Raw genomic sequence first — 56,845 nt, 5'->3', positions numbered from 1 at the left:
CTCGACAAGGAGGGCAACCCCGGCTCGCTGGAGACCTACGTCGACATCGTGCGCATCAACCTGATCGGCACCTTCAACACCGTGCGCATGGCGGCCAGCCGCATGGCCCGCAATGAGCTGACGGATGAAGGCGAACGCGGCGTGTGCGTGCTCACCGCCTCGGTCGCGGCCTATGAAGGGCAAATCGGGCAGATCGGCTATGCCTCGTCCAAGGCCGGCGTGGTGGGCATGACGATCGTGGCCGCACGCGACCTGGCCAGCAAGGGCATCCGCGTGTGCACCATCGCGCCCGGCATCTTCGACACGCCGATGCTGGCGCGTGTCTCGGCCGATGCGCGCAAGACGCTCAGCGCCTCGGTGCCGCACCCGGCGCGGCTGGGTACGCCCGACGAATACGCCCACCTGGCGATGCACATCGTCAGCAACCCGATGCTCAACGGCGAAACCATCCGGCTCGATGGTGCGCTGCGCATGGCCCCCCGTTGAACAACAAGGACACCACCGCATGACCACGGCCGAAGTGCTCGTCGATGCCGAGGACGGCATCCTCACCATCACCCTCAACCGCCCCGAGGCGCGCAATGCGATGACGCTGGCCGCGGCCCGCCTGATCGCCGAGGCGCTGGACCGGCTGGACGCCGACGACGGCCTGCGGCTGGGCATCCTCACCGGCGCCGGCGGCAGCTTCTGCGCCGGCATGGACCTGAAGGGCTTCCTGCGCGGCGAGCGGCCCAGCATCCCCGGCCGCGGCTTCGGCGGGCTGACGATGCAGCCGCCGAAGAAGCCGCTGATCGCCGCGGCGGAAGGCTACGCGCTGGCCGGCGGCTTCGAGCTGGTGCTGGCCTGCGACCTGGTGGTGGCCGCCGACAACGCGCAGTTCGGCGTGCCCGAGGTCAAGCGCGGCCTGGCCGCCACCGCGGGCGGGCTGGTGCGGCTGCCGCGCCAGTTGCCCTACCGCATCGCGATGGAACTGGCGCTCACCGGCGACATGTTCCCGGCCGCACGCGCCCATGCCTACGGCCTGGTCAACCGCTTGAGCGCACCGGGCCAGGCGCTGGCCGAAGCACGCAAGCTGGCGCAGACCATCGCCGGCAACGGGCCGCTGTCGGTGGCCGCCAGCAAGCGGGTGATCGTCGAATCGCAGGACTGGCCGGCCGACGAGCTGTGGACCCGCCAGGCCGCGATGACCGAGCACATCTTCACTTCCGCCGATGCGCGTGAAGGCTCGGCCGCGTTTGCCGAGAAGCGCAAGCCGGTGTGGCAAGGGAAGTGAAGCGCATGGCCACCGACACGAGATTCGACGGGCCCGGGCCCGATGCGCAGTACCGCCAGGCGCTCGAGGAAGGGCGCTTCGTGCTGCAGCACTGCGAGGACTGCGCAGCCACGCGCTTTCCACCCGCGCTGGTGTGCCGGGTGTGCGGCAGCCCGCGGCTGGCCTGGCGGGCCGGGCCGGCGGAGGCCGAGGTGTATGCGGCCACCACGGTGCGCGACCGCGCGGGCGACTACAACGTGGTGATCGTCGAGCTGCCCGGCGGCGCACGGATGATGAGCCGCGTGGATGGTGCCGATGGCAGCACGCGGCCCGAGGTGACCATCGGCCTGCGGGTGCGGCCGCACATCGCGGGCCAGGGTGAGGAGCCGCACGTGGTGTTCATCGCCGACGAAGGAGCCGCGACATGACGGCGCATGCCTTGCGCGGCGCGGCCGCCATCGTCGGCATCGGCAACACCCGCCGCTGGAACGCACCCGACCGCTCGCCCTTCGACCAGTTGCAGGAAGCCGCAGTGCTGGCGCTGGAGGACTGCGGCCTGGGACTGAAGGACGTGGACGGCCTGTTCTGCGCGATGTCTACCTCCGGCCTGCCAGTGCTCAACGTGACCGAGCGGCTGGGCCTGCAGGTGCGCCATGCCGAAGGCACGATGGTGGGCGGCGCCAGCTTCCTGTTCCACCTGCAGTCGGCGATGTCGGCGCTGGCGCATGGGCTGTGCGACGTGGCGCTGGTGTGCTACGGCTCCAACCAGCTCACGGCTGGCGGCAAGCTGGCCTCGATGCCCGACCCGCAGCCCTACGAGAACCCGTACAAGCCGCGCTACCCGATCAGCAGTTACGCGCTGGCCGCGGCCCGCCACATGCACAAATACGGCACCACGCGCGAGCAGTTGGCGGCCGTGGCGGTGGCGGCGCGCGACTGGGCGCGGCTGAATCCCGATGCCTTCATGCAGGAGCCGCTCACGCTGCAGCAGGTGCTGGCCTCCCGCATGGTGAGCGACCCGCTGAGCAAGGCCGACTGCTGCCTGGTGACCGACGGCGGCGCGGCGCTGGTGATCACCCGCGCCGACCGTGCGCGCGACCTGCCCCAGCGGCCGGCCTACCTGCTGGGCACCGGCGTGGCCGTCACGCACCGGCAGATCTCGGCCATGCCGGACCTCACCACCACCGGCGCGGTGCAGTCCGGCCAGCGGGCCTATGCGATGGCCGGCGTGGGCGCCAAGGACATCCAGCATGTGATGCTGTACGACGCCTTCACCATCAACACGCTGCTGTTCCTGGAGGACCTGGGCTTCTGCGCCAAGGGCGAGGCCGGCGCCATGGTGCAGGCCGGTGCCATCTCGCCGGGCGGTGCGCTGCCGGTCAACACCAATGGCGGCGGGCTGTCTTGCAACCACCCGGGCATGTACGGCCTGTTCACCGTGATCGAGGCGGTGCAGCAGCTGCGCGGCGAATGCGGCGCGCGCCAGGTGCCCGGCGTGCAGCTGGCCCTGGCCCATGCCAACGGCGGCGTGCTGTCCAGCCAGGCCACGGCCATCCTCGGCACGGCGGAGGTGCTGTAGATGATCGATCCACGACGCCTGCTGGCCGAGCCGCTGCCGGTGATCGAGCAGCGCATCGGCTGGCGCGACTGCATCCTCTATGCGCTGGGGCTGGGCGTGGGTCTCGACCCGATGGACGAGGCCGACCTCGCCTTCGTCGACGAGACGCGGCTGAAGGTGCAGCCCACGATGGCCAACGTGATGGGCTACCCCGGCTTCTGGATGCGCGAGCCGCGTTTCGGGCTGGACTGGGTGAAGACGGTGCACGGCGAACATGCGCTGCGCGTCCACCGCCCGCTGCCGGCCGAGGCCACGGTGCGCGGCACCAGCCGCATCGTGGGCCTGGTGGACAAGGGCGCCGACAAGGGTGCGTTGATCTACGTCGAACGCGAGATCGTCGACGTGGACCGCGGCGAGCTGCTGGCCACGGTGCGGCAGACGGTGTTCTGTCGCGGCGATGGTGGCTTCGGCGGTGCGGGGGCCCATCCCCCGCCCGTCGAAGCCACCGGCCCGCAGGCCGTGCCCGAGCGGCCGGCCGACGACGCCGTCACGCTGCCCACCTCTGCGCAATCGGCGCTGGTGTACCGGCTGTCGGGCGACTACAACCCGCTGCACAGCGACCCGGCCACCGCGCGCGCGGCCGGCTTCCCGCGGCCCATCCTGCATGGGCTGGCCACCTTCGGCGTGGTGGGCCATGGCCTGGTCAGGCGGCTGTGCAGCGGCCGGCCCGAAGCGCTGCAGGCGATGGGTGGGCGTTTCTCGTCGCCGGTGTACCCCGGCGAGGCGGTGCAGCTGGACCTGTGGCACACCGCCCCCGGCCGCGCCGCCTTCCGCGCCAGCGTGCCGGCGCGGGGTGTGGTGGTGATGAACAACGGCTTTGTGGAGTTCACCGAATGACCGCATTGCTCGGCAACATCCGCGTGCTCGACCTGAGCCGCATCCTCTCCGGACCCTGGGCCACGCAGATGCTGGCGGACTTCGGCGCCGACGTGATCAAGGTCGAGCGCCCCGGCGCCGGCGACGACGTGCGCCACCAGGGCGCGCCGCTCAACGACCGCGACGGCCGGCCCACCAGCGACCGCAGCGTGTTCCTGGCGCTCAACCGCAACAAGCGCTCGATCGCCATCGACATGGCCACGCCCGACGGCCACCAGTTGATCCGCCGGCTGGCCGAGACGGCCGACGTGGTGGTGGAGAACTTCAAGGCCGGCGACCTCAAGCGTTATGGTCTAGACGAAGCCTCGCTGCGTGCGATCAACCCGCGGCTGGTGTATTGCTCGATCAGCGGCTTCGGCCAGACCGGGCCCTACAGCGCGCTGCCCGGATACGACCTGGTGTTCCAGGCGATGAGCGGCCTGATGAGCCTGACCGGCGTGCCCGACGGCCAGCCCGGTGCCGGGCCGCAGCGCACCGGCTACCCCATTTCCGACACCACGGCGGGCTTCTACGCCTGCATCGGCATCCTGGCCGCGCTGCACCACCGCGACACCGTGTCGGGCGAAGGCCAGTACATCGACCTGGCGATGCTGGATGCGCAGGTGGCCGCGATGTCGTCGATGGCGATGAGCTACGTGGTGGCGGGCGTGATGCCGCAGCGCGTGGGCATCCGCTCGCAGCTCACCTGCCCGTACCAGGACTTCGACTGCGCCGACGGCCAGGTGATGATCGCGGTGGGCAACGACAAGCAGTTCCAGCAGCTGTGCACCGCTGTGATCGGTCGGCCCGAGCTGGCCACCGACCCGCGTTACGCCGACACGCCGCTGCGCGTGGCCCACCGCGACAGCCTGGTGCCGGTGATCGCCGACATCCTGCGTGGCAACACCGTCGACCACTGGATGGCACGGCTGCGTGCGGCCAATGTGCCTGCGGGGCCGATCAACCGCTTCGACCAGGTGCTGGCCGACCCGCAGATCCAGCACCGCGGCCTGCTGCAGCAGGTGCCGCACACGCTGGCGGGCAGCATGCCCATCATCGGCAACCCGCTGCAGTTCTCGGCCACGCCGGTGGTGCACCGCACGGGTCCGCCGCTGCTGGGCGAGCACACCGCCGAGGTGCTGCGCGAGTTGCTGGACCTGGAAGACGACGACATCGCCGCCCTGCAAGCGCAAGGCGTGATCGAACAACAAGCTGCAGGAGATCAACCATGAGAGCCGTGCTGTGCAAGGCCTGGGGCCCGCCCGAATCGCTGGTGGTGGAGGAGCGGCCGACGCCGCGGCCCGGACCCGGCCAGGTGCTGGTGGGCGTGAAGGCCTGCGGCGTGAACTTTCCCGACACGCTGATCATCCAGGGCAAGTACCAGTTCAAGCCCGAGCTGCCGTTCTCGCCCGGCGGCGAGGTGGCCGGCACCGTGCTGGCGCTGGGCGAAGGCGTGCAGGGCTTCGCGGTGGGCGACCGTGTGATCGCCGCCACCACCTGGGGCGGTTATGCGGAAGAGGTGGTGGCCGAGGCCGGCCGGCTGATCCCGATGCCCGACGGGATGGACTTCCCGGTGGCGGCGGCTTTCACGCTGACCTACGGCACCTCGCACCATGCGCTGAAGGACCGCGCGAAGCTGCAGCCCGGCGAAACCCTGCTGGTGCTGGGCGCAGCCGGCGGCGTCGGCCTGGCGGCGGTGGAACTGGGCAAGGCCATGGGCGCGCGGGTGATCGCCGCAGCATCGAGCGAAGACAAGCTCGCGCTGTGCCGCGCCCACGGCGCCACCGACACCATCGACTACAGCCGCGAAGACCTGCGCGAACGCATCAAGCAGCTGACCGACGGCCGCGGCGTGGACGTGGTCTACGACCCGGTGGGCGGCGACTACAGCGAGCCCGCATTGCGCGGCATGGCCTGGAACGGCCGCTTCCTGGTGGTGGGCTTCGCGGCCGGGCGCATTCCCAGCCTGCCGTTGAACCTGCCGCTGCTCAAGGGCTGCGCCATCGTGGGTGTGTTCTGGGGCGCCTTCACGCGCAACGAGCCGCAGCGCAACGCGGCCAACCTGGCCGAGTTGATGCAGTGGATCGGCGAGGGCAAGCTGAAGCCGCATGTCTCGGCCACCTATCCGCTGGAACGCGCGGCCGATGCGCTCAACGACCTGCTGCGGCGCAAGGTGCAGGGCAAGGCCGTGCTGCTGACGGGGCGCTGAGATGGCCGCAGTGAAGAAGATCCTGGTGGTGGGTGCGCTGGGCGTGGTCGGCCGCGCGGCGCTGGAGCGCTTCGCGGCGCAGCCCGGTGTGCAGGTGCTGGGCCTGGCCCGCCGCCGGCCCGACTTTGCGCCCGAGGCCACCTGGCTGTCGGCCGACCTGCGCGACGCCGCGGCCACGCTTGAAGCGCTGGCGGCGCACCAGGACGTCACCCATGTGGTGTACGCCGCGCTGAACGAGCAGCCCGACCTGGTGCAGGGCTGGCGCAGCGCCGGCAATGCCGATCTCAACACCACGATGCTCGCCCACCTGCTCGACGCACTGCAAGGCGCGCCGCTGCAGCATGTGACGCTGATGCAGGGCACCAAGGCCTACGGCGTGCACACCGGCCGGCCGATGCCGGTGCCTGCCCGCGAGACCGATGCGCTGCGCGACCACCGAAATTTCTACTTCGACCAGCAGGACCTGCTGGAAGCGCGGGCGCAGCAACAGGGCTTCCAGTGGACCGGCTGGCGCCCGCAGATCGTGCTGGGCGTGGCGGTGGGCAGCGCGATGAACCCGGTGGCCGCGCTGGGCGCCTACGCGCTGCTGCGCAAGGAACAGGGCCTGCCCCTGGCCCCCGTCGGCCATCCGCACTTGCTGACCGAATGCACCGACGCCCGGCTGATCGCCGAGGCCATCGAATGGAGCTGGGGCGCGGCGCAGGCCCACGGCGAGGTGTTCAACATCGCCAACGGCGACATCATCCTGTGGGCCCGCCTGTGGCCGCGGCTCGCCGAGTTCTTCGACATGCCGCTGGGCGAGCCGGAGGATGTGCGGCTGGCCACGGAGATGCCCCCGCTGGCCGGCTTGTGGCGCCGCATCGCCGAGCGCGAAGGGCTGAAGGTGCCCGAGCTGGACACGTTGATCGGCCTGTCATGGCAATACGCCGAAGCCACCTTCGCCTCCCGCCGCCCCTTCCCGGTGCCGCCGCTGGTATCGACGATCAAGCTGCGGCAGGCAGGCTTCGGCGCGTGCATCGCCACGGATGACTGCGTGCTGGCGCATCTGCAGGCGATGCGGGCGCAGGGGTACCTGCCGACTTGACAGTGCCGACTCCAGTCCTTACGATTGTAGAAAACGTAAGGAGCACACCATGACCTCGGAAGCCACGCTCACGTCCAAGGGCCAAGTCACGCTGCCCAAGGAGCTGCGGGCCAGCCTCGGGCTGGAGGCCGGTGCCAAGCTGAGCTTTTCGCAGCTCAGCGACGGCACGGTGGTGATGCGGGTCAAGCACCGCAAGCTCAGCGAACTGGCCGGCATCCTCACGCGGCCGGGCCAACCCTCGGTGCCGCTCAAGGACCTGAGCCGGTGAACGCCGGCATCGCCATCGACACCAACGTGTTGGTGCGGTGGCTGGTGCAGGACGACCCGGTCCAATCTGCTTCCGCCAGCCGCCTGATGGCCACGGCTGAAGAACGCGGCCTGCCGGTGATGCTGCTCTTCGGCGTTCTGCTGGAGACGGAGTGGGTGCTGCGCAGCCGCTACAAGCTCGACAAACACGCCATCGTCAGCGCCTTCACCCAACTGCTCGAAACCGATGGCCTGCAGCTCGAGGACGAGGCTGCGCTGGAAGAGGCCTTGTTCCGCTGGAAGGAATCGAAGGCCGGGTTCACCGACTGCATGCTGGCCGCCAAGGCCGGGCTGCTGCAGCGGCAGCCCTTCATGACCTTCGACGCGGCGGCCGCCCAACTGCCGGGCGCCCAGCTGCTGCGTTGAATCGCCGCGCCCCTCACTCCGCCTTGATGTTCAACCGCTTGATCAGCGAGCCCCACTGCTGGCTCTGCGCCAGCGTGGTCTTGCGCAGGTCGGCCGGGCTGCCGGTCTGCGGCTCGTTGCCGATCTTGCGCATGGCCTCGGCGAAGCTGGGCGAGGCGGTGATCTTGCGCACCGCGGCGGCCAGCTTGTCGACCACCGGCTGGGGCGTACCCACCGGCACGAACACGGCATACCAGGTCTCGCCCACCACGTCGGGATAGCCCAGCTCGCGGAAGGTGGGCACGTCGGGCATCAGCGGCTGGCGCTCGGCACTCAGCACCGCCAGCGCACGGTACTGGCCGGCGTTGACGTTGGGCACCGCGTTGGTCAGCGCCTCCACGTTGGAGTCGATCACGCCGCCGATCATGTCCATGGTGGCGGGGGCGGCGCCCTTGTAGTGCACCTGGGTCATCTTGGCGTCCAGCCCGGTGGCGATCAGCTCGCCCAGCAGGTGCACCATGCTGCCCTGGCCGTTGGTCGCGTTGTTGATCTTGCCGGGGTTGGCCTTGGCATAGGCCGCGTACTCCTTCAGCGTCCTGGCCGGGAAGTCCTTCTTCACCACGAAGGCGAAGGGCACGGTGCACACCGGCGCCACCGGCTCGAAGTCTTCCAGCTTGTATTGCAGCTTGTCGTTCAGGTGCGGGTTGACGGTGAAGGTGGTGCCGGCCGACAGCAGCACGGTGTAGCCGTCCTTCGGCGCGCGGGCCACCAGCGTCGCGCCGATGGCGGTGGCGGCGCCGGCCTTGTTGTCGACCACCACCACCTGGCCCAACTCCTCGCGCAGGCGCTGGGCGAGCTGGCGGCCCACCACGTCGCTGGTGCCGCCGGGCGGGTAGGGCACCACCATGGTGATCGGCTTGCTGGGCCAGTTGTCCTGGGCCTGCGTGGCGGCCGGCGCCAGCGAAGCGGCGAGGGCGGTGCAGGAGGCGGCCAGCGCCAGCATGTGTCGGCGTGCGTGCATGGTCGTCCTCATACGGTGGCCACCGGTGTGGCAGGCGAGCCGACGGCGCCGGGCAGGCGCAGCGGCGGTGCGGTCAGCAGGAAGGTGGAGCGGCGGTTCGCGCGCAGCCACTGCGCCAGCTCGGCGAAGTACCAGAGCTCGCCCAGGTTCAGGCCCAGCTTGAAGAGGCAATGCGCATGCAGCGGCAGGCCGGGGTAGTGATCGCCCTGGCCCGGCTGGGCCGGGTAGGCCTCCACCGCGAAGTTGTCGGCGCAGATGGCGACGATGCCCGAGTCGGTAATCCACTGCAGCAGCTTCTCGTCGCGGCCATCCAGCACCGCGCAGCTGTTCTTCAGCCGGTCACCGTCAGGCTGCTTGTCCATCTCCAGGATGAGGTCGGCGAAGCCGGTGTACAGGCACAGGAAGTCGCCCGTCTCCACCGTGGCGCCCTGCCGCTCCAGCGCGGCCATCAGGCCGTCGTAGCCCACCAGCGCCCGCTCGCGGTGGTGGATGGCTTCCAGGTCCACCAGCACGCCGCGGCCCTGCACGCCGGCGGTGGCCAGGCGCTCGATGCCGATGGCGTGGGCGCCGTAGTCGTCGTCCACGTCGTCGGGGCCCACCACCTCCACGCCGGCGCGGTAGCCGTTGTAGTAGACCTTCTCGGGCAGGCCGTCGCCGTCGGCATCGAACATCTGGCCCACATGACCCAGGCCGTCCCATTGGGTGCTGTACTGCGTGTACAGCATCACCGCATCGTCCGACACCACGTCGGAGAAGCAGCTGCAGACGCTGGAGAGCTTGAAGTTGAAGTTGAAGCCCTCGCCGCGCCGCTCATGGAAGAAGCGCGGCGCCTTCCGGTGCTGGAAGAGGGTGTTGCCGCCGGGATAGTCCAGCGGCAGGCTGAGGCAGAAGGTCTGCCCGTGCTGCACCGTGCGGATGGCCGCCAACCGCCGCTCGGGCGTGAGCAGGTTCATGCGGCCGATCTGGTCGTCCGCGCCGAAGTCACCCCAGTTCGAACCCTCGGGCCGCTGCTTCCATCGGGAATTGCTCATGCGCACTGCTCCTTCGTTGGAAGGAACATACCAGTAGGTATGAGTGCGCCGGTATCGGTGTTTTCACTGCGCAGCCGCAGCAGTGAACGGCCCTACATACCTGTGAGTATGTAGGGCCGACCGCAGGGGAGATCAGCGGTGCTCGTCGGTCTTATTCTTCGAGCCGAACGGATAGGCGCCGCCCTGCTGCGCACCCTTGGGCGGGATCTTCAGCGACAGGATCATCGTGACGGCCAGCGTCAGCGCGGTGAAGCCGAGCGACACCGCCACCGGGATCTTGTAGACGTCGATCAGCAGCATCTTGGCGCCGATGAACACCAGCACGATGGCCAGGCCGTAGCTCAGCAGGTGGAAGCGCTCATGCATGTTGGCCAGCAGGAAGTACATCGCGCGCAGGCCCAGGATCGCGAACACGTTGGAGGTGAGCACGATGAAGGGGTCGGTGGTGATCGCGAAGATCGCCGGGATGCTGTCCACCGCGAACACGATGTCCACGATGCCGATCAGCAGGATGACCACCAGCAGCGGCGTGGCCATCTTCACGCCGTCCACCATGGTGAACATCTTCTCGCCGTCATAGGTGGGCGAGATCTTGAAGCGTCCGCGGATCCACTTCAGCGCCGGGTTGTTGTCCAGGTCGGGTTCCTGGCCGGCGGCCCACCACATCTTGATGCCGGTGAACAGCAGGAAGGCGCCGAACACGTACAGGATCCAGTGGAACTGCGCGATCAGCCAGGCGCCCACCAGGATCATCACCGCGCGCAGGACCAGCGCACCCAGGATGCCGATCATCAGCACCCGCTTCTGGAACTCCGCCGGCACCGCGAAGTAGGTGAACAGCATCAGGAAGACGAAGATGTTGTCCACCGCCAGCGCCTTCTCGATCAGGTAGCCGGTGAGGAACTCCAGGGACTTGTCGTTGGCCACCGCACGGGCGGCCTCGTCGGTGCCGGTGCCGCCGAGGTACCACCACATCCAGCCCATGAACACGAAGGACACGCCCACCCAGACCAGCGACCAGATGGCCGCCTCCTTGGTGCTGACGCGGTGGGCGCCTTGCTTGCGCATGGCAAAGAAATCGACGAACAGCGCGACGAGCACGAACGCCGAGAACAACGACCACATGAGTGGCGAACCGATGGATTCCATGACCTGCCTTTGAAGTGAGTTGCGAGCGCCGACACACCGCTTGCCGAAGCATGAGGCGGTGGACGACATCAAGGACCCAAGGCTGGTCTTGCCTTGCCGACGATGGAGGGGCCAGGGCGACCCACATCGTGGCCAGCAGTGCCGGGGTGCAGTGAGGGCCACTACACCCGTATTGACGACACTGCGCCGGAATGACGTCCTGACTGCGACGTGACCCGGTGGCTACTCCCCAACACAAGTGGGGCGGAGTCTAGCAGCGTGCTGCAGGAAATGTCACCGTTGTGATTCCTGTGCAACTGGCCGTGGCACGGTGGCCAAGGCCGCGGCCGCCAGCAGGCCGATGGCGCCCGACAGCATCAGGGCGCCCGCGCCCCAGGCGTCCAGCGGCAGGCCCATCAGCAGGTGCAGGCCGGCCGACGCCATGCACGCGCCGCGCCAGCCCAGCTCCGCCTCCAGCAGCGTGGACAGCGGCCAGCCCACGGTGCTGGCAAAGCCCGCCACCAGCGTGATGCCGGTGATCGCGGCACGCGACTGCGGCCCGTACAACCGCACCAGCGCCGCGCCGGCCGCCTCGTACAGGCCGCCGCCCATGGCGACGCCCATCACCACCCAGGTCGCGAACAGCCCGGCTGGCCCTTGTGCCCAGGCCAGGCCAGCCAGGCCGAGACCACCAGCGCCACCGGGAAAGCGGCAAGGACCGTGGGCACGCCGACGCCCAGGTCGCGTGCCATCGGCCCGGCCAGCATGGCCGGCAGGTAATAGCTGGAGGCCCAGGCCAATGTCCGCGCCGTGCCCAGCGCCGCGATCGTGCCGTTGCGGCCCAGCGCCATCGTCAGCCGCAGCAGCCGGCCACGGCCACGGCCGCGGGTGCGGGTGCGGGCCGCTGCAATCGCACCGCTAGCGCGCCGACCGCGGCGAGGGCCCGCGCACGATGCGCGTGCGGCTGGCCTCGCTGTGCAGCCAGGCGAGGAAGGCCACCACCGCCGGCCGGCGGGCATGGCGCGCCGGATACACCGCGAAATGCGCCTTCACCTTCAGCGCCTTGTCGAAGCCGAACACCGGGCGCAGCTTGCCGTCGGCCAGGTGGCCGCCCGCATTGATGGCGCTCTCCAGCGCCACGCCCAGGCCCTGGGTGGCGGCGTCCAGCGACATCTGTGCGCGGTCGAAGCGCACCGCGAAGCGCTCCGGCGCTCGCTTGTCGCTGAAGGCGCGGAACCAGTCCGACCACTGCACGATGCTCACGTTGCTCTGCACCAGCGGCACGTCCAGCAGCTGCTCCACGCGCTTGAGCCGGTGCTCGCGGATGAAGGCAGGGCTGGCCAGCGGCAGCACCGGCTCCTCGAACAGCGGCTCCACTTCCAGGTCGGGCCATTGCGGCACGCCGTAGCGGATGTCCACGTCGGCCTGGCCCAGGCCGAAGTCGCTGTGGGTATGTGCCGCCGACAGGTTCAGGCTGATGTCGGGATGGGCCTGGGCGAAGCCGTGCAGCCGCGGCATCAGCCACAGGCTGGCCAGGCTGGGCGCGGAATGCACGTACAGGCTGTTGCCCACGCCCTGCTTCAGGTCTTCGGTGGCGGCCACCAGCGCGGTGAGTGCGCCCGCCACGCGGGCCAGGTACAGCTCGCCGGCCTGGCTCAGCCGCACGCCGTGCGCGCTGCGCTCGAACAGCCGCACGCCCAGCTGCGCCTCCAGCTTGGTGATCTGGTGGCTGACGGCCGATGCGGTGAGGTGCAGCTCGGCCGCGGCCAGCGCAAAGCTGCGGCGGCGGGCCACTGCCTCGAAGGCCAGCAGGTTGGCGACGGGAGGGACGGCGGCCATAGGGTGAACCCCATCGTTGGATGACGATTCGTCATCATAGGTTGACAACTCGTCGCTTGTGCTCAGGGGGTGCCCCCACGAAGATTCGGCCACCCCATCAAGGAGACGAAGATGTTGCTCAAGGACAAGGTGGCCGTCATCACCGGCGGCGCAGGCCTCAACGGCCTGGGCTTCGCCACGGCGCGGCAGATGGCCGCGCAGGGCGCCCGCGTGGTGCTGCTGGACCTGGAACGCGCCGCGCCCGCGGCCGCCGCGGCGCAACTGGGCCCGGCGCACCTGGGCCTGGTGGCCGACGTGACCGACAAGGCCTCCTGCGATCGGGCCATCGCCGCGGTGCTGGAGCAGTTCGGCCAGGTGGACGTGCTTGTCAACAACGCCGGCATCACCCAGCCTGTGAAGACGCTGGAGATCACCGGCGCCGACTACGACCGCATCCTGGACGTGAGCCTGCGCGGCACGCTGCACATGTCGCAGGCGGTGCTGCCCTCCATGCAGGCCCGCCGCAGCGGCTCGATCGTGTGCATCTCGTCGGTGTCGGCGCAGCGTGGCGGCGGCATCTTCGGCGGCCCGCACTACTCGGCCGCCAAGGCCGGCGTGCTGGGCCTGGCCCGTGCGATGGCGCGCGAGTTCGGCATCGACGGCATCCGCGTCAACTGCATCGCTCCGGGCCTGATCGAGACCGACATCACCCAGGGCAAGCTCACGCCCGAGCGCAAGAAGGAGATCGCCGACACCATTCCGCTGGCGCGGCTGGGTGCGGCTTCCGACGTGGCCGGTGCCTGCGTGTTCCTGGCCAGCGACCTGTCGGCCTATTGCACCGGCATCACGCTCGACGTCAACGGCGGCATGCTGATCCACTGACCGCCGCCACCACAACAGGAGACAAGCCATGCAACGCAAGACCTTCCACCGCCTGGCGGCCGCCGCCGCCTTCGCCCTGCTGGCACCCGCGCTGGCCGGGGCCCAGCCGGTCAAGCTCACGCTGGGCCACGGCGCCGCGCCGGGCAATCCGCGGCATGAGGCCGCGCTCAAGTTTGCCGAGGTGCTGAAGACGAAGACCGCCGGCCGCATCGAGGTGCAGGTGGCGCCTTCGGCCCAGCTGGGCGACGACGCCGCGATGGTGACCGCGGTGCGCACCGGCGCGCTGGACATCACCGCCAACTCGCAGGGCGCGGTGGCCACCGCGGTGCCGGAGTACGCGGCCTATGGCATGCCCTTCCTGTTCGCCAGCTCGGCCCAGGCCTTCAAGGTGCTGGACGGCGCGCTGGGCAAGGAGCTGGCCGAGAAGTCGGCCGCCAAGGGCATGGTGGTGCTGGGCTACTGGGACAACGGCATCCGCCACATGACCAATGCCAAGCGGCCGATCGCCAAGGTGGAGGACGTCAAGGGCCTGAAGATGCGCACGCCGCCGGACGCGGTGCTGGTCGACATCATGCAGGCGCTGGGGGCCGAGGCGCAGCAGATCAAGTTCGCCGAGCTGTACGTGGCGCTGCAGCAGGGCGTGGTGGACGGCCAGGAGAACCCGCTGGCCAACTTCCACGCCAGCAAGCTCTACGAGGTGCAGAAGCACCTGGCCCTGACGAGTCACATGTTCCAGATGACGCCGCTGCTGATGAGCAAGCGCAGCTGGGACCGCCTGTCCGAGGCCGACCGCAAGGCCGTGACCGAGGCCGCGGCCGAGGCCACCACGCTGCAGCGCACGCTGTCGCAGGAGGCCGACGAGAAGCTGCTGGCCGACCTCAAGGCCAAGGGCGTGCAGGTCACCACCGTGGACAAGGCCGGCTTCGAGAAGGCCACCGCCAAGGTGGAGGAGAAGTGGGCCGCCGGCCCCATCGGCGCCTATGTGAAGAAGGTGGTTGCCGCCGCCCGCAGCAACTGAAGCCGGAGGCCCGCGATGAACGCAGTCGAACGCGCGGTGGTGGCGCTGTGCCGCCTCGTGCTGTGGATCAGCACGTCCGTGATCTTCGTGATCCTGGTGGCCAACACGGTGCTGCGCTATGCCACCGGCGCCAGCCTGCAGTGGGCCAACGAGGTGCCCGAGCTGCTGTTCCCGTGGCTGGTGATGGCCGGCGTGGTGCTGGCCGCGGCCAGCGGCGCGCACATCACCACCACCTTCCTGGTGGAGGTGCTGCCCGAGCGCGCGCGGCGCTGGGTGGCGGTGGCCAGCTGGCTCATCGTGGCCGGGCTCTATGCCACGCTGGGCTGGGCCACCTTCCAGATGCTGGAGATCGTGCACGACGAGCGCACGGCCATCCTGCAGATCCCCGGCTCCATCACCTATGCCTGCGTGATGGTGGGCATGGTGCTGCTGGCGGTGCTGGCGCTGCAGTCCGCCGGGTCGGCGCTGCTGGCAGGCCCGCCGGCACCGCAGGCCGAGGGCGAGCAGCCCGTGCCTTCCGCCCACTGGTAGCCCAGGAGACGCCGCCATGACTGCCTTGATCCTGTTCGTGTTCCTGGGTGGCGCCGTGATCGCCATGCCCATCGCCCATGCGCTGCTGGTGGCCGCACTGGCGGCCGCCGCCAGCTCCGACCGCGTGCCGCTGGACCTGCTGGTTCAGCAGATGGTGGCGCAGGTGCAGAGCTTTCCGCTCATCGCCATCCCGTTCTTCATGCTCACCGGCTCCCTGATGATGGGTGGCAAGCTGGGCGAGGCGCTGATCGGCGTGCTGTCCACGCTGATCGGCCGCTTCCACGGCGGGCCGGCCCAGGTGGGGGTCATGTCGTCCACGCTGTTCGGCGGTGTCTCGGGCTCGGCAGTGGCCGATGCCTCGGCCATCGGTTCGCTGCTCATCCCCTGGCACAAGCGGCTGGGCTATCCGGCGGCCTTCTCGGCGGCCACGCTGGCGGCGGCGGCCACCATCGACATCCTGATCCCGCCGTCGATCCCGCTGATCCTGTTCGCGCTCAGCGCCAATGCCTCCATCGCCTCGCTGTTCGTGGCGGGCGTGCTGCCCGGCATGCTGATGTGCGGCGGCTTCATGGCGGCCTGCTGGTGGGTGGGGCGGCGGCGCAACTTCCCGCGCGACACATCGCCGTTCAATGGCCCGGCCTTCCGCCGCCATCTGCTGTACGCGCTGCCGGCGGTGGTGCTGCCGGTGCTCATCATCATCTTCCTGCGCTTCGGCATCGCCACGCCTACCGAGGTGGCCGTGCTGTCCACGCTGTACGCCGGCCTGGTGTCGGCCGTGATCTACCGCGACCTGGGCTGGAAGCGGCTGAACGATGCGGTGGTGCATGCGGGCCTGGCCACCGGGGTGGTGCTGCTGGTGATCATGGCCTCGGCCGCCATCGGCTGGCTGCTCACCTACGACCAGATGCCCACCGGCGTGGCCAACTGGGTGCAGCAGAACGTGCATGCGGCCTGGCTGATCGTGCTGCTGATGAACCTGATGATGCTGTTCCTGGGCATGTTCATCGACCTGCCGGCGGCGGTGCTGCTGCTCACGCCGGTGTTCGTCCCGATGGCCAATGCGATCGGCATGGACATGACGCAGCTGGGAATCATGATGGTGGTCAACCTGGCCATCGGCCTGTACACGCCGCCGGTGGGCACCACGCTGTTCATCACCAGCGCACTGGCCAAGGTGAAGGTGGGCCAGACGGTGCGCGAGCTGGGCCCGTTCTACCTCGTCGCCTTCGGCGTGCTGGCACTCGTGTCCTACGTGCCGGCGTCCATCCTCAAGTAACTCCCTTTCCGGAGACGTTCCATGACTGAGCAAGAACACTTGCTGGCGCGGCTGCGCCAGAGCGCCTGGCGCATCCGCCGCTATGCCCTGCGCATGGGCGAGGTGCAGGGCCAGGGCTACATCGGCCAGGCCCTGGGCTGGGCCGACGTGCTGGCGGTGGCCTATGCCCATGCGCTGAAGCTGCGCCCGGCCGAGCCGGAATGGGAAGGCCGCGACCGCTTCCTGCTGTCGCACGGCCATTACGCCATTGCGCACTATGCGGCGCTGATCGAGGCGGGCACCATCGCCGAGGAGGAGCTCGAGACCTACGGCAGCGACGACAGCCGGTTGCCGATGTCGGGCATGGCCACCTACACGCCAGGCATGGAGATCTCCGGCGGCTCGCTGGGGCAGGGCCTGCCCATCGCGGTGGGCATGGCGCTGGCGCTGCGCCACAAGGGCAACCCGGCCTTCGTCTACAACTCCATGTCCGATGGCGAGCTGGACGAAGGCTCGACCTGGGAAGCCGCGATGGGCGCCGCCCACCACCGGCTGGCCAACCTGGTGTGCCTGGTGGACATCAACAACCAGCAGGCCGACGGGCCTTCGGGCAAGGTGCTGGGCTTCGAGCCGCTGGCCGACAAGTGGGCCGCCTTCGGCTGGCATGTGCAGCGGGTGGATGGCAACGACCTGGCCGCGGTGCTGCGCGCCTTCGATGCCGCGCGCCACCTGGCCGAGCCGCGGCCGCGCGTGATCCTGTTCGACACGCTGATGGGCAAGGGCGTGCCCTTCCTGGAGCAGCGCGAGAAGAACCACTTCATCCGCGTCGATCCGCCCGAGTGGCAGCAGGCGCTGCAGATCCTGGACCAGACGCAGCCCGAGGAGGCCGTGCAATGAACACCGTCGCTGACAAGAAGCCCCGCCTCACCACCTCGGCGATGATCGCCTCCATCGCCAGCGAGGGCCAGCGCGTCAAGGCCGCGCCCTTCGGCAAGGCACTGGTGGCGCTGGCCGAGCAGCGGCCCGAGATCGTCGGCCTGACCGCCGACCTGGCCAAGTACACCGACCTGCACCTGTTCGGCCAGGCCTATCCCGAGCGCTTCTTCCAGATGGGCATGGCCGAGCAGCTGCTGATGGCCGCCGCCGGCGGCATGGCCAAGGAAGGCCTGCTGCCATTTGCCACCACCTATGCGGTGTTCGGCACCCGGCGCGCCTACGACTTCATCCACCAGGTGATCGCGGAGGAGAACCTCAACGTCAAGCTGTGCTGCGCGCTGCCGGGCCTGACCACCGGCTACGGCCCCAGCCACCAGGCCACGGAAGACCTGGCGCTGATGCGCGGCATCCCCGGCCTGACCATCGTCGACCCCTGCGACGCGCTGGACATCGAGCAGGCGGTGCCGCAGATCGCGGCCCACACCGGCCCCGTCTACATGCGGCTGCTGCGCGGCAACGTGCCGCTGGTGCTGGACGAATACGACTACCGCTTCGAGCTGGGCAAGGCCAAGCTGCTGCGCGACGGCAACGAGGTGCTGGTGATCGCCAGCGGCTTCATGACCATGCGCGCGCTGGAAGTGGCCGCGGCCTTGCACGCCGACGGCATCGGCGTGGCGGTGCTGCATTGCCCCACCATCAAGCCGCTGGACGAGGCGGCCATCGTGGAGGCGGTGCGCTACAAGCACCGGCTGGTGGTGGTGGCCGAGAACCATTCGGTAATCGGCGGCCTGGGCGAGGCGGTGGCCGGCACGCTGCTGCGCCACCGCGTGCAGCCAGCGGGCTTCCAGCTGGCGGGCCTGCCCGACCGCTTCCTCGATGCCGGCGCGCTGCCCACGCTGCACGACCGCTACGGCATCAGCACGCCCACGCTGTCGGCCCGCATCCGGGCCTGGCTGGGCTGAGGCCGCGCCAGCCGCTGGTGGCTAACCGGTCGCGGCATGCGCATTGCCCCTGCGCGACGCGACATGCGTTCACCACCAGAGGCTTCATGACCGATTCCACCGATCCCCGCGCCGAGGCGCCTTCCCGCCGCCGCTTCCTGGCCGCTGCCAGTGCTTCCACCGCCGGCGTGGCCGTGTCCCCGTTGCTGGCCGCCGGCCCGGCCGCGGTGCAGCCCTCGGGCACCCGGCCCACCGACAAGGCCGGCGACCTGGCGCACGAGACCACCGTCGACGCGGGCCAGCAGCTCACCAGCAACCAGGGCCTGAAGATCGCGGACAACCAGAACACGCTGAAGGCCGGCGTGCGCGGCCCCAGCCTGCTGGAAGACCAGCTGTTCCGCGAGAAGATGACCGCGTTCGACCATGAGCGCATCCCCGAGCGGGTGGTGCATGCCCGCGGCGCCGCGGCCCATGGCTACTTCCAGGTGTACGAGCCGATGGCCCGCTGGACGCGCGCCGGCTTCCTGAACGACCCGCGGGCCCGCACGCCGGTGTTCGTGCGCTTTTCCACCGTGGCCGGCTCGCGCGGCTCGGCCGATACCGCGCGCGACGTGCGCGGCTTCGCGGTGAAGTTCTATACCCAGGAAGGCAACTTCGACCTGGTGGGCAACAACATCCCGGTGTTCTTCATCCAGGACGCGATCAAGTTCCCGGACCTGGTGCATGCGGCCAAGCCCGAGGCCGACCGCGAGATCCCGCAGGCCTCCACTGCGCACGACACCTTCTGGGACTTCATCTCGCTGATGCCCGAGTCCACCCACATGATCATGTGGATCATGTCGGACCGTGCCATCCCGCGCTCCTACCGGATGATGGAGGGCTTCGGCGTGCACAGCTTCCGCTTCGTGGATGCGCGCGGCACCAGCCGCTTCGTCAAGTTCCACTGGAAGCCGCTGAACAACGGCGTGCACGGCCTGGCCTGGGACGAGGCGCAGAAGCTCGGCGGCAAGGACCCCGACTTCCACCGCCGCGACCTGGCCGAGGCCATCGACGCCGGCGCCTTCCCCGAATGGGAGCTGGGCGTGCAGGTGGTGGAGGAGGCCGATGCCGAGCGCCTGGGCTTCGACCTGCTGGATGCCACCAAGATCATCCCGGAAGAGCTGGTGCCGGTGCGGCCCATCGGCAAGATGGTGCTCAACCGCAACCCGGACAACTACTTCGCCGAGACCGAGCAGGTGGCCTACCACGTGGGCAACCTGGTGCCGGGCATCGACGTCAGCGAAGACCCGTTGCTGCAAGGGCGCATGTTCTCGTACGTGGACACCCAGCTCACCCGGCTGGGCGGCCCCAACTTCCACGAGATCCCGATCAACCGCGCGGTGGTGCCGGTGCACAACATGAACCGCGACGGCTTCCACCGCCAGACCATCAGCAAGGGCCGCATCAACTACGAGCCCAGCTCGATCGATGCGCCGCCGATCAAGGAGGTGCCGGCCAACCAGGGCGGCTTCGCGAGCGCCGCGGTGCCGGTCAGCGGCACCAAGCTGCGCAAGCGCTCGGAATCCTTCGGCGACCACTATTCGCAGGCCACCCTGTTCTGGCAGAGCCAGACGCCGGTGGAGCAGCAGCACATCGTGGAGGCGCTGCAGTTCGAGCTGGGCAAGGTGGCGGTGCCGGCGGTGCGCCAGCGCATGCTGTCCAACCTGGTGAACGTGGATGCCACGCTGGCCGCCCGCGTGGCCGAGGTGCTGGGCATGCCGGTGCCGCCGGCCAGCCCGCGCACGCCGGCCCGCCGTTATGCGCCTTCGCCCGCGCTCAGCATGCTGGCCCGCAACAACCCCAAGAGCATCGCCGGCCGCAAGGTGGCGGTGCTGGTGGCGCCCGGCGTGGATGCCGCCGGCCTGCAGGCGGTGAAGTCGGCGCTGATGAGCGCCGGCGCCAAGGTGCGGGTGCTGTCCAGCCGGCTGGGCGAGGTGCGGGACGCGGCCGGCGGCAGCGTGCCGGTGGACGATCTCATCGTCACCCAGCCTTCGGTGGTGTTCGATGCGGTGCTGGTGCCGGGCGGCGCGGCCAGCGTGGCCGCGCTCAAGGGCTCGGCCGATGCGGTGCACTTCGTGCGCGAGGCCTTCAAGCATGCCAAGCCCATCGCCGCGCTGGGCGAGGGCGCGGACCTGCTGGCCTCGGCCGGCGTGCTGCCGCCACAGGCGCCGGGCGCCCGCCGGCCCGGCATCCAGCTGGCACCGGCCGACGGGGCCGGCGCGCTGGCCCAGGCCTTCGTGGCCGACATCGCGGTGCACCGCCACTGGGACCGTGGCGGCAAGGACGTGATCGCGGCCTGATGCGCACTTGAGGCCGAAGTGCGGCCCGGTTGGGGCCCTGTTCCGCGGCTTGCCCGCGGACGGGGTTGGCCATGATGGCGGCCAGGCGTGCGTTGTGCCCGCCACGAGGCCCACCCATGCTGAGCAACACCCCCATCCGCACCGCCTTCAACTACGTCCGCATCGACGAGGGCGGCCTCCAGATCGACCCGGCCGTGGCGCACTACCTGCGCCATGTGCTGGCGCCCACCCGCGATCCGCAGCTGCAGCTGCAGCACCTGGAATGGCTGCTGGGCGTGCTGGGCGACGGCGCCGACCTGCATGAGCAGGACGACCGCCTGCTCCTGCATGCGGTGCAGCAGCTGAAGACGGCCATCCAGCTCAGCGCCGGCGCGCCAGGCCGTAGACCGTACGCGCCAGCGACACCGCATTGACCGGCTTCTGCACCACCGTCTGGTAGCCGCTTTCCACCGCATTGCGCTTGTCCTCGGCCCGCACGAAGGCCGTCACCGCCACCGCCGGCAGCTGCTCGGCACCCAGGCCCAGTTCGCCGCGCACCAGCTCGATGAGCCGGTAGCCGTCCATGCCCGGCATGCCCAGGTCGCTCAGCAGGATGTCGAAGCGGTGCTGGCGCAGTGATTCCAGCGCCTGCTCGCCCGAGTTGGCGGTGCTCACCACCGCGCCGCGGTCTTCCAGGAAGCGGCGCTGCACCTCCAGCACGTCGGCATGGTCGTCCACCAGCAGCACCCGCAGCCGCTGCAGGCTCACGTCGTCGATGCCCAGGGCCGCGGCCTCGGCCGCCTCCCAGGGCTCGGCATCGGACACCGCCGCCGCCGGCGGCGGGCCCGCCGTGCGGGCATCGGCCCGCGCCCGCGGGAATTCCACGGTGAACAAGGTGCCCTGGCCCACGCCGGGGCTGTGGGCGCTGATGCGGCCGCCATGCTGCTCCACGAGGCTGTGGGCGATGGACAGGCCCAACCCCAGGCCGCCATGGGCCCGCGCGGCCGAGCCGTCGGCCTGGCTGAAGCGCTCGAACACATGCGGCAGGAACTCCGGCCGGATGCCTTCGCCGGTGTCGCACACCTGCAGCCGCACCACCGCGCCCTCCTGCGCCGTGGACACCTGCACCCGGCCTCCGGCCGGCGTGAACTTCAGGGCGTTGGCGATCAGGTTGGACACGATCTGGTGCAGCCGTGCGGTGTCGCCCATGATCTCCAGGGGCGGCGCCTCGGCCAGCTGCAGCGCGATCTCCACGCCCTTGTTCTGCGCCGCCGGCCGCGCGTTGTCCACCGCCGCGGCGGCCACGCCGTTCAGGTCCAGCAGCTCGAAGTTCATGCGCAGCTTGCCGGAGACGATGCGGCTTTCGTCCAGCAGGTCCGACACCAGCTGCGACTGCGCCCGCGCATTGCGCGCGATGACCTCGATGCCCCGCTGCAGCATGGCCGCATCGGTCTTGGGCCGGCGCAGGATGGCCGTCCAGCCCAGGATGGCGGCCAGTGGCGTGCGCAGCTCGTGGCTCAGCGAGGCGAGGAAGGCCTCCTTGGCCCGCGCCACGCGTTCCACTTCCTCCCGCGCGGCCTGCTCGGCGGCGAACAGGCGCTCGCGCCGCACGTCCACCTCGCGCCGCTCGGTCACGTCCAGGAAGTAGATCGACAGGCCGGCTTCCGACGGATAGCAGTGGCACTGGAACCACTTGTCCACCGGCTCGGGGAAGTATTCGTCGAAGGACAGGGTGCGGCCTTCCTCCCGCGCGCGGCGGTACCAGCCGGCCGAATGCTCCGATACCCGCGCCGGCGGCTGCCACAGGCAGGTGCCGTCCAGCTCCTCGGGGCTGGCGCCCATCAGCCGAGCACCGCGCTCGTTGGCATAGGTGAAGCGCCATTCGCGGTCCAGCATCAGCAGGCCATCGGTGATGCTGCCCATCATCTCGCGCAGCTGGCGGTCGGCGCGGTGCAGCGCCTCGGTGCGCTCGGCCACGCGCTGCTCCAGCGTCTGGTTCAGGTCGCGAAGTTCCTGGTTGGCGCGGCTCAGCGCGCGGCTCTGCCGGTGCAGCTCCACGAACACCGACACCTTGGAGCGCAGCACCGCCGGGTTCACCGGCTTGTTCAGGAAGTCCACCGCGCCGGTGCCGTAGCCTTCCAGCACATGCTGGTCGCGGTCGTAGTAGGCGGTGAGGAAGATGATGGGCACGCCGGCCGTCTTCTTGCGCTCCTTGATCATCTGCGCCAGCTCGAAGCCGGTCATGCCCGGCATGCGGATGTCCAGGATCAGCAGCGCGAACTCCTCCTGCACCAGCGCCAGCAGCGCCTGGTCGGGCGAATCCGCGCGCACCAGCCGGTAGCCGGGATCGTCGAGCACGGTCTCGAGCACCACCAGGTTGGCGGGCTCGTCGTCGACGATGAGGATGTTGACGGGCTCGTGAGAGGTCATCGGAACAGCCACACCCGCATCAGCGACAGCAGCTGCGCGGTGTTCACCGGCTTGGAGATGTAGTCGCTGGCGCCGGCCTCCAGGCACTTCTCGCGGTCGCCCTTCATCGCCTTGGCCGTCAGCGCCAGGATCGGCAGGTTGCGCAGGCGCGGATGCTTGCGGATCTCGCGCATGGTCTCGTAGCCGTCCATGTCCGGCATCATGATGTCCATCAGCACGATGCCGATGTCGTCCGACTCCTCGATCAGCCGGATGGCGTCACGGCCGTTGGTGGCGCTCACCACCTCCATCTCCTGGTTCTCCAGCAGCGTGGTCAGCGCGAAGATGTTGCGCGCATCGTCGTCCACCACCAGCACCTTGTGGCCACGCAGCCAGTCGCTGGAGTGGTGCAGCCGCTCCAGCATCTGCTGCTTGTCCGGCGGCAGCGCGGTGACGGTGCGGTGCAGGAACAGCGCCGTCTCGTCCAGCAGCCGCTCGGGCGACTGCACGTCCTTCAACACGATGCTCTTGGCCATCGAGCGCAGCTGGGCGCGGTCGTCGTCGCTCAGCTCGCGGCCGGTGAACACCACCACCGGGATCTCCGCCAGCGTGCGGTCGGCCTGCAGCCGCTTGAGCAGCTCGAAGCCGCTCATGTCGGGCAGCCGCAGGTCCAGCACCACGCAGTCCACCGCCTGCGCGGACAGCGCGGCCAGCGCCTCGGTGCCGGTGCCCACGGTGTCGATCTGGATGTCGTCATGGCCCAGCAGGGCCTCGATGGCGGCGGCCTCTCGCTCGTCGTCCTCCACCACCAGCAGGCGGCGGGTGCGCGGCGCGGTGAACTGCTTGATGCGGTCCAGCCCGGCCTCCATGCCCTCGCTGGTGGGCGACTTCACCAGGTACGAGAAGGCGCCGTGCGCCAGCCCGTGGTTGCGGTCCTCGTCGGCCACGCTCAGCACCTGCACCGGGATGTGGCGGGTGCTCGGGTCCAGCTTCAGCTGGTTGAGCACGGTCCAGCCCAGCATGTCGGGCAGGAACACGTCCAGCGAGATGGCGGTGGGCAGGTATTCGCGCGCCAGCGCCAGGCCCTGCGCGCCCTTGAGCGCGACCAGGCCCTTGAAGCCGCGGTCGCGCGCGGCGCCCAGCAGGATGCGGGCGTAGTGCGGGTCGTCCTCGATGATGAGCAGCACCGCATCGTCGGGGCCGATGTTGCCGCGGTCGTCGGCCACCTGGGCGTCGCGCATGATGGGCAGCACGCTGAAGCCGTGCGGCACGATCACGTCGTCGGGCAGGCGGTCGGCCGGCGGCAGCCGCTTGGTCTCGCCGGCGGCGAAGGTCAGCGGCAGGTACAGCGTGAAGGTGCTGCCCTCGCCATGCACGCTGGTGAGCTTGATCTCGCCGCCCAGCAGCATGGCCAGCTCGCGGCTGATGGCCAGTCCCAGCCCGGTGCCGCCGTACTTGCGGGAGGTGCCGGCATCGGCCTGCTGGAAGGCCTCGAAGATCAGCCGCTGCTTGTCCGGCGGCACGCCGATGCCGGTGTCCTCCACCGCGAAGGCCACCACCTGCGGCGCGGTCTTCAGCACCGGATGGTCGCTGCTCCAGCCTTCGGTGGCATAGCCCACGCGCAGCTCCACATGGCCGCGGCTGGTGAACTTCACCGCGTTGGACAGCAGGTTCTTCAGGATCTGCTGCAGCCGCTTGCTGTCGGTCTCCAGGGTACGCGGCAGGTCGTCGTCGAACAGCACCCGCAGCGGCAGGTTCTTGGCATCGGCCACGTGGCGGAAGTTGCGCTCGATGTTCTCGCGCAGCACCGCGAACGGGATGGGCTCCACCTCCACCGTCACCGTGCCCGACTCGATCTTCGACAGGTCCAGGATGTCGTTGATCAGGTGCAGCAGGTCGGAGCCGGAGGAATTGATGTTGCGCGAGAACTCGACCTGCTTCTCGGTCAGGTTGCCGCTGCCGTTGCCGGCCAGCTGCTGGCTCAGGATCAGGATGGAGTTGAGCGGCGTGCGCAGCTCGTGCGACATGTTGGCCAGGAACTCCGACTTGTACTTGGAGGTGAGCGCCAGTTCGGCCGCCTTCTCCTCCAGCGCATGGCGGGCCTGCTCCACCTCGGCGTTCTTGCGCTCCACCTCGGCGTTCTGCTCGGCCAGCAGCCGGGCCTTGGTGCCCAGCTGCTCGTTGGTCTCCTGCAGCTCGCTCTGGCGGGACTGCAGCTCCACCGTGAGCTGCTGCGACTGCGACAGCAGCCGCTCGGTGCGCATGGTGGCCTCGATGGTGTTGAACACCGCGCCGATGCTCTGCGTGAGCAGCTCCAGGAAGGCCAGCGAGCCGCTGGCGAACGGGCGGATTGCGGCCAGCTCGATCACCGCCTTGGTCTGGCCTTCGAACAGCACCGGCAGCACCACGATGCTCACGCGCCGGGCCTGCACCAGGCTGGTGGCGATGGTCACCTGCTCCGGCTCGATGTCGGACAGCACGATGCGCTTCTTCTCCAGCGCGGCCTGGCCCACCAGGCCTTCGCCCAGCGCGATGGACTGCGCCGCGCCCAGGTCGCCGCCCTGGGCATAGGCCGACAGCAGCCGCAGCTGGGCCTGCGGGCTCTCGCCGCCGCCCGCCAGGTGGTAGATGGTGCCCTGCTGCGTGTCCAGCAGCGGCGCCAGCTCGCTCAGCAGCATCTGGCTCACGGCCTGCAGGTCGCGCTGGCCCTGCAGCATGCCGGTGAACTTGGCCACGTTGGTCTTCAGCCAGTCCTGCTCGCGGTTGCGCTCGGTGGTCTCGCGCAGGTTCGAGATCATCGTGTTGATGTTGTCCTTGAGCTCCGACACCTCGCCCATCGCATCCACCTGGATGGAGCGGGTGAGGTCGCCCTTGGTCACCGCGGTGGCCACCTCGGCGATGGCGCGCACCTGCGTGGTGAGGTTGGCCGCCAGCAGGTTCACGTTGCCGGTCAGGTCCTTCCAGGTGCCGGAGGCGCCGGGCACGTTGGCCTGGCCGCCCAGCCGGCCTTCCACGCCCACCTCGCGGGCCACGTTGGTCACCTGGTCGGCGAAGGTGGCCAGGGTGTCGGTCATGCCGTTGATGGTGTCGGCCAGCGCCGCCACCTCGCCCTTGGCCTGCACCGTCAGCCGCTGCGTCAGGTTGCCGTTGGCCACGGCGGTCACCACCTTCACGATGCCGCGCACCTGCTCGGTCAGGTTGCTGGCCATGAAGTTCACGTTGTCGGTCAGGTCCTTCCAGGTACCGCCCACGCCGGACACCTCGGCCTGGCCGCCCAGCTTGCCCTCGGTGCCCACCTCGCGCGCCACGCGCGTCACTTCGCCGGCGAAGGCATTGAGCTGGTCCACCATGGTGTTGATGGTGTTCTTCAGCTCCAGGATCTCGCCCTTCACGTCCACCGTGATCTTGCGGTTCAGGTCGCCGCGGGCCACGGCGGTGGTCACCTCGGCGATGTTGCGCACCTGCGCGGTGAGGTTGGCGCCCATGGTGTTGACCGAGTCGGTCAGGTCCTTCCAGGTGCCGGCCACGCCAGGCACCACCGCCTGCACGCCCAGCCGGCCCTCGGTGCCCACCTCGCGGGCCACGCGCGTCACTTCCGATGCGAAGGAGCGCAGCTGCTCCACCATCGTGTTGATGGTTTCCTTCAGCTGCAGGATCTCGCCGCGCACGTCCACCGTGATCTTCTTGGACAGGTCGCCGTTGGCCACCGCGATGGTCACCTCCGCGATGTTGCGCACCTGGCCGGTGAGGTTGCTGGCCATGGAGTTGACGTTGTCGGTCAGGTCCTTCCAGGTGCCGGCCACGCCGGGCACCGCGGCCTGGCCGCCCAGCTTGCCCTCGGTGCCCACCTCGCGCGCCACGCGGCTCACCTCGGAGGCGAAGGCGCCCAGCTGCTCCACCATGGTGTTCATGGTTTCCTTGAGCTGCAGGATCTCGCCCTTCACGTCCACCGTGATCTTGCGGCTCAGGTCGCCGCGGGCGATGGCGGTGGCCACGTCCGCGATGTTGCGCACCTGGCCGGTGAGGTTGCTGGCCATGGAGTTGACGTTGTCGGTCAGGTCCTTCCAGGTGCCGGCCACGCCGGGCACCGCGGCCTGGCCGCCCAGCTTGCCCTCGGTGCCCACCTCGCGCGCCACGCGGCTCACCTCGGAGGCGAAGGCGCCCAGCTGCTCCACCATGGTGTTCATGGTTTCCTTGAGCTGCAGGATCTCGCCCTTCACGTCCACCGTGATCTTGCGGCTCAGGTCGCCGCGGGCGATGGCGGTGGCCACGTCCGCGATGTTGCGCACCTGGCCGGTGAGGTTGCTGGCCATGGAGTTGACGTTGTCGGTCAGGTCCTTCCAGGTGCCGGCCACGCCGGGCACCTGGGCCTGGCCGCCCAGCTTGCCGTCGGTGCCCACCTCGCGGGCCACCCGCGTCACCTCGGAGGCGAAGCCGTTGAGCTGGTCCACCATGGTGTTGAGGGTGTTCTTCAGCGCCAGGATCTCGCCGCGCACCTCCACCGTGATCTTGCTGGACAGGTCGCCGCGGGCGATGGCGGTGGCCACGTCGGCAATGTTGCGCACCTGGCCGGTCAGGTTGCTGGCCATGAAGTTGACGTTGTCGGTCAGGTCCTTCCAGGTGCCGGCCACGCCGGGCACCACCGCCTGGCCGCCCAGCTTGCCGTCGGTGCCCACCTCGCGGGCCACGCGGCTCACCTCGGATGCGAAGCCGTTGAGCTGGTCCACCATCGTGTTGAGGGTGTTCTTCAGCTCCAGGATCTCGCCCTTCACGTCCACCGTGATCTTCTTCGACAGGTCGCCGTTGGCCACGGCGGTGGCCACGTCGGCGATGTTGCGCACCTGGCCGGTGAGGTTGCTGGCCATGGAATTGACGTTGTCGGTCAGGTCCTTCCAGGTGCCGGCCACGCCGGGCACCTCGGCCTGGCCGCCCAGCTTGCCTTCGGTGCCCACCTCGCGGGCCACGCGGCTCACTTCGCCGGCGAAGGCGTTGAGCTGGTCCACCATGGTGTTGATGGTGTTCTTCAGCTCCAGGATCTCGCCGCGCACGTCCACGGTGATCTTCTTGGACAGGTCGCCGTTGGCCACGGCGGTGGTCACTTCCGCGATGTTGCGCACCTGGCTGGTCAGGTTGGTGGCCATCGCATTGACCGAGTCGGTCAGGTCCTTCCAGATGCCGGCCACGCCGCGGCCCTCGGCCTGGCCGCCCAGCTTGCCTTCGGTGCCCACCTCGCGGGCCACCCGCGTCACCTCGGAGGCAAAGCCGCCGAGCTGGTCCACCATGGTGTTGATGGTGTTCTTCAGCTCCAGGATCTCGCCGCGCACGTCCACGGTGATCTTCTTGGAGAGGTCGCCGTTGGCCACTGCCGTGGTCACCTCGGCGATGTTGCGCACCTGGCCAGTCAGGTTGCTGGCCATGAAGTTGACGTTGTCCGTCAGGTCCTTCCAGGTGCCGGCCACGCCGGGCACCACCGCCTGGCCGCCCAGCTTGCCTTCGGTGCCCACCTCGCGGGCCACGCGGCTCACCTCGCCGGCAAAGCCGTTGAGCTGGTCCACCATGGTGTTCATGGTGTTCTTCAGCGCCAGGATCTCGCCCTTGACCTCCACCGTGATCTTCGACGAGAGGTCGCCCTTGGCGATGGCGGTGGCCACGCCCGCGATGTTGCGCACCTGGCCGGTGAGGTTGCTGGCCATGGAGTTGACCGAGTCGGTCAGGTCCTTCCAGGTGCCGGCCACGCCGGGCACCGCGGCCTGGCCGCCCAGGCGGCCTTCGGTGCCCACCTCGCGGGCCACCCGCGTCACCTCCGACGAGAAGCCGTTGAGCTGGTCCACCATCGTGTTGATGGTTTCCTTCAGCTCCAGGATCTCGCCCTTCACGTCCACCGTGATCTTGCGGCTCAGGTCGCCGCGCGCCACCGCCGTCGTCACGGTGGCGATGTTGCGCACCTGGGCCGTGAGGTTGGTGGCCATGGCGTTGACCGAGTCGGTCAGGTCCTTCCAGGTGCCGGCCACGCCGGGCACCACCGCCTGGCCGCCCAGTCGGCCGTCGGTGCCCACCTCGCGCGCCACGCGGGTCACCTCCGAGGCGAAGGAGCGCAGCTGGTCCACCATGGTGTTGGTGGCCTCCTTCAGCTGCAGGATCTCGCCGCGCACGTCCACCGTGATCTTCTTGGACAGGTCGCCGTTGGCCACGCCGATGGTCACCTCGGCGATGTTGCGCACCTGGGCCGTGAGGTTGCCGGCCATCTGGTTGACCGAGTCGGTCAGCTCCTTCCACACGCCCGACACGCCGCGCACCTGCGCCTGGCCGCCCAGCTTGCCCTCGATGCCCACCTCGCGCGCCACCCGCGTCACTTCCGAGGTGAACACCGACAGCTGCTGGATCATGGTGTTGACCAGCCGCGCCGAGCGCAGGAACTCGCCGCGCAGCTCGCGGCCGTCCACTTCCAGCTCCATCGCCTGGCCCAGGTCGCCCTTGGCCACCGCGCCGATGGTGCGGGCGATCTCGGCCGTGGGCCGCACCAGGTCGTCGATCAGGGTGTTGATGGCATCGACGTTGCCGGCCCAGCCGCCCACCGCGCCGGGCAGGGTCATGCGCTGGCGCAGCCGGCCTTCCTTGCCCACCGTCTCGCTCAGCCGTTCCACCTCGGCCGAGATGCGCGCCTGCTGTGCGATGGTCTGGTTGAAGGCGCGGGCGATCTCGGCTTCCACGCCGTCCCAGTCGTCGGGCAGGCGGCGGCTGAAGTCGCCGTCACGCAGGGCCACCATCGCCGCCAGCACCTGGCGGTTGCGGCCATCGGCCCGGCTGGCGGCGGGCATCGTACTCAGCTCGGCACTCATTGCGGTGTCCTCCCGCGCGCCATGTCTCCATCCCGCGCACGCTGCCGCAGCAGCGCCCCTCGCATGCTTGTCGTCCCGCTCGGCATGGTCTCCGCCCCATTTTTCAGATAACGAAATCTGTCAGACGGCCGCGACGGCGCCAATCGGCAATCGTGCGTCTGCGTTGTAGGACGTGTCTGACACGCGCTTCAGCGCCCCGGGGTGAGCAGCAGCACCCGCAGCAGACCCCGTTCCGAACGTCACGCCGGCTCGACAATGGCCGCCGTGGAAACCGCCTACTTCAGCACCTTTCTTCTCGTCGTCGAAGCAGGCTCGATGTCCGAGGCCGCGCGCCGCCTGGACATCACGCCCGCCGCCGTGGCGCACCAGCTGAAGCTGCTCGAGCGCGAGCTGGGCGTGCGGCTGGTGGTGCGCGCGGGCCGCACCGTGGCGCTGACCGAGGCAGGTCATGCATTGGCTGCGCGTGCGGGCAGGGTGCTGCAGGAGATCGGCGACCTGAAGGCCGCGCTCAGCGACGAGGCTGCCACCGGCGAACTGCGGCTCGGCGCCATCAACACCGCCCTGCACAGCGTGATGCCGGCGGTGCTCGCCGGCTTCGTCGCCGCTTATCCCGACGCCGCGGTCACCATCCGCTCGGGTGTCTCCAGCGACCTGTATGACGCCGTGCTTCGCGGTGAGCTGGACGTGGCCATCTCGCTGCACCCGCCCTTCCAGTTGCCCAAGACCCTGCAATGGGATGAGTTGACCGATGAGCCGCTCGTGGTCATGGCGCCGCCGCGCTGGGCCGGCCGGGATGCCCTTGCGCTGCTGCGCGAAGAGCCGTTCATCCGCTACGACCGCGCGCTCAGTGGCGGCAAGCAGGCCGACATGTTCCTGCGCAAGGCCGGCATCGTGCCGCGCCAGCGCTTCACGCTCAGCTCGCTGCCTGCCATCGCCATGCTGGTCGACCGCGGCCTGGGCGTGTCGCTGGCGCCCGACGCGTCAGTGCCCTGGCTGCGGGGCTTGCGGGTCGCACGCATCCCCGTCGACGACCCTTACCGGCGGCGCCTGGGGGTCATCTGGCCGCGCGCCTCGGTGCGCACGCGCCTGATCAAGGCGCTGGTGCAGGCGGCGCGCAAGGCGGTCGTGAAGCGGTGACCTTGCCGGTGCGGCGGCGCACGGGACCGGGTTCAAACGATCCGTTCACCCTTCAACGCCTGGATCTCCGCGGGGGTGCAGCCCAGCTCCGCAAGGATCTCGTCGTTGTGCTGGCCCAGCAGCGGTGGCGGTGTGTCCACCGACGGCGCCTGGCCATTGAGCTTGAAGCCGGTGCGCACCACGCGGATGTCGCGGCCCACGCCGGGTGCGTCCTTGAAGGTGGCCAGCATGCCGCGCCCGGCGATCTGCGGATGGGCCAGCGCCTGGGGCACGGTGTACACCGGCCCGGCGGGCACACCCGCATCGTTGAGTCGAGCCCACCAGACCTCGGCCGACTCGCCGGCCATCGCCTGCTCCATCAGCGTGCGCAAGTCTTCGCGGTGGGCCAGGCGTGCGTGGCGGTCGACGAAGCGCGGGTCCTGTGCCCATTGCGGGTGGCCCAGCACGGTGCAGACCGCTTCGAACTGCTCCTGCTTATTGGCGGCGATGTTCAGCAGTCCGTGCCCGGTCTTGAACGTGCCCGAAGGGCTGGCCGTGACGTTGTCGTTGCCCATGGGCTGTGGGTCGCGATCGGCGATCAGGTGGTTGGACACGGCCCATCCCATCGTGGCCATCGCGGCCTCCAGCATCGAGACGTCGATGAACACGCCTTCGGTGCGCCGGCGATCGGCCAGCGCAGCGGCCACCGCAAAGGCGGCCGTGATGCCGCCGATGGTGTCGGCGACCGGATAACCGACGCGGTAGGGCGCGTTCTCGGGCGCGCCGGTCACGCTCATGATCCCCGACATGCCCTGGATGATCTGGTCATACGCAGGCAGGTCGCGCAGCGGCCCATCCTGGCCGAAGCCGGAGATCGCGCAGTACACCAGGCGTGTGTTCTCCTTCATCAGCTCGGCATGGCCCAGCCCCAGCCGGTCCATCACGCCAGGGCGGAAGTTCTCCATCACGACGTCGGCCGTGCGTACCAGGCGGCGGAACACCGCCTTGCCGCTGGCGTGCTTGAGGTTCAGCGTCAGGGAGCGCTTGCCCGGGTTCTGGGCCAGGAAGGACACGCCCATGTTCCGCTTGCTCAGCGTCACGTCGCCGCCGAGCTGACGCGCCAGATCGCCGGTGCCCACGGTCTCGACCTTGATCACGTCGGCGCCCATGTGTGCCAGCTGGTGGCAGGCGAAGGGGCCGGCCAGCACGTTGGTCAGGTCGAGCACCCGGATGCCATGCAGGGGCTTGGTTGACACGGTCGTCTCCTGATCAATCGGCCTTGATGCCGGCGGCCTTCACCACGGCGCCCCAGCGCTTCATCTCGCCCTGAACCAGCTGCGCCGCCTGGGCGGGCGTGTTCGACGCCGGCTCCAGGCCCTGCTCGGCCAGCAGCCGGCGTCCATCGGCAGAAGCCAATGCATCCGTGACGGCCTTGTTGAGCTTGTCCACCACCGGTTGCGGCGTGGCGGCGGGCACCGCAAAGCCGACCCAGAAGTCCATCACCACCTTGGGCAGACCCGCTTCCTTGGCCGACGGCACATCCGGCAGCAGGGGTGAGCGCTTGTCGCTGGTGACCATCAACGCCCGCAGCTTGCCCGAGCGGATGTGGGGAAGCGCCGTCGGCAAGGACGTGACCAGCGCCTGCACCTGGCCGCCCATCAGGTCCTGCAGCACCGCGCCCGCCCCCTTGTACGGCACGTGCACGAGGTCCACGCCGGCCGCGTTCTTGAACAGTTCGCCGCCCAGGTGGGTGTTGGTGCCATTGCCACCGGAGCCGTAGTTGAACTTGCCCGGGCTGGCCTTGGCCACGGCGATGAATTCTTGCACCGTCTTGGCCGGCACGCCGGGGTTGATGACCAGCACGTGCGGCGCCGAGGCAGCCGTGACGACGTGCGTGAAGTCCTTGGACGCATCGAAGGGCTGCTTGATGCCCAGCGACGGCGCGATGGTGAACGACATCTCGGTGGTCAGCAGCGTGTAGCCATCGGGCGCGGCGCGCGCCACGGTTCCCCAGCCGATGTTGCCGCCGCCGCCGGCCTTGTTCTCGACGACCAGCGTCTGACCCAGGCTGTTGCCGATCTGGGCGGTGACGATGCGGGCGACGATGTCGGTGGTGCCGCCCACCGCGTAGGGCACGACGACGGAGATGGGTTTGGCGGGGTAGGCCTGCGCGAATGCGCTGCCGGCGCCCGTCAGGGCAAGGAGCAGGGCGGCGAAGCGGCGGCGTTGCAATCGAGTCATGGTGGTGGTCCTTGGGTGATGTTCAGTCGACCGTGACGACGTGGGTTCCGCGGGGGACGGCGCTCGGTCGGGGAGGGCGCCGGGGCAGGGGCCAACGGCCGGAAGGGAGGGTTCAGTCCAGGCGGTACACGCGCTTGGCCGTGCCCGAGAACAGCGCCTGCTTCTCGTCGGGGCTGCAGCCGGCGGCCAGGCGCTTGAAGGCGTTCCAGACGACGTGGTAGCTGCAGGAACCCTTGTCGACCGGGAAATTGCTCTCGAACATGCAGCGTTCGACGCCGAAGGCTTCGATGCAGGTCTCGATCCACGGCTTCCAGTGGCGGGCGAGGTGTTCCGACGAAGGCGCGACCGGCAGCGCCTCGAAGCCGAAGCCGTTGATCCGCATGCCCAGCCCGCCCAGCTTGACGTGCACGTTCGGCAGCCGGGCCAGCGCGCCCATGGCATCGCGCCAGCGGCGGAACACCTCCTCCTCACGGCCCTGATAGGCGCCGATGCGGACGATGCCGCCGCAATGGTTCACGACGATGGTGGTGTCGGGAAAGGCCTGTGCGGTGGCCAGCAGCTCGGTCAGCTGCGGGAAGAACAGCCAGGCGTCGTACGACAGGCCCAGCGGTGCCAGTTGCGCCAGCCCCGCGCGGTACGCGCTGTCCAACAGCAGGCCGGCAGGCGCGGCGGTGGCCGGGTTGGCGAGCGAGGTGTCGGCGTCCCAGGTCGTCAGGTGGCGGATGCCCCGGAAGCGGCCCCGGCCGGCCGCGATGTGGGCCTCCAGCACGCCCTGCACCGCATCGCCGAGCCGCAGGTCGGCATGGCCGACGATGCCGGCGGCCACCCGGACGGGGCCGCGGTTCTCGGTGACCGCCGCCACATACGCGGTCTCGCCGACGGGCTGGCAGGCCACTGGCCCGTCGGTGCGATAGCGCGTGAGCGCCTGCATGTAGACGGAGGCCTGCACCGCATGGCCCGAGGCAGCGTCGGCGCGGTAGTCCTCATCGAGGTAGCGCCAGCCGGGCCGGTCGTAGAAGTGGTGATGGGCGTCGATGATGGCCAGGTCGGGTTCGAGGACGTCTTCCTGGCGGGATTCCAGCCAGTCGTCGCGCACCGGCAGGTAGTTGTTGGTCTGACCCATCTTGTCTCCACGGTCGGCTTTTGCGCCGCCTCGCTCGGGCGTCGTCTCGTGATGCCCGTGGCCAGTGTCCGGCCACGGACACCGACAAGAAAGTGGGGGAGTCTGTGATCAGATCAAAACGGCGCTATCAAGTCGCGCGCGCCGGCGCAAACGCGAAGTCCGGCAGCGACAGCGTGGCCTCGGCCACGTCCAGCAGCCGGCGGTTCTGGTCCATTGAGGTCTTCTGCAGCGCGCGGAAGGCGGCCTCCTCGGTCATGCCCATGCGCGACATCAGCACGCCCTTGGCGCGCTCGATCACCTTGCGCTCATGCAGCGTGCGGCGGGCGGTGTCGAGCTCGGCTTCCATCGCGGCCAGCCGCGCCGCCTGCGCCTGCAGCAGTTCCATCAGCGCATGGCTCTCGCCGGCGGGCGTGAGTGTGGCGTCGGGCAGGCCGGGCGCGGCCTCGGGGCGGTGGCGGCTGTCGAAGAAGCGGGCCACCGCATCCGCATGCTGCGGCGGGTGGCTGCGCAGGCCCTGCAGCAGGCCTTCGGAATCCTGCAGCGCCTGCTCGGCGCGCAACCGCTGCGCCTCGCATTCGGCGCGCAGCTGGCCGATGACGGCCAGCACCCGCTGCCACAGGCTGTCGATGCGGGCGCTGCAGGCGTCGAACCAGGCCTGGCTGTGGCGGCTGTCCAGCGGTGCTTCCGGCCGTGCAGTGGACAGCATGCGGCGCAGCCGCTCCAGCCGCGCGGCATCGGGCGTGAGCTGCTGCGCTTCCCAATCGGCGCGCAGCGCCTCGTCGGCGAAGTCGGCGAAGACCTGCAGGCTGCGGTCCTGCGCGTCGATCAGGTGCATCACCCGCTGCTGCAAGGCCTCGGCGCAGCGGCCGGAGGCGAACAGCACCGCACCCAGTGCCCTTTCCTGGCCAGCGGCCTCGTTGGCCTGCACCAGGTGCAGCAGCGCCACCAGCAGCCGAGAAGCCCCGGGCAGCCGGGCCGCATCGGCAATGTGGAAGATCAGCTCCACCGGCCCGGCGATCAGCCGGCTGTAGGCGGCCACCGAATCGGCCGCCTCCATCTGCCGGCGCTGCACCTGCCCCCGCAGCGCCGGCAGCGACTGCAGGCCCAGCAGCACCCAGGCGATGAGCGACAGCATCGGCGCGGTGGGGCCCTGGGCCGGTTGCAGCTGCAGCGCCAGCAGCCGGCGCAGCTGGCGGTCGGCCTCGTCGGCCTCGGCCATGGCCTGCTCGCGCACATCGGCAAAGCGCTGGCCGCCCGAGGCCAGGAAGATGCTGGTGGCGCCGCGCTCGCGCTGCAGGCCGTGGATCAGGTGGCCGATGGCATCCACCAGCTCGGCGCGGCCGGCCAGCTGCCGCACCGCGTCGATCTCCAGCTGCTTGGCCTGCAGCACCAGCTGCGATACGGACAGTTCTTCGGCCGGCTCGGGCATGCACACACTCCAGGACTTCAGGCGGTTGCCAGCCGCCATTCTTCTTCAGGCCAGCGTCTCCAGCGCTTTCAGCGCCACCAGCACCCGCCCGCCTTCCACCCGCACCGCATGGGCGCGCACCGAATGCTCCGGCGCCTCGATGCATTCGCCGCTGCGCAGGTCGAAGTGGTTCTTGTACAGCGGCGAGGCCACGACGATGCGCTCGCCCAGGTTGCCCACCAGCCCGCGCGACAGCACGCTGGCGCCCGACTTGGGGTCCACGTCGTCGATGGCGTGGTACCGGTCGGCACCGATGCGGAACACCGCCACCGGCCGCTGCTGCACCACGGCGCGCACGCCCGCATCGGGCAGGATGTCGTCCACCGCGCAGACGGCGGTCCAGCCTTCGGCCTCGGCGGCGTCGGCTGCATCCGCTGCCGCTTCGGCGGGCGCGGCCTCGTTCACCGCCGCCACGAAGCGCTTGCGGGTGGCGGGGTCGGTCACGGCCGTCTTCCACTCGCACTGGTAGGTGTCCACCACCTGCTGCATCTGCGCTTCCAGCTCGGCGGCCAGGCCCAGGCTGTCGTTCACCACCACGTCCTTCAGGTAGTCCAGGCCGCCTTCCAGGTTGTCGCGCCAGGTGCTGGTGCGCTGCAGCCGGTCGGCGGTGCGCACGTAGAACATCAGGAAGCGGTCGACCAGCTTCACCAGCGTGGCCTCGTCCAGGTCGCTGGCCAGCAGCTCGGCATGGCGCGGCTTCATGCCGCCATTGCCGCACACGTAGAGGTTCCAGCCCTTGTCGGTGGCGATGATGCCTACGTCCTTGCCCTGGGCCTCGGCGCATTCGCGGGTGCAGCCGGAGACGCCGAACTTGATCTTGTGCGGCGCCCGCAGGCCCTTGTAGCGGTTCTCCAGCATCACGGCCAGGCCCACGCTGTCGCCCACGCCGTAGCGGCACCAGGTGCTGCCCACGCAGCTCTTGACCGTGCGCAGGCTCTTGCCATAGGCATGGCCGGATTCGAAGCCGGCGGCGATCAGCTCCTCCCAGATGGCGGGCAGCTGCTCCAGCCGGGCGCCGAACAGGTCCAGCCGCTGGCCGCCCGTCACCTTGGTATACAGGCCGTACTTCTTCGCCACCTGGCCCACGGCGATCAGCCCGTCGGGCGTCACCTCGCCGCCGGCCATGCGCGGCACCACGGAATAGGTGCCGTCCTTCTGGATGTTGCCCAGGAAGTAGTCGTTGCTGTCCTGCAGCGGCGCCAGGTCCTTCTTCAGCACGAACTCGTTCCAGCAGCTGGCGAAGATGCTGGCTGCCACCGGCTTGCAGATGTCGCAGCCCAGGCCGCTGCCATGGCGCTGCAGCAGCTCGCCGAAGCTGCGGATGTTGCCCACGCGCACCAGGTGGTACAGCGCCTGGCGCGAGTGCGGGAAGTGCTCGCAGACATGGTCGCTCACCGCCATGCCGCGCCGGCCCATCTCCATCTTCATCACCTGCGTGACCAGCGGCACGCAGCCGCCGCAGGTGGCGCCGGCCTTGGTGCAGGCCTTGATCTGGCCGATGCTGGTGGCGCCTTCGCCCACCGCTTCGCAGATGCGGCCCTTGCTCACGTTGTTGCAGGAGCAGATCTGCGCGCTGTCGGGCAGGGCCGCCACGCCGATGCCGGCCCTGGGCTGGCCGTCGCTGGAAGGCAGGATCAGGAACTCGGGCTCGGCCGGCAGCGGCACGCCGTTCAGCGCCATCTGCAGCAGCGTGCCGTACTCGGCCGCGTCGCCCACCAGCACCGCGCCCAGCAGCTGCTTGCCGTCGTCGCTGATGACGATCTTCTTGTAGGCCTGCCGGCGCTCGTCCACGTAGACGCAGCTGCGGCTGTGCGCCGTGCGGCCATGCGCATCGCCGATGCTGGCCACGTCCACGCCCATCAGCTTGAGCTTGGTGCTCATGTCGGCGCCGACGAACGCGGCATCGGCGCGGCCGGCGATGTGCGCGGCGGCCACGCGGGCCATCTCGTAGCCCGGCGCCACCAGGCCGAAGGTCTGCTCGTTCCAGGAGGCGCATTCGCCGATGGCATAGACGTGCGGGTCGCTGGTGCGGCAGGCGCTGTCGATCACCACGCCGCCGCGCGGGCCGATGGCCAGCACGCACTGCCGCGCCAGCTCGTCGCGCGGCCGGATGCCGGCGGAGAACACGATCATGTCGGTCTCGAGGTAGCTGCCGTCGGCATACACCATGCGGTGGCGCGCGGTGGCGCCGTCGGTGATCTCCACCGTGTTGCGGCTGGTGTGCACCTGCACGCCCAGCGCCTCGATCTTGTGGCGCAGCACGCGGGCGCCGCCTTCGTCCACCTGCACCGCCATCAGCCGCGGCGCGAACTCCACCACGTGCGTCTGCAGGCCCAGGTCGCACAGCGCCTTGGCGCATTCCAGGCCCAGCAGGCCGCCGCCCACCACCACGCCGCTGCGCGAGGCCGCGCCGGAGGCCTTCATCGCCTCCAGGTCCTCGATGGTGCGGTAGACGAAGCAGTGCGGCCGGTCGCGGCCCGGCACCGGCGGCACGAAGGGGCTGGAGCCGGTGGCCAGCACCAGCTTGTCGTAGGGCAGCACGCTGCCGTCGGCGGTGGTCACGGTGCGGGCACGGCGGTCCACCTTCTCGGCGCGGGCACCGAGCGTCAGCCGGAAGCCGGTGCGCTCGAAGAAGCCGGGCTCCACCAGCGACAGCTGCTCGGCCGTCTTGCCGCTGAAGAACTCCGACAGGTGCACCCGGTCGTAGGCGGCGCGTGGTTCCTCGCACAGGACGGTGACCTCGAGGTCGGTCAGGCCGGATTCGGCCAGGCTTTCCAGGAACTTGTGGCCCACCATGCCGTGGCCGACGAGAACGATCTTCATGCTTGATCCTGCACGGTGCGCGGGCGGCCGCGGCGTGACGGTGCAGGTGTGCTGCGCCTCGGCCGACCCGTCGCACGGGTTGATTGGAGTAGGAACCACCGGCGCTGCCGGCCGCAGGGGCCGCAACGGGGTCCGGTATTCCGCCTTCATCAGCGGAGGGAGCTGCCTGACGGCGGCAACGCTACCGTGGCCAGGCGCGGCAACCGGACGCAACGTTCGTGCCCGGCATCTGGGGCCCGGCATGCGCCAACGCGTGGAGCGGGCGCACCAGGCTGGCGCGGTGCAGGGTGGCGAGGGCCCGCCCGCGCCCGCGCCTGGCGCAGCAGCCGCCGGCAGGCCGGCCCGCGGCCTTGTGGCCTAATCATGGGTTCGACGATTCATTGCCAGGAGCAAACGATGGCCACCAAGATCAGAACCGAAGCCGACCGCAAGGCCACCCCGCGCGTGCCGGGCACGCCGGGCACCAACGTCAACCGTGGCGGTGGCGGCCAGCGCGTGAGCCTGGAGCGCGGCTCGCACACCCGCAGCAAGAAGAACCCGGGCAAGCGCCCCAAGAAGGGCGGCTGAACGCCTTCCCGTGCTGAAGGCGCCGCCCCCGGCGCCTGCCCCGCTCCGACGATGTTGCGCATCACCGAACTCCGCCTGCCACTGGACCATGCCGCCGATGCCCTGCGGCCGGCCGTCTGTGCCCGCCTTGGCTTGGCGGATGCCGAGCTGAAGGACTTCACCGTCTTCCGCCGCGGCTTCGATGCGCGCAAGAAGTCGGCGGTGGTGCTGATCTATACCCTGGACTGCGAGCTGGCGCCCGGCGTGGACGAAGCCGCCGTGCTGCGGCGCTTCCAGGGCGATGCGCATGTGCGGCCCAGCCCGGACACCCGCTACCGCTACATCGGCCATGCGCCAGCCGATTTCCATGCCAGCGGCCGGCCGCGGCCGGTGGTGGTGGGCTTCGGCCCCTGCGGCCTGTTCGCCGCGCTGGTGCTGGCGCAGATGGGCCTGCGGCCCATCGTGCTGGAGCGCGGCCGCCCGGTGCGCGAGCGCACCAAGGACACCTGGGGCCTGTGGCGCCAGGGCGTGCTCCATCCCGAATCGAACGTGCAGTTCGGCGAGGGCGGTGCCGGCACCTTCAGCGACGGCAAGCTGTGGAGCCAGATCAGCGACCCGCGCCACCTCACCCGCAAGGTGCTCACCGAATTCGTCAAGGCCGGCGCGCCGGACGAGATCCTGTACGTGAGCAAGCCGCACATCGGCACCTTCCGCCTGGTGAGCATGATCGAGAAGATGCGTGCGGAGATCGAGTCGCTGGGCGGCGAGATCCGCTTCCAGCAGCGCGTGACCGACCTGCGCATCGAGGACGGCCGCCTGCGCGGCCTGGTGCTGGCCTCCGGCGAGCAGCTGGATGCCGAGCATGTGGTGCTGGCGCCGGGCCACAGCGCCCGCGACACCTTCGCCATGCTGCAGCGGCGCGGCGTGTACCTGGAGGCCAAGCCGTTTTCCATCGGCTTCCGCATCGAGCATCCGCAGGGCGTGATCGACCGCGCCCGCTTCGGACCCAACGCCGGCCACCCGATCCTGGGCGCGGCCGACTACAAGCTGGTGCACCATGCGCGCAACGGCCGCTCGGTGTACAGCTTCTGCATGTGCCCCGGCGGCACCGTGGTGGCCGCCACCTCGGAGGAAGGCCGCGTCGTCACCAACGGCATGAGCCAGTACAGCCGCAACGAGCGCAATGCCAATGCCGGCATCGTCGTCGGCATCACGCCGCAGGACTACCGGCAGGACGGCCGCGCCGACGGCCCGGTGGATCCGCTGGACGGCATCGCCTTCCAGCGCCAGTGGGAAAGCCGCGCCTACGAGCTGGGCGGCGGCGGCTACCAGGCGCCGGGCCAGCTGGTGGGGGACTTCATCAAGGGCCAGCGCTCCACCGCGGTGGGCGACGTGCTGCCTTCGTACAAGCCGGGCGTGCACTTCACCGACCTGGCGGAGCCCGGCCGCGGCAGCCTGCCCGACGAAGCGCTGGCCGCCATCCGCGAGGCCTTGCCGGCCTTCGAGCGGCAGATCCGCGGCTTCGCGATGCCCGACGCGGTGCTCACCGGCGTTGAGACGCGCACCTCGTCCCCGCTGCGCATCACGCGCGGCCGCCAGCTGCAGAGCCTGAACGTCGCCGGCCTGTATCCGGCCGGCGAGGGTGCGGGTTATGCCGGCGGCATCATGTCCGCCGGTGTCGACGGCATCGAGGTGGCCGAGGCCCTGGCCGCCGACCTGCTGGGCCTGCCGGTGCCGGACCGCCGCGCCAGCTCGGCCTGACGGCCGCTGCCGCCTGCATGTTCAGGCGTGCAGCACTTCCAGCGCATTGCGCGCCGCGGCCACGCCCATCTTCACGTAGGCATCGGCGGTGACGCCGCCGATGTGCGGGCTGAGCACGATGCGCGGCTCGCCCTGGAACGGGTGGCCGGCGGTCATCGGCTCCACCGCGAAGCTGTCCAGCCCCGCGCTGTGCACCTGGCCCGACTGCAGCGCCTGCAGCAGCGCGGCTTCGTCCACCAGGCCGCCGCGTGCGGTGTTCACCAGGATCACGCCGCGCTTGCACTGCGCCAGCGTGTCGGCATTCACCAGCCGCGCGCTGTCGGGCGTGAGCGGGCAGTGCAGCGAGATGGCGTCGCTGTCGCGCCAGATCGTCTCCAGCGGCACCGGCTGCACATAGGCCGGCAGCTGCTTCGCATAGGGGTCGAAGCCCAGCACCCGCATGCCCAGCGCATCGGCCATGCGGGCGAAGCGCAGGCCGATGGCGCCCAGGCCCACCACGCCGATGGTGCGGCCTTCCAGCTCGACGCTCTTGTGCGTGGCCTTGTCCCAGTGGCCGGCGTGCATGCGCCGGTCCAGCGGCACCACCGACTTGGCGCAGGCCAGCAGCAGCGCCAGCGCCTGCTCGGCCACCGCCGCCGCATTGGCGCCGGCCGCGGCCACCACCTGCACGCCGCGCTGGGCGGCGGCCGCCTTGTCGATGGTGTCGGTGCCGCTGCCGTGCTTGCTGATGACCTTCAGCGAGGGGGCCGCCTCCATCGCGGCCGCGCCCACCTTGCCATAGCGCACGATGATGGCCACCGGGTCGTGCGTGCGGCACAGGCCGACGATGTCGTCTTCGGTCGGCGTCTTGCCTGCATAGACAACTTCGTGGTCGCGCAGCAGCGCCAGCGCCTCGGGCGCCAGGTCCGCGCCGGTGACGAGGAAGACCGCCCGCTTCACAGCACCTCTCCTTCGCGGATGACGCCGGCCGCGCGCAGCGCGCCGTCCAGCCAGGCCGGGCGCAACGCCTCGCGGTTGCGGATGCCGGCGATGCGCTTGGTCTCGGCGGCCACCTTCTCGGCGGCCAGCGGCAGCATGGCGGCGGCCTTGTCGCGCTCGATCACCGTCACGCCGTCGCAGTCGCCCACCACCAGGTCGCCCGGATGCACCGTCACGCCGCCGATGGAGATGGGATGGTTGAGCCGGCCGGGCACGTACTTGGTCGGGCCGTTGGGATTGAGGCCGGCGGCGAACATCGGGAAGCCCAGCGCGCGGATGGCCTCGCTGTCGCGCACCGCGCCGTCGATCACCACCGCCGCCACGCCCAGGGCCACGCACTGCTGCGACATGATCTCGCCCATCAGCGCGCTGCTCAGGTCGCCCTTGCCGTCGACCAGGATCACGTCGCCTGGCTGGGCCAGCGCCATCGCGGCATGGATCATCAGGTTGTCGCCGGGGCGCACCTCCACCGTGATGGCGGTGCCGGCAAAGCGCATGGAAGGCGACAGGCCCTGGATGCGGCCGTGCAGCGCGCCGCGGCGGCCGGCCACGTCGGCCAGGATGGAAGAGGGGTACTCGGCGGCGCGGGCCACCACGTCGGCGGGGGTGCGCTCGATCTGGCGGATGACGTCGGGCAATGCAGCGGCTTGACTCACGGGAATCTCCTGGGGGGCCGGCGGTACCGGCCGTGTCGAAAGGCGGGAAGGTAGGGAGGCGAGGGCGGTGCCGTCAGTCGATGCGCACGCCGGCGTCCTTGACGACCTTGTTCCAGCGCACCGTCTCGTTGCGGATGAGTTCGCCGAACTGCTCGGGGCTGCCGAAGGTGACGTCGGCGCCTTCCTCGCCCAGCTTCTTCATCAGGGCCGGCTGCTTGAGGGCCTTGCCGAACTCGGCGTTCAGCTTGGCGATCACGTCGGCCGGGGTGCCGGCCGGCGCGAGGAAGCCGAACCAGGTCACCGACTCCGCGCCGCGGATGCCGGCCTCGGCCAGCGTGGGGACCTCGGGCAGGTCGTCCACCCGCTTGGCCGACGTGACGGCCAGCGCCCGCAGCTTGCCCTGCTTGATCTGCCCCAGCAGCGTGGGCACCGACGACATGTACAGCTCCACGTTGCCGCTGATCACGTCGGTGAGGGCCTGCGCCGCGCCCTTGTAGGGCACATGCTGGTACTTCACGCCGGCCGCCTTCTGGAACAGCTCCGACGCCAGGTGCGCCACCGTGCCGTTGCCCGGCGAGGCGAAGTTGACGCCGCCCGGCTTGGCCTTGCCCGCGGCCACGGCGTCGGCCACCGTCTTGAACGGCGAGCCGGTGCCCGTGACCATCACCAGCGGCGCCTCGGCCACCAGCGCCACCGGCGCCAGGTCCTTCTGCGCGTTGTAGGGCATCTTGGCGTAGAGCGACGGATTGATCGCGAGGTTGCTGGTCTGCCCCAGCACCAGGGTGTAGCCATCAGGGGCCGACTTGGCCGCCGCATCCACGCCCAGGTTGCCGCCGGCGCCTGGCTTGTTCTCGATGACGAAGGTCCACTTGGTGGCCGCGGCCACGGCCTGCGTCACCTCGCGGGCGATGATGTCGGTGCCGCCACCCGGCGGGAACGGCACGTACACGCGGATCGGCTTGCTCGGGAACGACTGGGCCTGGACGCCGAAGGCGCACAGGGCGGTGACGAGGGCCGTGGCGGTGCCGGCGAGCGTGTGGCGGAAGGATTGCATGCTGTCTCCGAACGCCCCGGGATGGGGTCTGTGGCCACAGTATTGGCGTTCGACTCCCAACGATCCAATCGATAATTCTTTGCAAACCATCAGAGCGGCTTTTGCAATGGACCTTCGCGACCTGCGCTACTTCGAGACCATCGCCGAACTGCAGCACGTGGGCAAGGCGGCCGAGCGGCTGCACCGCACCCAGCCGGCGCTCACCGGCGCCGTGCGGCGGCTGGAGCAGCAGGCCGGCGCGCCGCTGTTCGAGCGCTCGGGCCGCGGCATCCGGCTGACCGACGCCGGCCGGGTGCTGCTGCGCTGGGCCCAGCGGCTGCGCTTCGACGTGGAGGACGCGCGGCGCGAGATCGCGGAGATCGGCCGCGGCGTGGCCGGCCATGCCCGCATCGGCATCGTGCCCACCGCGGCGCAGTACCTGCTGCCGCAGGCGGTGCGGCAGCTGCTGCAGGAAGCGCCCGAGGTGACGCTGAGCACCACGGTGGCCCTGGTGGACGTGCTGCTGCCCATGCTGGGCCGCGGCGAGCTGGACCTGGTGGTGGGCACGGAGGGCCGGGCCCAGCCCGGGCTGCAGTCGCACCGGCTGTCGGAGGACAGCATCGTGGTGGCCGCCCATGCCCGCCACGAGATCTTCCAGGGCAAGCCCACGCTGAAGGACCTGACGCGCTACCGCTGGGTGCTGCAGGCGCCCGGCGCGCCCACGCGCGACTGGCTGGACCACACCTTCGACCGCAAGCGCCTGCCGCGGCCGGTGGTGCAGGTGGAAAGCAGCATGCTGGTGACGCTGCCGGCGATGATCGCCGAGACCGGGCTGCTGAGCTTCATCTCGCGGCACCACCTGGCGGCCGGCTCGCCGCAGCGGCTGCGCGAGGTGGTGCTGAAGGAGACCACCATGCGCCGCCGCCTGGTGGTCACGCACCGCAGCCATGCCTACGTGCCGCCGGCCGCGCGGCGGCTGATGGAGCTGCTGGCGGCGGCGGCAGCGTCGCCGGTGGCCGAAGGCGGGGCCTGAGCCTCAGTTGGCCGGCACCGGCGTTTGGAGCAGCTGCTGCTCCCACAGGTAGGCGATGCCGCTGCCGCCGGCATGCTCGGTGATCACCTCGGTCAGTGCCATGGCCTGTTCGGCGCGTGCCCAGTCGCGCTGCCATTCGGCCGCCACGGCCAGCCAGGTCATCATGTTGACGCCCGCGGCCAGCATGCGCTGGATGGCCAGCTGGTGCGCCTCCACCGACACTCCGCCCGACGCATCGGTGACCACCGTGACGTCCCAGCCTTCGCCCGCGGCCTGGATGGCCGGCATCGCGACGCAGACCTCGGTCCACAGGCCGGCGATGACCAGCTGCCTGCGCCCCGTGGCCTTGACCGCGTCCACCACCTTCGTGTCCTGCCAGGTGTTGATCAGGGTCCGGTCTATCACCTCCTGGCCGGGAAACACCTTGGTGATCTGCGGGAACAGCAGGCCGCCACGCTCGGCGATCACGCTGGTGAGGATGGTGGGCACGCCGAAGGCCCGGGCCGCCTTGGCCAATCCCGCGGTGTTGTTGATCACCATCTGGGGCTCGTGGCTGTTCAGGTTGGCCAGCTGGTAGGGCTGATGGTCGATCAGCACGAGCACCGAGTCCTCCGGTCGAAGCAGCGAATCGAGGCCATTGCGAAACGTCATGGATGCATCCTTTGTTGCCTTGATGGCCGGGCGGCATTGCCCGACGCGATCGATTCTTCTGGCCTGCGTGCCGGCTGGGTAGTGCCATCATCCGTGCAGCTGTGTCGCGCAAGGAGGAACGCAGGATGGACCTGGACGACCTGAGGACCTTCGTGGAAGTGGCCGACGCGGGCGGGGTTTCTGCCGCCGCCGTGCGGCTGGGGGTGTCCAAGTCCATCGTCAGCCGGCGGCTGCTGCGGCTGGAGGCCGAGCTGGGCGTGCAGCTGCTGACCCGCAGCACCCGCGGCGCGTCGCTCACCGAGGCCGGCGCCACCCTGCGCGAGCATGCGGCCCGCGCCAGCGCGGAAGTGGACGCGGCCCGCGACGCGCTGCTTCCCGCCGGTGAACTGCGCGGGCGGCTCCGCGTATCGGTGCCGTTGACGTTCGGCCCCACGCACTTCGCGCCGGTGCTGGCGGAGATGGCGCGGCGCCATCCGCGGCTGGACATCCAGGCCTGCTACAGCGACCGCTTCGTCGACCTCATCGCCGAGGGCTACGACTGCGCCATCCGCGTCGGCTACCTGCCCGACTCCAACCTGGTCGCCAGGCGCATCGCCACCCTGACGGGCAAGCTGGTGGCCAGCCCGGCGTATGTCGAGGCACACGGCGCGCCGGACAGCCCGCCGGACCTGCTGAACCATGCGGCCCTGATGCAGGGCACGGAATCCTGGCAGCTGATGGATGGCGACCGGACCATCACCGTGCGGCCGCACGGGCGCTTCAAGGCCGACAACGGCGCGGCACTGGTGGTGGCGGCCGTGGCCGGCCTGGGCATCGCCTACCTGCCGGACTGGCTCACCGCCGAGCATGTGGCCTCCGGGGCACTGCTGCCGCTGATGCCGCGGCATCCGCCGCCGACGGCCGGTGCCTATGTGGTGCGCCCGCCCGGCCAGCATCCGCCACGCAAGATCCGCATGCTCACCGAGCTGTTGATCGAGCACTGCGAGGCCCTGAACCGGTAGCCCGGCCCGCCATGCGCCCTCAGCCGGACTGAACGGCGGGGGGCGGCAGCGGCTCGCCGCAGTGGCTGCAGAAGCGGGCGTCGGGGGCATGCCCCTCGGCCAGGCAGGCCTGGCAGGTGCGGGTGGCGGGCCGGCCGCGGCCCGTCATGCGCATGGCGGTGAACTCCGCGCTGACGATGCCGGTGGGCACCGCCAGGGTGCCCCAGCCCACCAGCATCATCACCGAGGCGATGAAGCGGCCCAGGCCGGTCTTGGGCGTGATGTCGCCGAAGCCGACGGTGGTCATCGTGGAGATGGCCCAGTACACCGACACCGGGATGTTGGGAAATCCGTTGGCCGGCCCCTCCACCACGTACATGATGGTGCCCATCACCATCACCACCAGCAGCACGAAGCTGATGAACACCAAAATCTTGCGGCGGCTGGCGGCCAGGGCCCGGCCCAGCGCGGCAAACTCCTCCACGTACTCGGCCAGCTTCAGGATGCGGAACAGCCGCAGCAGGCGCAGCAGCCGCACGTCGATCAGCGCATGCAGGCCGGGCACGAACAGCGCCAGCCAGGTGGGCAGCATGGCCAGCAGGTCGATGATGCCGAAGGCGCTGCGCGCGTAGCGCAGCGGCCTGCGCACGCAGGCCAGCCGCGCGACGTACTCCGCCGTGAACAGCACGGTGAACACCCATTCGGCCACCGTCAGGGCCGGGCCCCATCGCCGGTGGATGTGTTCGAAGCTGTCCAGCATCACCACCGCCACGCTGGCCAGGATGAGCCACACCAGCGTGAGGTCGAAGAGGCGTCCGGCGCGGGTGTCCGCCTCGAAGATGACGGTGTACAGGCTCAGCCGCCAGCCGCCCGACGGCCGGCCGAAGGGCTGCGCCACCGCATCGGCGGATGGGCCTTGCGCATCAGGCGCCTGACTTGCGGCGGCACCGGGAACGCGGCTGCTTTTCATGCGGGCAGTTTAGGCGCCGATGCGGCTGCACCGGGACGCCCTGGCGGACGGTCAGCGCCGCAGGGCTTGCGTGGCCAGTTCGACGAAGGCCCGGGTCTTGGCCGGCAGCAGGCGCAGGCCCGGCGTCACCAGGTGGATGGCACCGGGCTCGCCCACCTCCCAGCCGTCCAGCACCGGCACCAGCTGCCGGCGCAGCGGATGCCGCTCCAGCAGCCAGTCGGTCACCGCCGCGATGCCGGCACCCTCGGCCGCGGCGGCCAGCAGCGTCTCGGCATCGTCGGCCACCAGCAGCGGCTGCACCGCCACCTTGATGCGCTGCGGCGGCTGGCGCAGCACCCAGGGCGCGCCGTGCATGTCGTGGCTGAACTGCAGGCAGGCATGCTGCGCCAGGTCCGCCGGATGCGCAGGTCGGCCATGGCGCTTCAGGTAGGCCCTCGAAGCCACCAGCGTGCGTGTCACCGCGGCCAGGCGGCGGGCCACCAGCGAGCTGTCCGCCAGCTTGCCGATGCGCAGCGCGACGTCGAAGCCTTCGGCCACCAGATCGACCAGACGGTCGCTGTAGTGGGCTTCCACCCGCAGCGCCGGATGCCGCTGCATGAAGCCGGCCAGCAGCGGCGCCACCCACAGCCGCCCATAGCTGCGCGGCGCGGTCAGGCGCAGCACGCCCTGCGCCAGCCCGCCATGCGCCGACAGCTCCGCCGTGGCGGATGCCAGTTCGTCGAACACCGTGGTCACGCGGGCCAGGTAGGCGGTGCCGGCCTCGGTCAGCGCCACCTGGCGCGTGGTGCGCTCGATCAGGCGCACGCCGAGCCGGCTTTCCAGTGCGCTGATGCGGCGCGAGACGGTCGAGCCGTTCCTGCCCAGCCGCCCCGCCGCCGCGGTGAAGCTGGCCGTCTGCGCCACGGCCACGAAGGCCTGCAGTTCTTCCAGCGCGCTGGGATGCAGCGTGGGTGCGGGCGGTGGCGGCAGGGCTAGGCGCATGCGGCCAGTCTATTGCGCTGCATGCAGAAGTCATCTGCAGCGGGGCCGATTGATTCGCCAGGTGCATCGGGCTGCAATCGCCGCATGACTCGACCCACTCACAACGCCATGCCCGCCCAGGCGGGCGCCGATCCTGCACCGGCCGCCGGCGCCTCGCATCGCTGGCGGGTGCTGGCCGCCGGCTTTGCGGCCAATGCCGCCTTCTCCGCCGCGATCTCGGGCGTGCCCGCGGCGGCAGTGCTGCTGCGCGAGGCCTATGCGCTCAGCACCTCCGGCCTGGGCATTGCCGTGGCTGCGGTCGGGCTGGGCATCGCCCTGAGCGAGCTGCCGTGGGGCATGCTGGCCGATCGGCTGGGCGACCGGCGGGTGCTGCTGTGGGGCCTGGGCCTCACCGCCGCGGTGCTGGCCTGGCTGGCCCTCTTCGTCTCGCCACAGGAAGGCCACCGTCCCGCGCTGGCCTGGCTGGCCACCGGCATGGCGTTGATCGGCCTGGCCGGCGGCAGCGTGAACGGCGCCAGCGGCCGCGCGGTGATGACCTGGTTCACCGATGGCGAACGCGGCCTGGCCATGAGCATCCGCCAGACGGCGCTGCCGGCGGGCGGCGCCCTGGGCGCCTTGGTCGTGCCCGCGGTGGCCGCCCAGGCGGGATTCCGCGCGGCGTATGCCGTGCTGGCCGCCGCCTGCCTGGTGGCCGCAGCGGCCTGCTGGCGGTGGCTGCGCGTGCCCGCCGAGCCGCCCGTGGCCGTGGTCCGGCCGGCGGCCGGGGCCTCGCCGCTGGCGCGCTGGCCGATCTGGCGCCTGGTGCTGGCCATCGGCGCGCTGTGCGTGGCGCAGATCGCGGTGCTCAGCTTCCTGGCCGTGTTCCTGCACGACGTGGCCGGCTTCGGCATGGCCTGGACCAGTGCCGCCATGGTGGCCTACCAGGTGGGCGCCGGCGCCTTGCGCGTGGGCAGCGGCGCCTGGACCGACCGGCATGGCAACCGACCCGCGTTCCTGCAACGCAGCTGCCTGGCGGTGGCCGTGCTCTTCGGGCTGCTGGCGGTGCTCTCGGCATGGGCGCCGCACGGCGACGCGGCGGCCCGGTGGGCACTGCTGGGCACCATCGTGCTGGGCGGCATCGTGGCTTCCGGCTGGCATGGCGTGGCCTTCACCGAACTGGCGGTGCGTGCCGGCCTGCAGCATGTGGGCACGGCGCTGGGCCTGGGCAACACCTTCGCCTTCAGCGCCTACTTCCTCACCCCGCTGTTCACCCCGGTGGCCATCGCGCTCGGCGGCTGGCCGGCGGCCTGGGCGCTGGTGGCGGCGTTCGCGCTGCTGGCGCGGCCATTGTTCGGCCGGCCGCCGCCTGCGCGGCCCGTCCCGCGCGGTCCCGGCGGCTGACTGGCGGGCGCCGCGGGCGGCGCGGGAACGGGAGTTGCCAACGGTGATGCTCGCCCTACGGACATGCCATGCCGGAAACCCACCTGATGCCTCCCCAGCCGCGCTGCGCCCCTGCGGCCGCGGCGCCTGGCCCCACCGCCGTCGGGGGCGCGCAGCCGTGGCCGGCCCTGGTGGACCGCATCAACCAGCGGCTGGACGAGCTGCTGCCCCTGGTGCCCCACGCCAGCAGCCAGCCCAATCCGCTGGCGCCTGCCATGCGGCATGCGGTGCTGGGCATGGGCAAGCGGGTGCGTGCGCTGCTGGCGCTGCAGGCCGCGCGCGAGCTGGAAGCCGACGACGCCATGGCCCTGGACGCCGGCTGTGCGATCGAGATGCTGCATGCGGCCTCCCTGGTGCTGGACGACCTGCCCGCCATGGACGACGCGCCGCTGCGGCGCGGGCAGCCGGCCACCCACCTGGTGTTCGGCGAGGCGACCGCCATGCTCACCGCCGTCAGCCTCATCGCGCGAGCCTTCGCGCTGGTCGGTGGCCTGACGCAGGTGTCGGCGGAAGCCCGGTGCGCGATGGTGGCGGTGCTGGCCTGCACCATCGGCAGCGAGGGCATGTCCGCGGGCCAGCAATGCGACGTGGCGCCGGCGCCGGGCCGTGCCAACCTGCGGCTGGTGGAGCAGGTGGGCGAGCAGAAGACGGGTTCGCTGTTCGTGGCGGCGGTGGAACTGGGCGCCTTGGCCGGCCAGGCCAGTGCCGCGCAGCGCGCCCGGCTGCGCAGCTATGCCCAGCATGTGGGCCTGGCCTTCCAGATCGCCGACGACCTGGTGGACGAGGACGAGGACACCGGCCGCGACACCTACGTCGGCCTGCTGGGCCGCGGCGGCGCCCAGGCCCTGCTGCGCAAGCATGTGCAGGCCGCCCGCGGCGAACTGCTGCAGCCGCGTGGCGGCTTGATGCAGCTGACGCATGCGCTGTTCGCCGCTCACCTCGGCCCGCAGGAACGGATGCCGTGATGCCGGATGCAGGAGGCCTCGTGCTGCGCGCCTTGATCGTGCTGGCCAGCGCCATCGCGATGGAAGGCGTGGCGGCCCTGGTTCACCGGCTGTGGATGCACGGCCCCGGCTGGGGCTGGCACCGCTCGCATCATGAGCCCGGACCGGCGCGCATCGAGCGCAACGATGCCTATGCGGTGGTGTTCGCCGCCATCGCGGTGGTGCTGTTCGTCGTGGGGCAGGGGCCCTGGTGGCCGCTGTACTGGGTGGCCGCGGGCATGACGCTGTATGGCCTGCTGTACGGCCTGGTGCACGACGGCCTGGTGCACCGGCGCTGGCCGCTGCGCTGGTCGCCGCGGCGCGGCGGCTACCTCGCCCGCCTCGTGCAGGCCCACCGGCTGCACCATGCGGTGGGCACGCGCGAGGGCGCGGTGTCCTTCGGCTTCCTGTTTGCGCGGCACCCTTCGCGGCTGGCCGCCGAACTGCGGGCCCGCCGCCGCGGCCGGGGGGCATCGACGTGAAGTACCCACGCGGCCGGCAGACCCTGGTCGGGGTGGGCCTGGCGCTGTTGCTGGTGCTGGCCTGGGCGGCCCTCGTGGGCTACGCCTTGTTCCTGCACCGCTGGAGCACCGCCGACCTGCTGCTGGTACCGCTGATGGTGGCGGTGGTCTGCTGGCTGGATACGGGCCTGTTCATCGTCGCCCATGACGCGATGCACGGCACGCTGGCACCGGCGCGGCCGTGGGTCAACCGCGCGCTGGGCGCGCTGTGCATGCTGCTGTACGCCGGCTTCTGGATCGGCCGCTTCCAGCCCCGGCACATGGACCACCACCGCGCACCCGGCACCGCGGAAGACCCCGACTTCCACCTGCAGGGCCGGCGCTTCTGGCCCTGGTACGGCAACTTCATGCGCCAGTACACCGGCCTGCCGGAGCTGCTGGGCGTGGCCGGCATGACGGCGCTGTTCGTCTTCGGCCTGGGTGCGCCTTTCGAGCGGGTGATGCTGTTTTGGGCGCTGCCGGCGATCCTGTCGTCGGTGCAGCTGTTCGCCTTCGGCACCTGGCTGCCGCACCGGCTGGGCGAGGAGGCCGACGGCGGCTTCGCGGACCGGCACCGCGCCCGCAGCAATGCCTATGGGCTGTGGGCCTCGCTGATCACCTGCTTCCACTTCGGCTACCACCACGAGCATCACCTGCGGCCCGATGCGCCGTGGTGGCGGCTGCCGGCGATGCGCCGGCAGCTGTCGGCCGGCGGGATCAGGCCCGCGGCCGCGTCCACAGCCGATCGCGCAGCGCCATAGGCGGCGGCCGGCTCACGCCGGCGCGGCTCATGGCCGCCACCATGCCGCCGGCCAGCAGATGGTGCAGCTTGCGCCGCTTGCCGGTGCTGATGCGCTGGTCCCATGCGGCGCCGCCGCGCGCCTTCACCTGCAGTCCGATCTCGCGGTACACGCCGCGCGCGGTGGCCACCGCCCAGGCCGATCGCAGCGGCAGCGCCGCGATGCCGAGCCCGGCCGAGGAGTAGTACGGCTCGGCCGCATCCACCAGGCGCTGCGCCACCCGCGCCACGCGCTCGCGGTGCTGCGGCTCGGCCACCTCGCTGGGGTCCACTTGCTCTTCGGCCAGCCACTGCGCCGGCAGGTACAGCCGGCCGGCGGCATGGTCGTCGATCACGTCGCGGGCGATGTTGGTGAGCTGGAAGGCCAGGCCCAGGTCGGCGGCGCGGTCCAGCGTCACGTCGTCGCGGCGGCCCATCACCATCGCCATCATCACGCCCACCACGCCGGCCACGCGATAGCAGTAGTCCAGCGTGTCCTCCAGCGTCTGGTAGCGGCGGGCCTCCACGTCCATGCGGAAGCCGGACAGGTGTTCCAGCGGAAAGCGCTCGGGGATGCGGTGGCGCTTGACCACCTCGGCCAGCGCGGCGAAGGGCGCCGCATCGGTGGGCAGCCCGCGCAGCGCACGGCGCGTCTGGTCGGCCAGGGCCTCGATGCGCTGCACGCCCACCGCGGGGTCCTGGGCGGCCTGGCCATGGCCGTCCTGCTGGCCGTCGACCACGTCGTCGCAGTGGCGGCACCAGGCGTACAGCATCACCACGCTCTGGCGGGTTTCGCTGTCGAACAGCCGCGCCGCCGAGGCGAAGCTGCTGGAGCCGCGCGTGATCGCGCGCTGCGCATAGTCCAGCAGCGGGGAGAGGGGCGGAGCACTCACGGCGCGGTCCTTTCGGTGGTGATGAGGGCGGAGACCGGGTCTTGCAGCATCAGGCCCGCGGTGGCCTGGGCCGAGGCCAGCACGCCGGGGATGCCGGCGCCCGGGTGCGTGCCGGCGCCCACGAAATAGAGGTTGGGGATGGTCTTGTCGCGGTTGTGCGGCCGGAACAGCGCGCTTTGCGTGAGCAGCGGCTCCAGCGAGAAGGCGGAGCCCAGGTGCGCGCCCAGCTCGGTGCGGAAGTCCAGCGGCGAGAAGGTGCGGCAGGTCACCAGGTCGGCGCGCAGGCCTGGGATGTAGCGCTCCTCCAGGTACTGCAGGATGCGGTCGCGGTAGCGGGGGGCCTCCACCGCCCAGTCGAAGCGGGTATGGCCCAGGTGCGGCACCGGCGCCAGCACGTAGTAGGCGCTGTGGCCGGGCGGCGCCAGCGTGGGGTCGGTGACGCTGGGCGCATGCAGGTACAGCGAGAAGTCGGCCGGCAGCTCGCCGCCGCAGCGGCCGAACACCTCATCCAGCAGCTGGCGGTAGCGCGGCCCGAAGCACACCGTGTGGTGCTTGAGGTCGGGCCGCTCGCCGCGCAGGCCGAAGTAGATGACGAACAGCGACATGCTGAAGCGCTTGCCCTTCAGGCGCCGGGCCTCGCTGCGCCCGCGCGGGTGGCCACAGAGCAGGCGGTCGTAGGTGTGCACCACGTCGGCGTTGGAGGCCACCGCATCGAAGGGCAGGGTGATGGCCGGTGCGCCGCGGTGGCGGAAGCTCACGCCGGTGGCGCGGTTGCCTTCGGTGGTGATGGCTTCGCACGGCGTGTCCAGCATCACGGTGCCGCCGATGTCCTCGAACAGCCTGACCATGCCCCGGATCAGCGCGCCGGTGCCGCCGCGGGCGAACCACACGCCCCATTCGCGTTCCAGCGCATGGATGAGCGAGTACATCGACGAGGTCTGGAACGGGTTGCCGCCCACCAGCAGCGAATGGAAGGAAAACACCTGGCGCAGCTTCTCGTCATGGATGAAGCCGGCCACGGCGTCGTGCACGCTGCGCCAGGCCGCCAGCTTGACGATGTGCGGCGCGGCGCGCGCCATGTCGCGCCACGACAGGAAGGGCACCGCGCCCAGCTGCAGGTAACCCTTCTCGAAGGTCTCGCGCGAGTAGGCCAGGAAGCGCCGGTAGCCCTCCACGTCGCGCGGCGAACGCTCGGCGATCTGCCGCTCCAGCTCGGCCTGGTCGTTGACGTAGTCGAAGTGGTCGCCGTCCTCCCAGCACAGCCGGTACAGCGGCGTGACCTCCACCAGCTCCACGTAGTCGTCCATGCGGCGGCCGGCCAGCGAGAACAGCGAGCGCAGCGCGCCGGGGTCGGTGATGACGGTGGGCCCGGCGTCGAAGATGAAGCCGTCGTCCTCGTACACGTAGGCGCGGCCGCCGGGCTTGTCGCGCTGCTCGAACAGCGTGGTCATGATGCCGGCCGCCTGCAGGCGGATCGCCAGGGCGATGCCGCCAATGCCCGCGCCGATCACGGCGGCCGTCTTCAAACCATCACGCTTCATGCAGGAGACTCCATCCGCCGGGGCGGCAACAGGACTTTCAGCGCCGAGAAGAACGGCACGGGCGGCTTGCCGGTCACGATGCGCAGCTTGTCGGCCACCGTCAGCCGCTCGCCGTAGAACCGACCGACCAGGCCATCGGGCAACCGGTAGAAATGCGCCAGCACGCGGTGCCGGCCCTCGGCCGGGCCGGCCAGGAACAGCATGCGGTTGAGGGCGCGGAAGAAGAACTGAGAGCGCCAGACGGCCCGTGCATGCCGCTCGATCACCGCCGCCAGCGCCGGTGCGGAGAGGTCGCGCTGCCGCGCGATCAGGTCGGCCAGCCGCACCGCCTGCGGCAGCGAATAGCCGGTGGTGGGATGGAACAGCCCGGCCCGCAGGCCGCTCACCGGCTGGCCCTGGCGGCCGCGCCAGAAGGCGTCGATGTCGCCGTCGATGGCGATGGGCAGCACGCCCTGTTCCTCCCGCAGCACCCGGGCCACCGGCCAGCCCTGGCTGGCCGCGTAGTCCAGCGCCCGGGTGCGCAGCGCCGCCGGGCTGAGGGCCGGCGTGTCGGCGTAATAGGTGTCCTCCACCAGCAGCCGGTCGGCCGCCAGCGGCAGGGTATAGACGAAGCGGTAGCCATCGAGCTGCGGCACCCGCGCGTCCATCAGGATGGGGCCGGCCAGGCCGTGCGGGCGCTCGAGCTGCAGCTCCAGCCCCAGGAACTTCTGGTAGCGCAGGTCCAGCTGCGGGCTGGGCGCGAAGCCGCGGCCGTCGATCACGGCCTGCGCATCGAACACCTGCCCGTCGGCCGCCAGCGCCTGCCGCGGCCGCACCTCCAGCAGGGGCGTGGACCGCCGCACCACCGCGCCCAGCTCGCGCGACAGCACCTCGTGGAAGCGCTCGGAGGTCACCGCGTTGTAGCCACCCGCCACGGTGCGGGTGCGCTCGTCGAACAGCACCACGTGCTGGGCCCAGCGGTGCGCCACCAGCGGCGCCACCCAGGCGCGCTGGGCGGCGTCCAGGTCGCTGTCATGGAAGCACCAGGTGTGGTTGCCGCCCAGGGTGGGTCCGGCCTCCAGCAGGGTCACCCGCAATTCCGGCCGCAGCTGGCGCAGGCGCCAGGCGATCATGCCGTTGGCCAGGCCGCCGCCGGCCAGCACCAGGTCCTGGGCTTCAGTGCGCATGGTGCTCCACCAGTTCCGCGGCCCGCGCCGCGCCGCCGCCCGCCTGCAGCGAAGCGCCCAGCTCCGCCGCCCTTTGGCGGTGGCGCCCATCGGACAGCACGCCGGTGACCAGCCGCCGCAGCGCCGGCACGCTGCGCAGGCCCGACAGCCGCCGCCCGGCGCCGGCGCGCAGCACACGCTGCGTGATTGCGCCCTGCTCCATGGCCAGCGGCAGCAGCGCCAGCGGCACCCCGGCGTCCAGCGCATCCAGCACCGTGTTCATGCCGCCATGGCTGACCACCAGCGCGCAGTGGCGGATCACCTGCCGCTGCGGCAGGTAGCGCGCCACCACCGGATCGCCCGGCAGCCGGGCCACCTGCGCCGCATCCAGCCGGCCGTTGTGCGCCACGATGGCCGTGAGGCCGACGTCGCGGCAGGCGCGTGTCAGGCGTGCGATCAGGCCGAAGCGCCCGCCCTGCAGGCTGCCCAGGCTGACGAAGGCGAACGGACCGCGTGCGCCGGGCGGCGGCTGCCAGGCCGGCTCGTCGTCCAGCGGCTGGCGCAAGGGGCCGGTGTAGTGGAAGCCGTCGCCCAGGGACTCGCGGGGAAAGTCCAGCGCCGGCGACAGCTGGCCGATCTGGCGGTCGGACAGGCAGTGCTCCGTGCGCTGGCAGGGCGCCAGGCCGTAGTCGCGGCTCCAGCGCTCCAGCACGGTGGCCACGCGGGCCATCATCCAGTCGCTGACGCGGTAGCCCCCCAGGTTGCGCTCGCGTGCCCAGGTGGTGCGGGCGTAGGGCCAATCGGTAAAAGGCGGTGGCACATACGGCTCGCGGTCCAGCATCAGGGCATTGGCGACCGACACCTGCGGCAGGCGGTAACGCCGTGCCAGCAGCCCGCCGGCCGGCTCCAGCTGGTCGCACACGATGGCGCCGGGCTGCAGCCGTTCGATCACTGCGGGGGCCTCGCGGCACAGCATGTCGGTCATCGCCGCCACGTCGTCGATCACGCCGCCGATGCCCAGCAGCCCGCGCAGACCGGCCAGGCGCGCCTCCATCCGGGCCAGCGTGCCGGGCGGATGGGAGCTGTCGGCGCCCACCGCCTCGAAGCCGAAGCCGGCCCGCGTCACCGCCTCGCCGGTGTCGGCGATGCCGATGAACGACACCGCATGCCCGCGGCGACGCAGGGCGTCGCCCAGGGCGAACATGGGATTGAGGTGGCCCGGGTAGGGCGGGCAGAGGAGGGCGAGTTGCATCGTGCGCTTTTCCAAGCGCAGCCTTCGGCAAACATCGCTCCCGCGGCCCCGGGCGCGGGCGGCGGACAAAAAAAAGCGGCCTGGAAGGCCGCTCGGGGGTCCGTCAGGGGCGCCGGCGGCGCGTCAGTCCCGCCCGGTGGGCAGCGCGGTGGCCAGTGAGCCGGCCGCCTTGCCCTTG

48 protein-coding genes and 1 pseudogene (1 of these 49 cut by a window edge) are annotated in these 56,845 nt (G+C 70.6%); 27 read left to right on the top strand and 22 right to left on the bottom strand.

Going from position 1 to position 56,845, the window contains the following annotated elements; all coding sequences use genetic code 11:
• The 10 genes in view from VO99_RS08790 to VO99_RS08745 are tightly spaced (at most 49 nt apart) and all read left to right on the top strand, a layout consistent with a single transcriptional unit that may run on beyond the window.
• On the top strand, positions 1-486 hold the 3' portion of the coding sequence (locus tag VO99_RS08790) for an SDR family NAD(P)-dependent oxidoreductase (RefSeq protein ID WP_046112476.1). 282 nt of this gene lie to the left of the window's left edge; only the last 486 of its 768 coding nucleotides appear in the window; the start codon falls outside the window, past its left edge; its stop codon occupies positions 484-486.
• Positions 487-505: 19 nt separating this feature from the next.
• Positions 506-1,273, top strand: coding sequence for a crotonase/enoyl-CoA hydratase family protein (locus VO99_RS08785; RefSeq protein WP_046112475.1), 768 nt, complete (start codon positions 506-508; stop codon positions 1,271-1,273).
• A 5-nt stretch (positions 1,274-1,278) separates the two neighbouring features.
• The gene (locus VO99_RS08780) at positions 1,279-1,680 is read left to right on the top strand and encodes a Zn-ribbon domain-containing OB-fold protein (protein ID WP_046112647.1); all 402 of its coding nucleotides are present in this window, start codon (positions 1,279-1,281) and stop codon (positions 1,678-1,680) included.
• Complete coding sequence (locus tag VO99_RS08775; protein ID WP_046112474.1) at positions 1,677-2,831, top strand: thiolase family protein; 1,155 nt, start codon at positions 1,677-1,679, stop codon at positions 2,829-2,831. The genes VO99_RS08780 and VO99_RS08775 overlap by 4 nt, the downstream gene beginning before the upstream one ends.
• On the top strand, positions 2,832-3,707 hold the full coding sequence (locus tag VO99_RS08770; RefSeq protein WP_046112473.1) for a MaoC/PaaZ C-terminal domain-containing protein: 876 nt from the start codon (positions 2,832-2,834) through the stop codon (positions 3,705-3,707).
• On the top strand, positions 3,704-4,957 hold the full coding sequence (locus VO99_RS08765; RefSeq protein ID WP_046112472.1) for a CaiB/BaiF CoA transferase family protein: 1,254 nt from the start codon (positions 3,704-3,706) through the stop codon (positions 4,955-4,957). The genes VO99_RS08770 and VO99_RS08765 overlap by 4 nt, the downstream gene beginning before the upstream one ends.
• The gene (locus VO99_RS08760; RefSeq protein ID WP_046112471.1) at positions 4,954-5,934 is read left to right on the top strand and encodes an NADPH:quinone oxidoreductase family protein; all 981 of its coding nucleotides are present in this window, start codon (positions 4,954-4,956) and stop codon (positions 5,932-5,934) included. The genes VO99_RS08765 and VO99_RS08760 overlap by 4 nt, the downstream gene beginning before the upstream one ends.
• Before the next feature lies 1 nt (position 5,935).
• Positions 5,936-7,018 (top strand): NAD-dependent epimerase/dehydratase family protein, encoded by a 1,083-nt coding sequence (locus VO99_RS08755; protein ID WP_046112470.1) that lies wholly within the window; start codon positions 5,936-5,938, stop codon positions 7,016-7,018.
• Between the two features lie 49 nt (positions 7,019-7,067).
• Positions 7,068-7,286 (top strand): AbrB/MazE/SpoVT family DNA-binding domain-containing protein, encoded by a 219-nt coding sequence (locus VO99_RS08750; RefSeq protein ID WP_046112469.1) that lies wholly within the window; start codon positions 7,068-7,070, stop codon positions 7,284-7,286.
• Entirely contained in the window at positions 7,283-7,690 is a 408-nt protein-coding gene (locus tag VO99_RS08745; protein WP_052736205.1) for a type II toxin-antitoxin system VapC family toxin, read from the top strand. The genes VO99_RS08750 and VO99_RS08745 overlap by 4 nt, the downstream gene beginning before the upstream one ends.
• 13 nt (positions 7,691-7,703) lie before the next feature.
• Here VO99_RS08745 and VO99_RS08740 read toward each other — a convergent pair whose 3' ends face one another.
• The 5 genes and pseudogenes from VO99_RS08740 to VO99_RS08720 all read right to left on the bottom strand — a co-directional run bounded on the left by VO99_RS08740 (position 7,704) and on the right by VO99_RS08720 (position 12,688).
• Entirely contained in the window at positions 7,704-8,690 is a 987-nt protein-coding gene (locus VO99_RS08740) for a Bug family tripartite tricarboxylate transporter substrate binding protein (protein WP_046112468.1), read from the bottom strand.
• A gap of 8 nt (positions 8,691-8,698) precedes the next feature.
• Positions 8,699-9,721 (bottom strand): cyclase family protein, encoded by a 1,023-nt coding sequence (locus tag VO99_RS08735; RefSeq protein ID WP_046112467.1) that lies wholly within the window; start codon positions 9,719-9,721, stop codon positions 8,699-8,701.
• A gap of 132 nt (positions 9,722-9,853) precedes the next feature.
• On the bottom strand, positions 9,854-10,870 hold the full coding sequence (locus tag VO99_RS08730; protein WP_046112466.1) for a TerC family protein: 1,017 nt from the start codon (positions 10,868-10,870) through the stop codon (positions 9,854-9,856).
• Between the two features lie 256 nt (positions 10,871-11,126).
• A pseudogene (locus VO99_RS29465) lies at positions 11,127-11,700 on the bottom strand (MFS transporter); the annotation flags it as partial.
• A gap of 67 nt (positions 11,701-11,767) precedes the next feature.
• Positions 11,768-12,688 carry a LysR substrate-binding domain-containing protein gene (locus tag VO99_RS08720; protein ID WP_046112465.1) on the bottom strand — a complete coding sequence of 307 codons (921 nt, stop codon included), beginning with the start codon at positions 12,686-12,688 and terminating at the stop codon, positions 11,768-11,770.
• 111 nt (positions 12,689-12,799) lie between these two features.
• Between VO99_RS08720 and VO99_RS08715 the strand changes: the two genes are divergently transcribed.
• From VO99_RS08715 to VO99_RS08680, 8 genes are all read left to right on the top strand, one after another.
• On the top strand, positions 12,800-13,549 hold the full coding sequence (locus VO99_RS08715) for an SDR family NAD(P)-dependent oxidoreductase (protein WP_046112464.1): 750 nt from the start codon (positions 12,800-12,802) through the stop codon (positions 13,547-13,549).
• 28 nt (positions 13,550-13,577) lie between these two features.
• Entirely contained in the window at positions 13,578-14,567 is a 990-nt protein-coding gene (locus tag VO99_RS08710; RefSeq protein WP_046112463.1) for a TRAP transporter substrate-binding protein, read from the top strand.
• A 15-nt stretch (positions 14,568-14,582) separates the two neighbouring features.
• Positions 14,583-15,098 (top strand): TRAP transporter small permease, encoded by a 516-nt coding sequence (locus VO99_RS08705; protein ID WP_046112462.1) that lies wholly within the window; start codon positions 14,583-14,585, stop codon positions 15,096-15,098.
• Positions 15,099-15,114: 16 nt separating this feature from the next.
• Complete coding sequence (locus VO99_RS08700) at positions 15,115-16,374, top strand: TRAP transporter large permease (RefSeq protein ID WP_046112461.1); 1,260 nt, start codon at positions 15,115-15,117, stop codon at positions 16,372-16,374.
• Between the two features lie 21 nt (positions 16,375-16,395).
• Entirely contained in the window at positions 16,396-17,250 is an 855-nt protein-coding gene (locus tag VO99_RS08695) for a transketolase (protein ID WP_046112460.1), read from the top strand.
• Positions 17,247-18,251, top strand: a complete 1,005-nt coding sequence (locus tag VO99_RS08690) for a transketolase family protein (protein WP_046112459.1) — start codon at positions 17,247-17,249, stop codon at positions 18,249-18,251. The genes VO99_RS08695 and VO99_RS08690 overlap by 4 nt, the downstream gene beginning before the upstream one ends.
• 86 nt (positions 18,252-18,337) lie before the next feature.
• Positions 18,338-20,569 carry a catalase gene (locus VO99_RS08685; protein WP_083440458.1) on the top strand — a complete coding sequence of 744 codons (2,232 nt, stop codon included), beginning with the start codon at positions 18,338-18,340 and terminating at the stop codon, positions 20,567-20,569.
• Between the two features lie 116 nt (positions 20,570-20,685).
• Positions 20,686-20,982 (top strand): hypothetical protein, encoded by a 297-nt coding sequence (locus tag VO99_RS08680; RefSeq protein WP_046112458.1) that lies wholly within the window; start codon positions 20,686-20,688, stop codon positions 20,980-20,982.
• Here VO99_RS08680 and VO99_RS08675 read toward each other — a convergent pair.
• Both VO99_RS08675 and VO99_RS08670 read right to left on the bottom strand, forming a co-directional pair.
• A complete protein-coding gene (locus tag VO99_RS08675) occupies positions 20,930-22,978 on the bottom strand; it encodes a hybrid sensor histidine kinase/response regulator (protein WP_046112457.1) in 2,049 nt (682 codons plus the stop codon). The two genes, VO99_RS08680 and VO99_RS08675, sit on opposite strands and share 53 nt — an antisense overlap.
• Entirely contained in the window at positions 22,975-29,796 is a 6,822-nt protein-coding gene (locus VO99_RS08670) for a HAMP domain-containing protein (RefSeq protein WP_232315313.1), read from the bottom strand. Before VO99_RS08670 ends, VO99_RS08675 begins: the two co-directional genes overlap by 4 nt.
• Before the next feature lie 201 nt (positions 29,797-29,997).
• Here VO99_RS08670 and VO99_RS08665 point away from each other — a divergent pair, with 201 nt between their 5' ends.
• Positions 29,998-30,933: a LysR family transcriptional regulator gene (locus tag VO99_RS08665; protein WP_310733654.1), complete on the top strand. Its 936-nt coding sequence runs from the start codon at positions 29,998-30,000 to the stop codon at positions 30,931-30,933.
• A gap of 32 nt (positions 30,934-30,965) precedes the next feature.
• Here VO99_RS08665 and VO99_RS08660 read toward each other — a convergent pair whose 3' ends face one another.
• From VO99_RS08660 to nirB, 5 genes are all read right to left on the bottom strand, one after another.
• A complete protein-coding gene (locus tag VO99_RS08660) occupies positions 30,966-32,168 on the bottom strand; it encodes a CaiB/BaiF CoA transferase family protein (RefSeq protein ID WP_046112455.1) in 1,203 nt (400 codons plus the stop codon).
• Between the two features lie 13 nt (positions 32,169-32,181).
• Positions 32,182-33,153: a Bug family tripartite tricarboxylate transporter substrate binding protein gene (locus VO99_RS08655; protein ID WP_046112454.1), complete on the bottom strand. Its 972-nt coding sequence runs from the start codon at positions 33,151-33,153 to the stop codon at positions 32,182-32,184.
• 112 nt (positions 33,154-33,265) lie between these two features.
• Positions 33,266-34,276, bottom strand: a complete 1,011-nt coding sequence (locus tag VO99_RS08650) for an amidohydrolase family protein (RefSeq protein WP_046112453.1) — start codon at positions 34,274-34,276, stop codon at positions 33,266-33,268.
• 127 nt (positions 34,277-34,403) lie between these two features.
• Positions 34,404-35,705 (bottom strand): nitrate- and nitrite sensing domain-containing protein, encoded by a 1,302-nt coding sequence (locus VO99_RS08645; RefSeq protein ID WP_046112452.1) that lies wholly within the window; start codon positions 35,703-35,705, stop codon positions 34,404-34,406.
• Positions 35,706-35,750: 45 nt separating this feature from the next.
• Positions 35,751-38,567 (bottom strand): nitrite reductase large subunit NirB, encoded by a 2,817-nt coding sequence (gene nirB, locus VO99_RS08640; RefSeq protein WP_198156900.1) that lies wholly within the window; start codon positions 38,565-38,567, stop codon positions 35,751-35,753.
• A 396-nt stretch (positions 38,568-38,963) separates the two neighbouring features.
• On the opposite strand from nirB, the gene VO99_RS30785 reads away from it, so the two are divergent.
• Positions 38,964-39,134: a hypothetical protein gene (locus VO99_RS30785; RefSeq protein ID WP_198156899.1), complete on the top strand. Its 171-nt coding sequence runs from the start codon at positions 38,964-38,966 to the stop codon at positions 39,132-39,134.
• Between the two features lie 51 nt (positions 39,135-39,185).
• A complete protein-coding gene (locus tag VO99_RS08635) occupies positions 39,186-40,874 on the top strand; it encodes an NAD(P)/FAD-dependent oxidoreductase (RefSeq protein ID WP_046112451.1) in 1,689 nt (562 codons plus the stop codon).
• Between the two features lie 21 nt (positions 40,875-40,895).
• On the opposite strand, the gene VO99_RS08630 is transcribed toward VO99_RS08635, so the two are convergent.
• The 3 genes from VO99_RS08630 to VO99_RS08620 form a co-directional block, all read right to left on the bottom strand.
• Positions 40,896-41,813 carry an NAD(P)-dependent oxidoreductase gene (locus VO99_RS08630; RefSeq protein ID WP_046112450.1) on the bottom strand — a complete coding sequence of 306 codons (918 nt, stop codon included), beginning with the start codon at positions 41,811-41,813 and terminating at the stop codon, positions 40,896-40,898.
• Complete coding sequence (locus VO99_RS08625) at positions 41,810-42,508, bottom strand: RraA family protein (RefSeq protein WP_046112449.1); 699 nt, start codon at positions 42,506-42,508, stop codon at positions 41,810-41,812. The genes VO99_RS08630 and VO99_RS08625 overlap by 4 nt, the downstream gene beginning before the upstream one ends.
• Before the next feature lie 73 nt (positions 42,509-42,581).
• Complete coding sequence (locus VO99_RS08620; RefSeq protein ID WP_046112448.1) at positions 42,582-43,562, bottom strand: Bug family tripartite tricarboxylate transporter substrate binding protein; 981 nt, start codon at positions 43,560-43,562, stop codon at positions 42,582-42,584.
• A 106-nt stretch (positions 43,563-43,668) separates the two neighbouring features.
• Here VO99_RS08620 and VO99_RS08615 point away from each other — a divergent pair, with 106 nt between their 5' ends.
• Positions 43,669-44,574 (top strand): LysR family transcriptional regulator, encoded by a 906-nt coding sequence (locus VO99_RS08615; protein ID WP_046112447.1) that lies wholly within the window; start codon positions 43,669-43,671, stop codon positions 44,572-44,574.
• Between the two features lie 3 nt (positions 44,575-44,577).
• Here the strand turns inward: VO99_RS08615 and VO99_RS08610 are convergent, their stop codons facing one another.
• Positions 44,578-45,225, bottom strand: a complete 648-nt coding sequence (locus VO99_RS08610; RefSeq protein WP_046112446.1) for a hydrolase — start codon at positions 45,223-45,225, stop codon at positions 44,578-44,580.
• Between the two features lie 125 nt (positions 45,226-45,350).
• Here VO99_RS08610 and VO99_RS08605 point away from each other — a divergent pair, with 125 nt between their 5' ends.
• Positions 45,351-46,226 (top strand): LysR family transcriptional regulator, encoded by an 876-nt coding sequence (locus tag VO99_RS08605; RefSeq protein ID WP_046112445.1) that lies wholly within the window; start codon positions 45,351-45,353, stop codon positions 46,224-46,226.
• 19 nt (positions 46,227-46,245) lie between these two features.
• Here VO99_RS08605 and VO99_RS08600 read toward each other — a convergent pair whose 3' ends face one another.
• Together VO99_RS08600 and VO99_RS08595 are read right to left on the bottom strand one after the other, a co-directional pair.
• On the bottom strand, positions 46,246-47,175 hold the full coding sequence (locus VO99_RS08600) for an ion transporter (protein ID WP_046112444.1): 930 nt from the start codon (positions 47,173-47,175) through the stop codon (positions 46,246-46,248).
• Positions 47,176-47,226: 51 nt separating this feature from the next.
• Complete coding sequence (locus VO99_RS08595) at positions 47,227-48,156, bottom strand: LysR family transcriptional regulator (protein ID WP_046112443.1); 930 nt, start codon at positions 48,154-48,156, stop codon at positions 47,227-47,229.
• An 84-nt stretch (positions 48,157-48,240) separates the two neighbouring features.
• Between VO99_RS08595 and VO99_RS08590 the strand changes: the two genes are divergently transcribed.
• The 4 genes from VO99_RS08590 to VO99_RS08575 all read left to right on the top strand — a co-directional run bounded on the left by VO99_RS08590 (position 48,241) and on the right by VO99_RS08575 (position 51,819).
• On the top strand, positions 48,241-49,536 hold the full coding sequence (locus VO99_RS08590; RefSeq protein WP_310733653.1) for an MFS transporter: 1,296 nt from the start codon (positions 48,241-48,243) through the stop codon (positions 49,534-49,536).
• Between the two features lie 68 nt (positions 49,537-49,604).
• Positions 49,605-50,540, top strand: coding sequence for a polyprenyl synthetase family protein (locus VO99_RS08585; RefSeq protein ID WP_052736201.1), 936 nt, complete (start codon positions 49,605-49,607; stop codon positions 50,538-50,540).
• Between the two features lie 20 nt (positions 50,541-50,560).
• A complete protein-coding gene (locus VO99_RS08580) occupies positions 50,561-51,040 on the top strand; it encodes a sterol desaturase family protein (protein WP_232315312.1) in 480 nt (159 codons plus the stop codon).
• Positions 51,037-51,819, top strand: a complete 783-nt coding sequence (locus tag VO99_RS08575; protein WP_083440457.1) for a fatty acid desaturase — start codon at positions 51,037-51,039, stop codon at positions 51,817-51,819. Before VO99_RS08580 ends, VO99_RS08575 begins: the two co-directional genes overlap by 4 nt.
• Here the strand turns inward: VO99_RS08575 and VO99_RS08570 are convergent.
• The 4 genes from VO99_RS08570 to VO99_RS08555 are packed head-to-tail and all read right to left on the bottom strand — an operon-like array spanning position 51,776 to position 56,667.
• Positions 51,776-52,729 carry a phytoene/squalene synthase family protein gene (locus VO99_RS08570; protein WP_083440456.1) on the bottom strand — a complete coding sequence of 318 codons (954 nt, stop codon included), beginning with the start codon at positions 52,727-52,729 and terminating at the stop codon, positions 51,776-51,778. The genes VO99_RS08575 and VO99_RS08570 overlap by 44 nt on opposite strands.
• The gene (locus VO99_RS08565; RefSeq protein ID WP_046112440.1) at positions 52,726-54,270 is read right to left on the bottom strand and encodes a phytoene desaturase; all 1,545 of its coding nucleotides are present in this window, start codon (positions 54,268-54,270) and stop codon (positions 52,726-52,728) included. The genes VO99_RS08570 and VO99_RS08565 overlap by 4 nt, the downstream gene beginning before the upstream one ends.
• Entirely contained in the window at positions 54,267-55,436 is a 1,170-nt protein-coding gene (crtY, locus tag VO99_RS08560; protein WP_046112439.1) for a lycopene beta-cyclase CrtY, read from the bottom strand. Before crtY ends, VO99_RS08565 begins: the two co-directional genes overlap by 4 nt.
• Positions 55,426-56,667, bottom strand: coding sequence for a glycosyltransferase (locus VO99_RS08555; RefSeq protein WP_046112438.1), 1,242 nt, complete (start codon positions 56,665-56,667; stop codon positions 55,426-55,428). Before VO99_RS08555 ends, crtY begins: the two co-directional genes overlap by 11 nt.
• Positions 56,668-56,845 lie beyond the last annotated feature (178 nt).

It is taken from the genome of Aquincola tertiaricarbonis (genome assembly GCF_000969605.1).
GTDB classification, from domain to species: domain Bacteria; phylum Pseudomonadota; class Gammaproteobacteria; order Burkholderiales; family Burkholderiaceae_C; genus Aquincola; species Aquincola tertiaricarbonis.
The sequence above is the reverse complement of the archived record's forward strand: the minus strand, read 5'-3'. Positions and strand labels throughout refer to the sequence as shown.

What these genes read in the sequence shown, in the direction of transcription:
- VO99_RS08785 (WP_046112475.1), top strand. Translation starts at nt 506, where the DNA reads ATGACCACGGCCGAAGTGCTCGTCGATGCCGAGGACGGCATCCTCACC.
- VO99_RS08780 (WP_046112647.1), top strand. Translation starts at nt 1,279, where the DNA reads ATGGCCACCGACACGAGATTCGACGGGCCCGGGCCCGATGCGCAGTAC.
- VO99_RS08775 (WP_046112474.1), top strand. Translation starts at nt 1,677, where the DNA reads ATGACGGCGCATGCCTTGCGCGGCGCGGCCGCCATCGTCGGCATCGGC.
- VO99_RS08770 (WP_046112473.1), top strand. Translation starts at nt 2,832, where the DNA reads ATGATCGATCCACGACGCCTGCTGGCCGAGCCGCTGCCGGTGATCGAG.
- VO99_RS08765 (WP_046112472.1), top strand. Translation starts at nt 3,704, where the DNA reads ATGACCGCATTGCTCGGCAACATCCGCGTGCTCGACCTGAGCCGCATC.
- VO99_RS08760 (WP_046112471.1), top strand. Translation starts at nt 4,954, where the DNA reads ATGAGAGCCGTGCTGTGCAAGGCCTGGGGCCCGCCCGAATCGCTGGTG.
- VO99_RS08755 (WP_046112470.1), top strand. Translation starts at nt 5,936, where the DNA reads ATGGCCGCAGTGAAGAAGATCCTGGTGGTGGGTGCGCTGGGCGTGGTC.
- VO99_RS08750 (WP_046112469.1), top strand. Translation starts at nt 7,068, where the DNA reads ATGACCTCGGAAGCCACGCTCACGTCCAAGGGCCAAGTCACGCTGCCC.
- VO99_RS08740 (WP_046112468.1), bottom strand. Translation starts at nt 8,690, where the DNA reads ATGCACGCACGCCGACACATGCTGGCGCTGGCCGCCTCCTGCACCGCC.
- VO99_RS08735 (WP_046112467.1), bottom strand. Translation starts at nt 9,721, where the DNA reads ATGAGCAATTCCCGATGGAAGCAGCGGCCCGAGGGTTCGAACTGGGGT.
- VO99_RS08730 (WP_046112466.1), bottom strand. Translation starts at nt 10,870, where the DNA reads ATGGAATCCATCGGTTCGCCACTCATGTGGTCGTTGTTCTCGGCGTTC.
- VO99_RS08720 (WP_046112465.1), bottom strand. Translation starts at nt 12,688, where the DNA reads ATGGCCGCCGTCCCTCCCGTCGCCAACCTGCTGGCCTTCGAGGCAGTG.
- VO99_RS08715 (WP_046112464.1), top strand. Translation starts at nt 12,800, where the DNA reads ATGTTGCTCAAGGACAAGGTGGCCGTCATCACCGGCGGCGCAGGCCTC.
- VO99_RS08710 (WP_046112463.1), top strand. Translation starts at nt 13,578, where the DNA reads ATGCAACGCAAGACCTTCCACCGCCTGGCGGCCGCCGCCGCCTTCGCC.
- VO99_RS08705 (WP_046112462.1), top strand. Translation starts at nt 14,583, where the DNA reads ATGAACGCAGTCGAACGCGCGGTGGTGGCGCTGTGCCGCCTCGTGCTG.
- VO99_RS08700 (WP_046112461.1), top strand. Translation starts at nt 15,115, where the DNA reads ATGACTGCCTTGATCCTGTTCGTGTTCCTGGGTGGCGCCGTGATCGCC.
- VO99_RS08695 (WP_046112460.1), top strand. Translation starts at nt 16,396, where the DNA reads ATGACTGAGCAAGAACACTTGCTGGCGCGGCTGCGCCAGAGCGCCTGG.
- VO99_RS08690 (WP_046112459.1), top strand. Translation starts at nt 17,247, where the DNA reads ATGAACACCGTCGCTGACAAGAAGCCCCGCCTCACCACCTCGGCGATG.
- VO99_RS08685 (WP_083440458.1), top strand. Translation starts at nt 18,338, where the DNA reads ATGACCGATTCCACCGATCCCCGCGCCGAGGCGCCTTCCCGCCGCCGC.
- VO99_RS08680 (WP_046112458.1), top strand. Translation starts at nt 20,686, where the DNA reads ATGCTGAGCAACACCCCCATCCGCACCGCCTTCAACTACGTCCGCATC.
- VO99_RS08675 (WP_046112457.1), bottom strand. Translation starts at nt 22,978, where the DNA reads ATGACCTCTCACGAGCCCGTCAACATCCTCATCGTCGACGACGAGCCC.
- VO99_RS08670 (WP_232315313.1), bottom strand. Translation starts at nt 29,796, where the DNA reads ATGAGTGCCGAGCTGAGTACGATGCCCGCCGCCAGCCGGGCCGATGGC.
- VO99_RS08655 (WP_046112454.1), bottom strand. Translation starts at nt 33,153, where the DNA reads ATGACTCGATTGCAACGCCGCCGCTTCGCCGCCCTGCTCCTTGCCCTG.
- VO99_RS08650 (WP_046112453.1), bottom strand. Translation starts at nt 34,276, where the DNA reads ATGGGTCAGACCAACAACTACCTGCCGGTGCGCGACGACTGGCTGGAA.
- VO99_RS08645 (WP_046112452.1), bottom strand. Translation starts at nt 35,705, where the DNA reads ATGCCCGAGCCGGCCGAAGAACTGTCCGTATCGCAGCTGGTGCTGCAG.
- nirB (WP_198156900.1), bottom strand. Translation starts at nt 38,567, where the DNA reads ATGAAGATCGTTCTCGTCGGCCACGGCATGGTGGGCCACAAGTTCCTG.
- VO99_RS30785 (WP_198156899.1), top strand. Translation starts at nt 38,964, where the DNA reads ATGGCCACCAAGATCAGAACCGAAGCCGACCGCAAGGCCACCCCGCGC.
- VO99_RS08635 (WP_046112451.1), top strand. Translation starts at nt 39,186, where the DNA reads ATGTTGCGCATCACCGAACTCCGCCTGCCACTGGACCATGCCGCCGAT.
- VO99_RS08620 (WP_046112448.1), bottom strand. Translation starts at nt 43,562, where the DNA reads ATGCAATCCTTCCGCCACACGCTCGCCGGCACCGCCACGGCCCTCGTC.
- VO99_RS08615 (WP_046112447.1), top strand. Translation starts at nt 43,669, where the DNA reads ATGGACCTTCGCGACCTGCGCTACTTCGAGACCATCGCCGAACTGCAG.
- VO99_RS08610 (WP_046112446.1), bottom strand. Translation starts at nt 45,225, where the DNA reads ATGACGTTTCGCAATGGCCTCGATTCGCTGCTTCGACCGGAGGACTCG.
- VO99_RS08605 (WP_046112445.1), top strand. Translation starts at nt 45,351, where the DNA reads ATGGACCTGGACGACCTGAGGACCTTCGTGGAAGTGGCCGACGCGGGC.
- VO99_RS08600 (WP_046112444.1), bottom strand. Translation starts at nt 47,175, where the DNA reads ATGAAAAGCAGCCGCGTTCCCGGTGCCGCCGCAAGTCAGGCGCCTGAT.
- VO99_RS08595 (WP_046112443.1), bottom strand. Translation starts at nt 48,156, where the DNA reads ATGCGCCTAGCCCTGCCGCCACCGCCCGCACCCACGCTGCATCCCAGC.
- VO99_RS08590 (WP_310733653.1), top strand. Translation starts at nt 48,241, where the DNA reads ATGACTCGACCCACTCACAACGCCATGCCCGCCCAGGCGGGCGCCGAT.
- VO99_RS08585 (WP_052736201.1), top strand. Translation starts at nt 49,605, where the DNA reads ATGCCGGAAACCCACCTGATGCCTCCCCAGCCGCGCTGCGCCCCTGCG.
- VO99_RS08565 (WP_046112440.1), bottom strand. Translation starts at nt 54,270, where the DNA reads ATGAAGCGTGATGGTTTGAAGACGGCCGCCGTGATCGGCGCGGGCATT.
- crtY (WP_046112439.1), bottom strand. Translation starts at nt 55,436, where the DNA reads ATGCGCACTGAAGCCCAGGACCTGGTGCTGGCCGGCGGCGGCCTGGCC.
- VO99_RS08555 (WP_046112438.1), bottom strand. Translation starts at nt 56,667, where the DNA reads ATGCAACTCGCCCTCCTCTGCCCGCCCTACCCGGGCCACCTCAATCCC.